Source organism: Variovorax sp. GW821-FHT09B01, from assembly GCF_059418345.1.
This window is the reverse complement of record NZ_JBWKPQ010000021.1, coordinates 109,510-151,955: the sequence shown is the minus strand read 5'-3', so window position 1 is coordinate 151,955 and position 42,446 is coordinate 109,510. Positions and strand designations below refer to the sequence as shown.

Below are 42,446 nucleotides of genomic sequence, written 5' to 3'. Positions count from 1 at the left end.
GTCATCGGCGGCGTGCTCGCCGCCCTGCTGCTGCTCGCGGCCCTGGTCTCCTACCTCTGGACGCCCTACTCGCCCTACGCCATGGACATGGCCAACAAGATGCAGGCGCCTTCGGCCAGCCACTGGCTGGGCACCGACGCCTTCGGACGCGACGTGGCCTCGCTGCTGCTGGTGGGCGCCCGCGCCTCCATCCTGGTGGGCGTCATCGCGGTCGGCATCGGCCTGGTGGTCGGCACCGCCCTGGGCCTGCTGGCCGCCGCGCGCCGGGGCTGGGTCGAAGAAGCCATCATGCGTTTCTCCGACTTCTCGCTGGCCTTCCCCGCCATCCTCTCGGCCATCATGATGACGGCCGTCTTCGGCGCGGGCATCGTCAACGCCATCATCGCCATCGGCATCTACAACATCCCCACCTTCGCGCGCATCACGCGCGCCTCGGCCAACGCCATCTGGTCGCGCGAGTACGTGGCCGCCGCGCGCGCCTGCGGCAAGGGAAGCTTCGCCATCACCATGCAGCACGTGCTGCCCAACATCTCGGCGGTGCTGATCGTGCAGATCACCATCCGCTTCGCCATCGCGATCCTGGCCGAGGCCGCCCTCTCCTACCTCGGCCTGGGCACGCAGCCGCCGCAACCGTCCTGGGGCCGCATGCTCAGCGAGGCGCAGACCTTGATGTTCCAGCAGCCGCTGCTGGCCGTCTTCCCCGGCATGGCCATCGCGCTGGCGGTGCTGGGCCTGAACCTGCTGGGCGACGGCCTGCGCGACCTGCTCGATCCGCGCCTGGCGCGCGCGAGGTGAGCGACATGGCAACCACCAGCACCGTGGCCAACCCCATGCCCCTCCTCGAAGTCGACAACCTCCACATCGGCCTGCAGACCCAGCGCGGCCCCGCCCAGGCCGTGCGCGGCGTCTCCTTCTCGCTCGAGCGCGGCCAGACCCTCGGCATCGTGGGCGAGTCGGGCTGCGGCAAGTCCATCACGGTCATGTCCCTCATGGGCCTGCTGCCGGCCACCGCCAAGGTCACGGGCAGCATCCGCCTGGACGGCCAGGAGCTCATCGGGCAGCCCGAGTCGGCCATGTGCCAGATCCGCGGCAACCGCATCGGCATGATCTTCCAGGAGCCGATGACGGCCCTGAACCCGGTGCACACCATCGCGCGCCAGGTCGGCGAGCCGCTGCGGCTGCACCGAGGCCTCACCGCCAAGCAGGCCCGCGCCGAGGCGCTGAACCTGCTGCAGCGCGTGGGCATCCCCGACGCGGCCTCGCGCCTGGATGCCTATCCGCACCAGTTCTCCGGCGGCCAGCGCCAGCGCATCGGCATCGCCATGGCGCTGGCCTGCGGGCCCGACCTGTTGATCGCCGACGAACCCACCACGGCCCTGGACGTGACGATCCAGAAGCAGGTGCTCGACCTGATCCAGAACCTGGTGGCCGAGATGGGCATGGCGCTGATCCTGATCTCGCACGACCTGGGCGTGATCGCCAACAGCGTGCAGCGCATGCTCGTGATGTATGGCGGCAGCGTGGTGGAGAGCGGGCCGACGCGGGCTCTCTTCGCGGACCGGGCGCATCCGTATACCAAGGGGCTGTTCGCGGCGCGGCCGGTGATCGGCGCGCCCAAGGGGCAGCGGCTGGCAACGATTCGCGGCAGCGTGCCCGAACTGGTGGACCTGCCTCCGGGCTGTCCCTTCGCGGGGCGCTGCAGCTACACGGTCGATGCCTGCCAGTCGACGCGCCCGCCGGCGGTGATGCTGCCTGACGACCATGCGGTGCGATGCATCCGGCTTGGAGAGATTGCAGAGATCGAAGCGGAGGCCGTGGCATGAGCACGACCACCAACAACACCCCGCTGCTGCAAGTGACCGACCTCGTACGCCACTACGCGCTGCCGCGCGAGAAGCTGCTGGGCCCGCCGCCCACGGTCAAGGCCCTCAACGGCGTGAGCTTCGAGGTGCAGGCCGGGCGCAGCGTGGGGATCGTCGGCGAGTCCGGTTCGGGCAAGTCGACCATCGCACGACTCGTGATGGCGCTGGACAAGCCCACCTCGGGCAGCGTGAAGCTCGAAGGGCGCGAACTGCACTCCTTGAGCAGGGACGAGCTGCGCACCGCCCGGCGCGACTTCCAGATGGTGTTCCAGGACCCCTACGGCTCCCTCGACCCGCGCCAGACGGTCGCGCGCATCGTGGCCGAGCCGCTCGAGGCACTGGCGCAGATCTCGAAGAAGGAGCAGCGCGAGCGCGCCGCCGAGTCCCTCGCCGCCGTGGGCCTGCGCCCCACCGACCTCGACAAGTACCCGCACGAGTTCTCGGGCGGCCAGCGCCAGCGCATCGCCATCGCACGGGCGCTGATCACCCGCCCCAAGCTCATCGTCGCCGACGAGCCCGTGAGCGCCCTGGACGTCTCCGTGCAGGCCCAGGTGCTCAACCTCATGCAGGACCTGCAGCAGCAGTTCGGCATCAGCTACCTGCTCATCAGCCATGACCTGGCCGTCGTCAACCACCTGTGCGACGAAGTGTGCGTGGTCTTCAAGGGGCAGATCGTCGAGCGAGGCACGCCGCAGGAGCTGTTCGCCAACGCGCAGCACCCGTACACGCGCACGCTGCTCGGCGCGGTGCTGCAGGCGCCGGGGCACTGAGCGCGCCTGTCATGCAACCAGGGCATAAGCATCTGGTTGCGCACCGGGCCTCTCCTCGCGGATGATGCGGCGCGCCCGGAGGGCGCATGCCCCCGCCACCGCTCAAAGGACCGCCCGCCCATGCTTCACAGACGCACCCTCCTCGCCACCGGCGCCGCCGCGCTCGCGCCCCTCGTGCTGCCGGCCGGTGCCCTCGCGCAGGCACGCCGCAAGGACACGCTGGTGCTCGGTCTCACGCTCGAACCCACGGGCCTCGATCCCACGGCCAAGGCCGGTGCCGAAATCGCCGAGGTGGTGCTCTACAACGTGTTCGAGACGCTGACCAAGATCAACTCCGACGGCAGCGTCACGCCGCTTCTGGCCGAGAGCTGGGAGGTCTCGCCCGACCTGCGCACCTACACCTTCAGGCTCAAGCGCGGCGTCAAGTTCCAGAACGGCGAGGCCTTCGACGCGAACACGGTCAAGTTCTCGTTCGACCGCGCCTCGGCCGCCAACAGCACCAACAAGGACAAGCGCTTCTTCGCCAACTTCACGACCCAGGCGCTCGACGCGAACACGGTGGTGCTGATCGCCAAGGAGATCGAGCCCGACCTGCTGTTCCAGCTCGGCCAGGCCTCGGCGATCGTGGTCGAGCCCAAGTCGGCCGAGGGCAATGCCACCAAGCCCGTGGGCACCGGCCCCTACCGGCTCGAGAACTGGGCCAAGGGCTCGTCGATCGTGCTCGCGAAGTGGGACGGCTACCGCCATGCCGACGCGGTGCAGATCCGCCGCGCGAGCTTCCGCTTCGTCTCGGAGCCGGCCGCGCAGACCACCGCGCTGCTGTCGAACGACATCGACCTGTTCCCGCATGCCTCGGTCTCGCGCAGCCTCTCGCAGTTCCAGAACGACAAGCGCTTCCAGATCCTGTTCAACGCCTCGCGCGGCAAGTCCATCCTCGCGATCAACAACAGGCGCAAGCCGCTCGACGACGTGCGCGTGCGCCGCGCGATCGCGGCCGCGATCGACCGCAAGGCGGTGATCGACGCGGCCGTCGATGGCCGCGGCATCCCGATCGGCAGCCACTACGTGCCGACCGCGCCGGGCTACGTCGACACCACCGGCATCAATCCCTACGACCCCGCGAAGGCCAAGCGCCTGCTGGCCGAGGCCGGCGTGAAGCTGCCGCTGCAGCTCGACCTGGTGCTGCCGCCCCCGCCCTATGCGCGCCAGGGCGGCGAGCTGATCGCCGCGCAGCTCGCGCAGGTCGGCATCGTCGCGAAGATCCAGAACGTGGAGTGGGCGCAGTGGATCAGCGGCACCTACGGCAACAAGAACTACGACCTGTCGGTGATCCTGCATGTCGAGCCCTTCGACCTCGTGAACTACACGCGCCCCGAGTACTACTGGGGCTACCAGTCGGCGAAGTTCAACGAGGTGTTCGAGAAGTCGCGCAACGCGCCGCGCGAGGCCGACCGCCTGCGCCTGCTGGGCGAGGCGCAGCGCATCCTGGCCGAGGACTCGGCCAACGTGTTCCTCTACCAGCCGCAGCTCATCACCATCGCCGCGCGCGGCCTGCGCGGCCTGTGGAAGGACGCGCCGATCTTCGCCAACGACATCGCCGCGATGTCCTGGGCGTGAGTGGCCGCTGACCTTTCGCGGCCCTCCGCATCCGGGAACCTCCCGAGGAAAAAGCGCCGCGCCGCGGCATCGGCGGCGGGCGCGCTGCGCGAGAATGCTTTTGGCTGCACGGCGTGGCATCTTTCCTGCTGCGCCGAGGGTCTCTCGCGGCGCAGCGCCTTGATTCGGGGCGCGCCGCCTCCTCATCCCCTCGAGGCAGCCCTTTGCCTTTCCAGACGTTTTTCCGGAGATCACCACGTATGTTGAACCGTCGCACCCTCCTCACCACCGCTGGCGCCACCGTGGCCCTGGCCACACCGCTGGCCGGCATGGCCCAGGGACGGAAGGACGCCATCGTGATCGGCATGGCGCTCGAGCCGCCGGGCCTCGATCCGACCGCGGGCGCCGCGGCCGCGATCGCCGAGGTGGTGCAGTACAACATCCTCGAGACGCTGACCAAGATCAACGCCGACGGCAGCGTCACGCCGCTGTTGGCCGAGAGCTGGGAAGTCTCGCCCGACCTCAAGACCTACACCTTCAAGCTGCGCCGCGGCGTGAAGTTCCAGAACGGCGAGCCCTTCAACGCGGCCACGGTCAAGTTCTCGTTCGACCGCGCCGGCTCGGACAAGAGCACGAACAAGGACAAGCGCACCTTCGCCAACCTCAGCACGCAGGCGACCGACGACTACACCGTGGTCGTGATCAACAAGGAGATCGACCCCGACCTGCCCTTCGTGCTGGGCCAGGCCACCGCGGTGATCGTCGAGCCCAAGAGCGCCGACGGCAACGCCACCAAGCCCGTGGGCACCGGCCCCTACAAGCTCGACAACTGGGTCAAGGGTTCCTCGATCACGCTGAGCAAGTGGGATGGCTTCCGCAACCCCGGCAACGCGAAGATCAACAAGGCGACCTTCCGCTTCATCTCCGACACCGCGGCCCAGGCCGCGGCCATGCTCTCGGGCGACGTCGACATGTTCCCGCGCATCGGCACGCGCGTGGTGCCGCAGTTCAAGGCCAACCCGCAGTTCCAGACCATCCTGGCCGGCTCGCGCGCCAAGACCATCCTGTCGATCAACAACCGCAAGAAGCCGCTCGACGACGTGCGCGTGCGCCGCGCGATCCTCGCGGCCATCGACCGCAAGGCCGTCATCGAGGGCGCGGCCGACGGCTTCGGCGTGCCGATCGGCAGCCACTACGTGCCCGGCGCGGCCGGCTATGTCGACACCACCGGCATCAACCCCTTCGACATCGAGAAGGCCAAGAAGCTGCTGGCCGAGGCCGGCGTGAAGACCCCGCTCGAGCTCAAGCTGACCCTGCCCCCGCCGCCGTACGCGCGCCAGGGCGGCGAGGTGATCGTGGCCCAGCTCGCCAAGATCGGCATCGTGGCGAAGGTGCAGAACGTCGAGTGGGCGCAATGGCTCAGCGGCACCTACGGCAACAAGGACTACGACCTGTCGATCGTCTCGCACGTCGAGCCCTTCGACCTCGGCAACTACGCCAAGTCGGACTACTACTGGGGCTACCAGTCGAAGGCCTTCGACACGCTGTTCGACAAGATCAAGACCACCGCCAACACCGCCGAGCGCAACAAGCTGCTGGGCGACGCGCAGAAGATGCTGGCCACCGACGCGGCCAACGGCTTCCTCTACCAGCCGCAGTTCCCGACCGTGGCGAAGAAGAACGTCAAGGGCATCTGGAAGGAAAACCCGATCTTCGTGAACGACCTGTCGGCCCTGTCCTGGGGTTAAGGAACGAGCCTCCTCCGAGCGCGGCGGTAGCACCCGCCGCGCAACCCAACGCCCCTCGTGCACGGGGCGTCGGGTACTCCCCGCAGCGAAATCAAGGAGGAGGCCGAAGGCCGGGGGACATTCGCGGAGGGGAGTACCCGGCGTCCCGTGCACGCGCCCCCGACGCCTCAAGAAACTAGGCCAGCTGCACGGCCAGCATCTCCCGCGCCCGAGCGACGAATTCCGTCTCTCCCCTGCGCCCCGGCAGGAACTGGAAAGCCACGCGCGGCAACGCCGGCAGCCCATGCGGCGCCGCGAGCCGCGCCACCCCTTCGCCGATCGCCGACTCGTTGAGGCAGGCCACGCCGAGCCCCGCCGCCAATGCCGACTGCAGCCCCGCCACCCCCGAGGCCACGTGCGCGAGCACGTAGGGCACGTGCCTCCGCCGCAGCAATGCCACCGTGAACTGGTGCAGCGAGCAGGTGTCGGGCAGCACCAGCAGCCGCACCGGCTCGCCGCGCACCACCCGCATGCCGGCCGCGCCCAGCCAGGCCAGCGACTCGCGCCGCAGCACCGCCGGGCTGCCCGGCGGCGGCGTCGACACGCCCGCGATGTGCATCGCCAGCGCCACGTCGAAATCGCCGCGCGCGTAGGCCGCGCGCAGCTCATCGCTCTTGAGGATGCTCACGTGCAGCCGCACGCGCGGATGGCCCTGCGCGAGCCGCGCCAGCAGCTGCGTCAGGTCGCCCGGACGGAAGTAGTCGGTGACCGCGAGCCGCAGCTCGCCCGCCAGCGTCTCGCCATGCAGGTCGCGGAAGGCCTCGTCGCTGAGCGCCAGGATGCGCCGCGCATGGACCAGCAGCCGCGCGCCGGCCTCGGTCGGCAACACCCCGGCCTTGCTGCGCGTGAGCAGCGACTGGCCCGCGCGCTCCTCGAGCTTGCGCATCTGCTCGCTGACCGAGGACTGCGAGAGGAAGACCCGCGGCGCCGCGGCCGTGAGGCTGCCCGCGTCGACCACCGCCACCAGCGTGCGCAGCTGTTCCAGATCGAATCCCTGCATGGCTCATCCATCCGATATTCCGATGACTTCCATCATATCTTCCCGCTTTTCCGATGACGAGGTGCTGCCCACAATCACCCCATCGACCACCCATCCACCAAGGAGTCCGTCATGCCCCACATCGTCGTCCACCTCTCCGGCCAACCCGATGCCGACCTCACGCGCCAGACCGTCGACGCCGTCGCCGAGCTCACCCAGAGCGTGCTCGGCAAGCAGCTGCCGGTGATCGCCATCACCGTGCAGTACATCGCCGCCGAGACCTGGTTCATCGGCGGCCAGTCGCTGGCCGCGCTCGGAAAGTCGGCCTTCCACCTCGACATCAGCATCACCGACGAGACCAACACCAAGGCCGAGAAGGCGCGCTACCTGCGCGAGGTCCATGCGGCCATGGCCAGGCTCCGGCCGAACCTGCATGAGGTCTCATACATCCACGTGATCGACGCGCGCGGCGCGGCCTACGGCTACGGTGGCAAGACCCAGGAGTACCGGCATCAACAGGCCGGTGTCTGAGGCGGCGCGTTGAAGCGGCCACGGGGGCATGGCACGATGCGCCATGCCTTCCGTCAGCCCCCCGTCGAACACCGTCCGCCACGCCGACAGCCTCGGCAACCCCCTCACGCTCGACGACGCCGCCAGCCTGCCGCTGGTCGACGATTTCGTCATGGGCTTCATCTCGAGCGAGGCCCGCGCGGTCAACCTGCTCGCCGCCACCGAGCGCGACCCGAGCCCCATCGTGCAGGCCTACGGCGCCACGCTGCACCTGTTCGCCGAATCGCGCGAGGCCGTGGCCAATGCGCGTCCCTTCCTCGCCAGGGCGCGCGAGCAGGCCGCGCGCGCCACACCGCGCGAGCAGCGCTACATCGCCGCCATCGAGGCCTGGGCCGACGGCGACATCGCGCGCGCCATCGCGCTGCATGCCGAACAGGCGCGCGAGCATCCGCGCGACCTGGTGTCGCTCAAGCTCGGCCAGTACCACTGCTTCAACACCGGCGACTGCCCCGGCATGCTGCGGCTCGCGCTCGCCGTGCTGCCGCATGCGGCCGAGGTGCCCTACGTGCACGGCATGGCGGCCTTCGGCTACGAGCAGTGCCACCTGATGCGCGAGGCCGAGGCCAGCGCGCGCCATGCGATCGCCCTGTGCCGCAAGGAGCCCTGGGCCCACCATGCGCTCGCGCACGTGATGCTCACCGAGGGCCGGCTCGCCGAAGGCCTGGCCTTCATGGAGAGCGTGAGCGACACCTGGGTCGGCCTCAACTCCTTCATGGTCACGCACAACTGGTGGCACGTGGCGCTGTTCCTCATCGACCTGGGCCGCGGCGACGAAGCGCTCGCGGTCTACGACCGCCATGCCTGGGGCGTGGTCAAGGAGTATTCGCAGGACCAGATCGGCGCCGTCTCGCTGCTCGCGCGGCTCGAGCTCGCGGGCGTCGACGTCGGCGATCGCTGGGACGACGTGGCGACGCACCTGCTGCAGCGCCAGGCCGACCACGTGCTGCCCTTTCTCGACCTGCAGTACCTCTACGGCCTGGCACGCGCGGGCCGGCCCGAGGCCGACACGCTGCTGGCCAACATCGAGGCCTTCGCGCCTCATGCGCCGGCCTCGACGCGCGCGGCCTGGCAGCGCGTGTGCGTGCCGGCCGCGCACGGCCTGCGCGCCCATGCGCGCGGCGACCTGACCGCGGCGATCGACGGCCTCGGCACCGCGCTGCCGCGCATGATCGAGATCGGCGGCAGCCATGCGCAGCGCGACCTGTTCGAGCAGGTCTACCTCGACGCGCTGGTGCGCAGCGGCACCGAGGCCACGCTGACCGGCGCGCAGGGCATCCTGCAGCAGCAGCTCAACGGCCAGCCCGAATCGCTGCGGCTGCGCCGGCAGGCGGCCGAGGTCTACCGCCAACTGGGCCTGCCGGAGATCGCCGCGCGCTCATGAGTTCAGGACATGGGGCGTGCCGCAAAAGGAATTGGCGGCACGCGCGAGGCGACTCCACACTGGCCGGCGTTTCCACCCGTGCCCACATCGCCCCATGCAGACCTCGCTCATCGCCCTGGCCGCGCTCGCCTTCCTCGCACCCTCGCTCCACGCCCAGCCGGCCGACGCACCGGTCGAACTCGACCTGCTGCTGCGCGGTGGCACCGTCTACACCGGCGACGATGACCGGCCGGTGGTCGGCGACGTCGGCATCGCGGGCGACCGCATCGTGTTCGCGGGCCGCGCGATGCCCGCGCAGTTCAAGGCGAAGCGCACCATCGACGCCACCGGCATGGTGGTGGCGCCGGGCTTCATCGACGCCCACACGCATGCCGACACCGACCTGCATTCGAACGACGCGCGCAAGCGCCTCAACATCCCGTTCCTGACCCAGGGCGTGACCACCGCCGTGATCGGCAACGACGGCTTCGGCGGCTGGGACATCGCCGCCCAGGCACAGCGGCTGCGCGCCGTGCCGGTGGGCACCAACGTCGCGATGTACGTCGGCTTCGGGCCGGTGCGCACCAGCCAGCTCGGCGAGGCCAACCGCCAGCCCACGCCCGAGCAGCTCGAGGCCATGGGCCGCCACGTGAGCCAGGCCATGTGCGAGGGCGCGCTGGGCCTGTCGACCGGGCTCTTCTATCCGCCGCAGAACTTCTCGAAGACCGAGGAGGTGATCGCGCTCGCGAAGGTGGCGGCGCGCCACGGCGGGCTCTACGACAGCCACATTCGCGACGAGTCCATGTACAACATCGGGCTCAAGGGCTCGATCGACGAGGTGATCCGCATCGGCCACGAGGCGAAGCTGCCGGTGCACGTGGCGCACATCAAGGCGCTCGGCGTCGACGTGCAGGGCCAGAGCGGCGACATCATCCAGCGCATCGAACGCGAGCGCGCCAAGGGCCTGGACATCACGGCCGACCACTATCCGTGGACCGCCTCGAGCACCCGCTTCTCGGCCGCGCTGATCCCGCCCTGGGCCATCGATGGCGGCCGCGCCGCGCTGCTGCAGCGCTTCGACGATGCCGCGGTACAGGAGCGGCTGCGCGGCGGCATGCGCGAGAACCTGCGGCTGCGCGGCGGGCCCGACGCGATCCTGTTCTCGGCCGGCAGGACGAAGTACGTGGGCAAGACGCTCGCACAGGTCGCGAAGGACACGAACGCCGACCCGGTCGACGCCGCCATCGCGGTGCTGCGCGACGGCGACCTGATGATCGCCTCGTTCAACCAGAGCGACGACGACGTGCGTGCCTTCATGAAACGGCCCTGGGTGATGACCTCGTCGGATTCCTCGCAGGGCCATCCGCGCGCCTACGGCACCTTCGCGCGCAAGTACGAGCAATACGTGGTGAAGGAGCACGCGATCTCGCTCGCGCAGTTCGTCCGCAGCAGTTCCTCGCTCACGGCCGACACGCTGGGGCTGGTGCAACGCGGCCATCTGCGGCCCGGCTACTACGCCGACGTGGTGGTGTTCGATCCCGCGCGCTTCGCCGCGCGTGCCACCTACACGCAACCGACGCTGCTGTCCGAGGGCGTGCGCACGGTGCTGGTGAACGGCCAGCTCGCGGTGGACCAGGGCCAGCCGACCGGCGTCGGCGCGGGCCGGCCGCTGCTGCGCACGCCGAAGGCCGGCAGCTGCGGCTGAGCCGCTTCAGTCCTTGCGCTGGAGGTGCCGCGTCTGGTCGTAGGTCGGCTGCGGCGGCAGGTCGGCCAGGTGCCGCGTGTCGGCCCACTCGACGATCTCGATCGCCTCGGGCGCCGCGGGATCGGCGATGCGGATGCGGTTGAAGCCGGCGTTGGGAATCTCGCTGCGGCGCGGACCGCTGAGACTCAGGCCATGCGCCGTGCGCCACACCATGTCGAGCACGCCGCCGTGCGTGACCACGATCAGGTGCTGCCCGCGATGCGCGCTGGCGATGGTGCCGAGCGCCGCGACGATGCGCGCATGGAACTCGCGCGGCGTCTCGCCCTCGGGCATGGCGTGGTCCTCGCGGAACTCCAGCCACTCTTCCCAGGCGCGCGGATGCAGGGCCTGGATCTCGTCGGAACGCATGCCTTCGGCGATGCCGAAGAACTGCTCGCGCAGCGAGGCCGTGGTGGCGATCGGCAGCGAGAGCTGCGAGGCACCGGGCGCCGCCGTCTGCTGGGCCCGCAGCAGGTCGCTGCTGATCACGTGCTGCACCGCGGTTTCCTGCGCCAGCCGCAGCCCGATGCGGCGCGCCTGCTCGTGGCCCATGTCGTTGAGCGGCACGTCGGCGTGGCCCTGGAAGCGCAGTTCGCGGTTCCAGGCGGTCTCGCCGTGGCGGATGAGGATGATGTCGGTGGTGGTGTCGGGTTTGGGCGTGGGCATCGACCGCCATTGTCCCACCACCGGCACCCGCGCAGGGTGCGCTTTCAGGCCAAGGCCAGCGGCAGTGCGCCCAATCGCAGCGCCGGCGAAGGCGTGAGCAGCGAGAGCACCCACGCGATCGTGAAGCCGCCGACGATGGCGCAGACCACCACCACCGCGGTGTAGGGCAGCGCGCGGTCGGCCGGGCACTTCATCAGCACCGGCAGGCCGAGGTAGATCAGGTAGATGCCGTAGAGCCCGCACAGCGCGCCCAGCACCGACAGCGAGGGCAGCAGGCTGAAGACGCCGCCGACCAGCGAGGCAGTGGAGGCATAGACCGCGAGCTTGAGCGCGGCGACCGGGCTCTGCACGCCGTCGAAGGTGGGCGCGAGCGCATCGACGATGAGCCCGACCACGAACACCACCACGAGCGACAGCACGTAGCCCACCGCCATGTTGACCAGCCCCGCGAGCACCGGCACGCGGAAGCTGACGCCGAAGGCGCCCATGCCGATCACCGACAGGCCGATGAAGCCGGCCACGGCCGGGATCAGCGCGAGGATCATCAGGTAGTTCTTGTAGAGCGAGGCGGCGTCCTCGGGCTCGGCATCGATCAGGGCCCAGGTGGCCTTGGGCTTGAGCAGGATGTCCTGCACGCGTTGAACCAGGTTCATGGAAGTCGAAGGGAAAGGAGAAGGGGTGGCGGCGCGAGTATGTCGAGCCGCGGCGCGTCTGGCTGCTGGCCAGGAAGCCTATGCCGATGCGCCGGGATGGCCTCCTCGCGCAGAATCCCGGCATGCCTGCCACCCTCGTACTTCTTCCCGGCCTCGCGTGCGACGCGCGCCTGTGGGACGCCCAGCTCCCCGCCCTCCCCTCCTCGCTCTCGCCGCGCGTGAGCGACGTCCAGCTGCGCCACGCCACCATCGAGGGCATGGCCGCCGCCGTGCTGGCCGAGAACCCCGGCCCGCTGGTGCTGTGCGGCGCCTCGATGGGCGGCATGGTCGCGATGGAAGCTGCGCGCCAGGCGCCCGGCCGCATCGCGGGCCTGGCGCTGCTGGGCACCAGCGCGCGGCCCGAGACGCCCGACATGCGCGCGCTGCGCGAAGGCGCGATCGAGTACTTCGCGCGCGGCGAGCTGCGCGAGGTGATCGAGCCCAACGTGTTCTTCGCCTTCCATCCGGCCCAGGCCGCCGACCCGGTGCTGGTGCAGCGCTACCTCGACATGGTGCTGGGCGCCGGCGCCGAGCAGCTCACGCGCCAGAACCGCGCCGTGATGGCCCGGCCCGATGCGCGCAAGCACCTCGCGTCGCTGCGCGCGCCGGTGCTGCTGATGTGCGGCGACGACGACCGCCTCGCGCCGCCCGAATGCACGCGCGAACTCGCGGCGCTGCTGCCGCAGGCGGAAGTGGTGTGGGTGCCGCAGTGCGGCCACATGCTGACGATGGAAAAGCCGGCGCTGGTCAATGACGCGCTCAACGGCTGGCTCGCGAAGCTGTTCGCGGCCTGAGCGTTGGGGTCAGTGCAGCAGGCCGCCGGTCTCGGCGATATCGCGCTCGACCTCGAGCGCGGTGCGCACCGCGATGCGCAGCGCCTCGACCAGGGTCGCGAGCGCCATGCTCGGCGCGCCCGGAAAGTTCGCCGCCTGCTCGGGCAGGTAGGGGATGTGGATGAAGCCACCGCGTACGCCCTGCACGCCTGGCTGCGCGCGCTGCGCGAGCTGGTGCATCAGGCCATAGAAGATGTGGTTGCAGACGAAGGTGCCGGCCGTGTTCGACACCGAGGCCGGCACGCCCGCGGCGCGCAGGTCGCGCACCATGGCCTTGATCGGCAGCGTCGAGAAATAGGCCGCGGGGCCCTCGGGCGCCACCGGCACGTCGACCGGCTGCAGCCCCGCGTTGTCGGCGATGCGGCCATCGTCGATGTTGATCGCCACGCGCTCGGGCGTGACCTCGGCGCGGCCGCCGGCCTGGCCGATGCACAGCACCAGCCGCGGCTTCAGTTCGTCCATCGCCTCGGCCAGCGATTCGATGGCCGCGCCGAAGACGCAGGGCATCTGGCGCGCATGCACCACCGCACCGGCGTGCTTCCAGCCGTCGAGCGCGCGCACCGCTTCCCATGAAGGATTGATGGCCTCGCCGCCGAAGGGCTCGAAGCCGGTCAGCAGCACGCGCGATGGTGGAGAGGTTCGGGGCGTCTTCGGCGAGGTCATGGGACCGACGTTACCGCAAGCGCCCCCTGGCGTCGCTACTTCCTGGGCGCGAGGTCGAGCGGATTGGCGGGCAGGTCACCGCGCGCGGGCTTGGGCTTCTGCTCGATCTTGCATTCGGCGTCCCGGAACGGGCCCGACAGCCGGTCCCAATCGGAGTTGATGACCTGCTGGAAGCACACGATCTTGCCGTTGTCCTTGTGCTTGAACAGATAGAACCCGCCGGTGGGTTGGGACAGCGCCGGACCGCAGATCAGGGCGGTGCCGAGCGCGAATGCGAAGGCTGCGATGAGTTTCATGGTCGTTCTCCCGGGAAATCACAGGGCAGGCGGCGAAGCCAGGCTCCGGGCCACCTCGATGACCAGGTTGCGAGATTGCTCGACGATCTTGTCACGCTCGGTCTCGAACTCCCGATCGGTGAGGCCTCTAGGAATCTTCAGGGTCGGCGTGTGGATGTGGCCTGCCGGGATATCGAGCCGGAAGACGTCGCGCAGCAAGGTGTTGCGATACGCGCTGGCGTTGGACAGGTAGTTGCCGCCCCCGCCCTGCAGCGCGCAGTTCAGCTCTTGCGGATTCGGCTTCGTTCCCTCGGGCGGAAAAAGAGCGTCGAGGGTGCACTCGATGACATCGTAATCGTCGTTCCGAGCCACTTTCCAGTCGCCCGTGGCCGCATCGATCATTCTCTGGAACGGCAGGCTTGCGACGGTGAACTGCGACGGCGCATCCTTCGACCATGGCGTGGGCGAATACCCCAACCAGCGTTCCGGCGGGTTGATCTCGCAATCCTGGTTCGAGGGAAGGCCGGTGCACGGAGGCCTCAGGTTGTCGTTGCCGGCGGCGGAGAAGTGATAGCGCCCGTTGTAGTGCTCCAGGTCGAAGCTGTTGCGCCCCTGGCTCATGGTGATCGACGCATCGACGCGCTTGCCGCCGGGCTTGAACCAGGGCCCCAGCGTGTCCTCCTGCATGCCGGCGAGGAACGGACCGTAGTTGACGGGCAGGATGAAGGTGCGGATCACCGCGGTCGTGCCGTCGGCCAGCGCCACGGTCTGGCCATCGAGCGAGAGGATGGTCGCGCCCGAGGGGTTGCCTCTGAGCAGTCCGATGTCGCCGGACTCGACCCCGGCATCCGAACTCGGCTCGCCGAGCGAGAACGGATCGAAGCCGCTCACCAGGATCCGCCTGTGGCCCGCGCCTTCGGGGAAATCGATCGAAAGCTGCCCGCGCGATGCACGCTCGAACTCGTTCTGCAGCGCGGCGCGCTGCGCGTCCGTCAGCGCGAACTCGGGCTTCCACTGGCGCAGCGCGAGCGTCATCGTCAGGCGTGCCCAATAGAGCATGCGGTCGTCGCTCTTGGCCAGCGTGCCCTGGACCGACCGGCCCTGCACGCGGTCGAGCGCCGCCTGCCAGAGCTTGCGGCCCTCGGCGTGCAGCAGCGCCACCGCCTCGTCGTAGCTCGAGGCGCCGGCCAGGCCGTCGCTGCAGAGCTTGGCGGCGAAGTCGGGGCCGAAACGGTCGAATCCGCTGGCCTGCAGCAGTTGCTGCGAATAGCTCAGTGCATCGCTGGCGGCGATCTTGTTGGGCAGGCGCCGCTCCTCGTAGGAGGCCTCCACGGCGCTGTCCATCGCGCACTTGGCGCGCACGGCCGGCGGTGGCGGCGCGGGCGGCGGCGGCGGTGCCGGTGGGGTGGGCGGCTGCGTGCCACCGGCGGCGGCGATCGCAGCCAGCACCGCCGGGTCGACACCCCCGCCCCCACCTCCGCCACCGCAGCCGGCGACCGCCAGCGCGCAAATCCCCAGGGCGGCACCGATCCTGGCGCGCCTTGCCTTCGCTTTCTTCATTCGATCTCTCCCTGATCCAGTACCTGACAGCAACGAAAAACAAAACAGCAACCCGCTGGCACGGCTCCTGCAGCGTTCGGTCAGAGACCGAAGCTGCCGCCGGGGGGCGGGTTGCACCGCTTACGTGTGCGACAACTTGATGAAAACATGAGCAATTGATCGAGTCGAACGAGTTTTTGTTAAACAACCCGATAACAAAAGTTCAACGATGCTCGGACCAGGGAGAGGCAGAAGATGAACACCCGTTTCCTCGAAACGCTGGTCATGCTCGACCGGCTCAAGAGCTTCCGAGAGACGGCGCAGATGCTCTGCGCCACCCAGGCCGCGGTGTCCAAACGCATCGAGGCGCTGGAAGAAGAGCTCGGCGTGCAGCTGGTCGACCGCTCGCAGCGCTCGCTGCGGCTCACGCGCATCGGCGAGCAGGTGGTGGCGCAGGCCGAGCAGATCCTCGCGCTCGAGAAGCAGCTCAAGCGCTCGGTGCAGCCCGATGCGCCGCCCTCGGGGCGCGTGCGCATCGGCGTGATCGAGACGGTGGTCCACACCTGGCTCACGCCGCTGATCCACCTGCTGAGCGCGCGGCTGCCCGCGGTCGAGCCCGACATCACGGTCGACACGGCGCACAACCTGCGCGAGCAGTTCCGGCAGCGCAAGTTCGACCTGCTGATCCAGAACGACGACGTCTCCGAACTCGCGCGCAGCGGCGAGTCGGTGCTGCTGCCGCTGTGCAGCTTCCCGATGCGCTGGGTGGCGCGCCCGACCTTGCTGCCGCATGCGCGCACCTTGCGGCTCGAGGACCTCGAGCGGGTGCCGCTTCTGACCTTCTCGCGCACCTCGGGCCCGCGCGCGCACGTGAAGGCGCTGTTCGCGGGGCGCGCCGCGGAGCCGCGCGTGTGCAGCTTTCCGTCGGTGCAGTCGATCATCCAGCTGACCAAGGGCGGCTTCGGCGTGGCCGCGATCCCGCCGGTGTTCGTGCGCCAGGAACTGGCGGCCGGCGAGCTCGAGGTGCGCGACGGCCCCGCGCTGCCGCCGATGGCGATCAGCCTCGCGCATGCCGAGGGCACGGCGCCCGCGGTCCAGGCGGTGGCTCGGCTCACGCGCACCGTGGTGGCCGACTACTGCGAGGAGATCGGGCCGCGCTGGGTGAGTGCGCTGGCCTGCGAGGAAGCACTGCCCGCCTGAGCGGCGGATGCGCCGTCGCGCGGCTTCGTCAGTCCGCGCGCACCTCGATGCCTTCGGACAGCAGCCGCTCGCGGATGCGGCGCGCGAAGGCCAGCGCATGCGCGCCGTCGCCATGCAGGCAGACGGTCTGCGCATTGACCGGCACGATGCTGCCGTCGATGGCCTTGACCTGGCGCTCGCGCACGAAGGCCAGGGTCTGGGCGATGGCCTGCGCGTCGTCCTCGATCAGCGCGCCGGGCTGGCTGCGCGGCACCAGGCTGCCGTCGGGCATGTAGCCGCGGTCGGCGAACACCTCCTCCACCGGCACGAGGCCGGCGCGGCGCGCGGCGTCGATCATGCCGCTGCCCGCGAGGCCGAAGAACTTCAGCGCAGGATCGAAGCGGCGCACGGCCTCGCACAGCGCGTCGGCGAGTTCGGGCTCCTTCACCGCCTGGTTGTAGAGCTGGCCGTGCGCCTTCACGTGCGCGAGCCGGCCGCCCTCGGCCTTGACGATGGCCGCGAGCGCGCCGACCTGGTAGAGCACGTTGGAGACGATCTCGTCGGGCGGCAGGTGCATGGTGCTGCGGCCGAAGTTCTCGCGGTCGGGAAAGCTGGGGTGCGCGCCGATGGCCACGCCGTGCGCGACGGCCCAGCGAACGCACTGGTGCATGGTCTTCGGGTCGCCCGCATGCCAGCCGCAGGCGATGTTGGCCGAGCTCACGAGCCCGAGCAGCGCTTCGTCGCTGCCGGCGCCTTCGCCGAGGTCCGCGTTGAGGTCGATGTGCATGGGAGGACTCCTGGAGCGATGCGGCGAATGGAAAGACCGCAGTCTATGCCGGGGTCGGCCAGCCCGCCGCCGCGAGGCCTTGCACCACCTGCGCGACGTAGCGCTGCTGCGCGGCCCAGGCCTCCAGCGCGGTGGCGGCATCGACCGGCACCAGCCGCAGGTTGCCGTCGAGCGGCGCCTGCGCGAGCTTCCAGAGGTCGGCGCGGATCACCACGCCGATGCGCGGATAGCCGCCGGTGGTCTGGGCGTCGCCCATCAGGATGATCGGCTGGCCCGAGGGCGGCACCTGGATCGTGCCGGGGATCACGCCCGAGGACAGCATGTCGGTGGCGCGCTTGCGCCGCAGCTCGGCGCCGCTCGCGCTCGCGAGCCGGCTGCCCATGCGGTTGCTCTGCGGCGTGATGCGCCAGCGCTCGCCCCAGAGCTGGTCGCGCGAGGCGACCGTGAACTGCTCGAACTCGGGGCCGGGCAGCACGCGCAGAGCGATGGCGCCGTCGGCCGCGGCATCGCGCTCCCACTCGGGACCGCGCACCCCGAAGGCGCGCCGCGCGCGCTGCGCCTCGGCCAGCGCCGACTCGCCCAATGGCAGCCGGTCGCCCTTGCGCAGCGCACGGCCTTCGTGGCCGCCGAAGCCGGCCTTGAGATCGGTGCTGCGCGAGCCGAGCACGGGCGGCACGTCGATGCCGCCCGCCACCGCGAGCCAGCTGCGCAGGCCGGCCTTGCCGCCCGCGTTGGCACTCGCGAGCCGCAGCGTCTGCCCGGCCGCGACCGGCACGCTCCAGCACGGCCACAGCGGCTGGCCGTCGAGCGTGGCGCCGAAGTCGTCGCCCACCAGCGCGATGCGCGTGTCGGTCTCGAAGCGCAGCACGCTGCCGCCCAGGGTCAGCTCGAGCCCGGCCGCACCGGTGGCGTTGCCCACCAGCCGGTTGGCAATCGCCAGCGCCAGCGTGTCGAGCGCGCCGCCCGGGCAGATGCCGAGCTGGCGATGGCCGTGGCGCCCGAGGTCCTGCACCGACGCCAGCGGGCCGGGCTTCTCGATCAGGAGCGTCATGGCCGCAGGCTTTCGACGACGAAGCGCACGCGGTCGCCGGGCCGCAGCAGGGTCGGCGACGCGGCCAGCGGATCGAAGAGCGCGACCTCGGTGCGCCCGATCAGTTGCCAGCCGCCCGGCGAGCGCAGCGGATAGATGCCGGTCTGCTCGCCGCCGATGCCGACCGAGCCCGGAGGCACGGCCGTGCGCGGTTCGGCGCGACGCGGCGTGGCGAGCGCGGCCGGCAGTCCGCCGAGGAAGGCGAAGCCCGGCAGGAAACCCAGCAGGTAGACCACGTACTCGGCCGCGGCATGGCGGCGCACCACCTCGGTGGTCGACAGGCCGGTGTGGGCCGCCACGTCCGCGAGGTCGGGACCGTGCTCGCCGCCGTAGGCCACGGGAATCTCGATGTCGCGGCCCTCGATGCCGCCGGCCTCGAGCCGCGGCCAGGCCTCGAGCACGCGCGCGCTCAGCGCCTCGAGGTCGACCGCGGTCGGATCGAAGGTCAGCGTGAGGTTGTTCATGCCCGGCAGCACTTCGCCGACGCCGCTCCAGCGGCCGGCCTCGCGCGCCAGCGCCCAGATCTTCTGCTGCTGGACGAACGTGGCGGGACCGGGCAGGTCGCACAGCAGCGCCGCGTCGCCCAACAGGTGCAAACGGGGCGCCAGCGCGCCGCTCATCGGCGGCGCCTACTCTCTGCCGAGGCTTCGGACCTTGGCCGCGAGCTGCTGTTCGACGTTGGGCGAGACGAACTTGTGCACCTCGCCGCCGAGCATCGCGATCTCGCGCACGAAGGTGCTGGAAATGAACTGGTACTTGTCGCTGGGCGTGAGGAACACGGTCTCGACGTCGGGCATCAGCGAGCGGTTCATGCCCGCGAGCTGGAACTCGTAGTCGAAGTCGGTGACGGCGCGCAGGCCACGCACCATGGCCTTGCCGCCGCGCGCCACGACGAAGTCGCGCAGCAGGCCCGAGAAGCTCTCGACCGAGACCTGGTCGCTGTAGGGCTTGACGGCTTCGCGCGCCATCTCGATGCGCTCCTGCAGCGTGAAGAGCGCCTTCTTGTGGTGACCGGCCGCCACGGCGACGATCACCTTCGAGAACAGTTGGGTCGCACGCCGCACCACGTCCTCGTGCCCGAGGGTGATGGGGTCGAAAGTGCCGGGATAAACCGCGATCACGTTGCTGGCCATGGTTGCTACCTCCTCATGCAGCCGATGCGGCTTGGGTCGGCGGATTATGCAGTGCCGTGTGCGGCATGCATCAAAAGGTGTGCATGCACCGCGCCGGCCTTCAAGTGACGGAACACGACGAGGCCGAGCGCGGCCGCCTCCTCGTCGCTCCAGCGCCGCGGTGCCTCGAGGTAGATGGCACCGCCCGCGCGAACCGCGCGCGCGGCGGCGCGCAGCGCGGGTTCGTAGAGCGTGGTGCTGTCGAAGGGCGGGTCGAGGAAGACCACGTCGAGGCTCGCGGCCGGCGCGCGCTCGAGCGCCGTGACGCCGTTGCCGCGCTCCACGCGCACCGCCTCGGCGGCGAGCTTGGTCTTGGCGGCCTGGATCTGCGCGACCAGCGCGGCGTCCTGCTCGCACAGCAGCACGCCGGCCGCGCCACGCGACGCGGCCTCGAGGCCGAGCGCGCCGGTGCCCGCGAAGGCATCGATGCACTGCCAGCCCGGCAGCTCGCCGCCACCGGCGCCGGCCAGGCTCGCGAGCCAGTTGAACAGCGTCTCGCGCACGCGGTCGGGCGTGGGGCGCAGGCCGGGCTTGTCGGCGACGGCGAGGCGGGTGCGTTTCCACTGGCCGCCGATGATGCGCACCTCGTGCGCGCGCGCCGGACGCGCGGGGGAAGAAGTCGTTGGGGTGCGCGAGGGCGCGGCGGCAGGCTTGCGGGGCATGCGGCGAGCTTAACGCGCCCGCCCGGCCCCACCGCTGCTCAGAAGCCCGCGATGGCGCGCCGCGCGAGCAGCGCCGCCAGCACCAGCATCGTGCCGCCGATCAGCGCGTCGAGCATCTGCCAGGCGCGCGGCCGCGCGAACACCGGCGCCAGCAGTCGCGCGCCGTAGCCGAGGGCCGAGAACCACAGCGCGCTCGCGAGCGCCGAGCCGGCCACGAACCATCCCTTGAGCGAGCCCGCGTACTGCGCGCCGGTGCTGCCCACGAGCAGCACGGTGTCGAGGTAGACGTGCGGGTTGAGCAGCGTGAAGCCCGCGGCCTGGGCCAGCACCGCGGTGCGCGACAGCGAACTGCCCTGCGTGACCGTGCGCAGCGCACCGGCCGCGCGCGAACGCCACAGCGCGCGCAGCCCGTAGCCGGCGAGGAACAGCGCGCCGAAGCCGGCGAGCGCGGTGGCCAGCATCGGCCGGCCCTGGAGCGCCTGCGCCATGCCGGCCACGCCGGCCGAGATCAGCACCGCGTCGCTCACGGCGCAGAACAGCACGACCGCGCTCACGTGCTCGCGGCGCAAGCCCTGGCGCAGCACGTAGGCGTTCTGCGCGCCGATGGCGACGATGAGCACCAGGCTCATGAAGAGCCCGTTGAGGAAGGCGGTGGTGACGAGTTCGGCAGACATGGTGCGAGCTTGCCGTCGCGCGCGAATTAACTCAAACTAAACTTCCTTAAGCCAGTTCAGTTTTGCTTCATCCACATGCTCGACTACGCCGCCCTCAACGCCCTGGCCACCGTGGTGCGCGAAGGCAGCTTCGAGCGCGCGGCCCGCGCGCTCAACGTCACGCCCTCGGCGGTGTCGCAGCGCGTGAAGCTGCTCGAGGAGCGCATCGGCGGCGCGCTGCTGGTGCGCGGCCAGCCCTGCGTGGCGACCGAGGCCGGGCTGCAGCTGTGCCGGCATGTCGAGCGCGTGGGCATGCTCGAGCACGAGCTGCGCGATGCGCTGCCGGTGCTGGGCGCCGGCGAGGCCGGCGAGCGGGTCACGGTGCGGGTGGCGGTCAATGCCGACAGCCTCGCGACCTGGTTCGTAGGCGCGGCCGCCGCCTTCTCGCAGCAGCACGGCGCACTGCTCGACCTCACGGTCGACGACCAGGACCACACGGCCGAGCGCCTGCGCAGCGGCGCGGTGCTGGCGGCGGTCACCGCGCTGGCGCAGCCGGTGGCCGGCTGCAACAGCGAGGCGCTGGGCACCATGCACTACGTGGCGGCCGCCAGCCCGGCCTTCGTGCAGTCGCACTTCGCCAAGGGCGTGGGCGCGCGCACGCTGGCGCAGGCGCCGAGCCTGGTGTTCGACCGCAAGGACGCGCTGCAGGCGCGCTGGGTGCGGCGCATCTGCCATCGCGAGGTCGAGACGCCGCGCCACTGGCTGCCCTCGCCGCAGGCCTTCGTCGAGGCCGCGCGCGCGGGCATGGGCTGGGGCATGCATCCGCTGAGCATGGTGGCGCAGGCCCTGGGCGACGGCTCGCTGGTGGAGCTGGTGCCGGGCTCGCGGCTGCCGGTACCGCTGTACTGGCAGCAGGCGCGCGCGGCGCCGCGGCTGCTCGCACGGCTCGGCGATTGCGTGCGCGCCGCCTCGCGCACGGGGCCGCACGCGCTGGCCTGAAGCGGCCTATTTGCTGTCCTGCGGCTTGGCCTGCGGGTCGCTGCCCACCACCACCGTCACCATGCGATCGGGCTGCAGCTTGCGCGCGAACGCGGCCTTGATGTCGGCGGCGGTCACGGCATTCATGCGCGCGGTCCAGGTGTCGAGGTAATCGAGCGGCAGGTCGTTCCAGGCGATGTTGGCGACGTTGCCGATCAGCTTGCGATTGCTGTCGAGCAGCAGCGGAAAGCCGCCGATCAGGTTGTCCTTCGCGGCCTTGAGCTCGTTCTGCGTGGGCCCCTCGGCGACGAACTTCGCGAGCACCTCGCGCGCCACCTTCACCGCCTCGGCCGCCTGGTCGGGCCGGGTCTGGAAGCCGACGCGGAACGCGCCCGCGTCGAGCCCCGGCGCGAAGCCGCTGTAGACGCTGTAGGTCAGGCCGCGCTTCTCGCGCACCTCGTCGGTCAGGCGCGAGACGAAGCCGCCGCCGCCGAGGATGTAGTTGCCGAGGTTGAGCGCGAAGTGGTCGGGGTCCTTGCGCGGATAGCCGGGCTGGCCGATGTAGACATGGGTCTGCGCCGACTCGAAGGGAATGCGCACCTCCTTCGATTCGGCCAGCGCCGGCACCGGTGCGATCGCGGGCAGCGGCGTGCAGGCCTCGGGGCCGGGCAGCCGCGACAGCATCGCGTTGGCGATGCCCTCGGCCTGCGCGCGCGTCACCGCGCCCACGATGCTGAGCTTGGCGCGGCACGGCACGATCAGTTGCTGATAGCGCTGGCGCATGGCCGCGGTGTCGATGCGCGCGAGCGTGGCCTCGGTGGTCTGCTGGCCATAGGGATGGCCGCTGTAGACCGCGGTCGCGAAGGCACGCGCCGCGACCGTCGCGGGCTTGGTGTTGCCCTCGCGGATCGAGGCGGAAAGGCGCTCGCGTTCGCGCTGCCAGATGTCGTCGGGGAAGGTGGGTTCGCCGATCACGCGCGCGGCCAGCGCCACCGCCTTGTCGAGCAGCTTGGAGTCGGCAAGGCTGCGCAGCGTGTAGCTGGTGCGGTCGTTGCTGGCGCTGACGTCGAACTCGGCGCCCAGATCGGCCCAGGCCTCGCCCAGCGCGTTCTGGTCGAGCGCGGGCTCGCCGTCGCGGCCGGCGCGCACGCCCTTCTCGACCATGGTCGAGCTCACGCTCGCGAGGCCGGCCTGGTCGGCGGGATCGCGCCGGCTGCCGGCATCGAAGTCGACCTCGACGTCGACGATCGGCAGCGCCTGCGAGGACACGAGGTAGATCTTGGCGCCGTTGGCCAGCGTCCAGTGTTCGATCGGCAGCGCGGCCTGCGCGGCCAGGGCGGCGAAGCCGAGCATGGCCAACACGCCGGTGCGCAGCAGGCGGCCGGCGATGGCCGGCTTGGAATGGGAGAGAGACATGGGGATCTGACCTTCGAGCGATGCGGCGGCGTTCAACGCAGTTCTCCCGCGGGAGCGGCGAAGCCGCGGGCACGGGGCCGCGCATCGGGCGGCAGCGGGACCAAGGTGGCCACGGTGAGCTGGTCGTCGCCGAAGTACTTGGCGGCCACCGCCTGCACCTGCGCGGCGGTCACGGCCTGCAGCTTCGCGATCATGCGCGGGTCGGCATCGAGCGGCAGGCCCTGCACCCAGTTGCTGCCGAGTTCGCGCGCCTGCGCCATCACCGAATCGCGCTTGTAGGTCTCGCTCGCCACCCACTGCGTCTTGACGCGCGCGAGTTCGGCCTCGCCCACGCCTTCCTTGGCGATGCGCGCGACCTGCGCGCGCAGCGCGGCCTCAACCTGCGCGGCTGTCTTGCCGGCCGCGGGCACGCCCGCCAGGCCGAACAGCTGCGGACCGCGTCCCATCAGCCCCGAATAGGCACCGGCCGAATCGGCCACGCGCTCGGGTCCCTGCGTGAGCGCGCGGTCGAGCCGCGAGCCGGTGTAGCCGTCGAGCACGGCCGACAGCACCTCGAGCGCCCAGGCGTCGCTCTCGGCATCGATGCTCTCGAGCTGCGGGATGCGGAAGGCCAGCGAGACGTAGGCCTGCTCGGCCGGCGCCTTGAACTCGATGCGGCGGATGCCGCGCTGCGGCGGCTCGATGCGCGGCTTGCGCACCGGCACCGCGCGCGCGGGGATGCCGCCGTAGTACTTCTCGGCCAGCGCGCGCACCTTGTCGACGTCGACATCGCCGGCGATCACGATCGCGGCATTGGCGGGCACGTACCAGCGGCGGTGGAACTCGCGCACGTCCTCGGGCGTCATCGCGTCGAGGTCGCTCATCCAGCCCACCACCGGCCGGTGGTAGGGCGAGGCGATGAAGACGGCCGCGCTCTGCTGTTCGCCGAGCAGGGCGCGCGGCTGGTCCTCGGTGCGCATGCGGCGCTCTTCCTTGACCACCTCGATCTCGCGCTTGAACTCGTCGTCGGGCCACTGGTTGTTGGCGAAGCGGTCGGATTCGAGCTTCATCACCTGCTCGAGGCTGCCGACCGGGATCTGCTGGTAGTAGCCGGTGTAGTCGCGCGTGGTGAAGGCGTTCTCCTGCCCGCCCAGCGCCGCCACGCGGCGCGAGAACTCGCCGGGCTTGATCGATTGGGTGCCCTTGAACATCATGTGCTCGAGCGCATGGGCCACGCCCGAGGTGCCGTCGACTTCGTCGATCGAGCCCACGCGCACCCAGACCATCTGCACCGCGGTCGGCGAGCGCCGGTCGGGCTGCACGATCAGGGTCATGCCGTTGGAGAGGGTGAACTGCTGGGGACCGGGGGCGGAGGCAGTGGCTGCGGTGGCCGGGGGCGATGGCTGTTGCGCCTGCGCGGGCAAGCCCCAGGGCGCCGCGAACGCCAGGGCCAGCACCGCACCAGACGCAGCGCGGCGTGGCGAGGGGTGTTTCATAGAATGGCTCCGATTCTAAAAAGCGCCCGATGTTCAGTTTCTTCAAGAAAAAACCACCCGCGGAAACGCCCGAAGCACCGGCCCCGCAGGCGCCAGCGATCCCGCCGGCCGAACCTGCCCCCGCCGCGGAGAGCGCGCCCTCGCGCTCGGTGTTCTCGCCCTCGAGCTGGTTCGGCGCGAAACCGGCGGCGAAGGAAGTGCCGGCCGCGGTACCGGTGGCACCGCCTGCGGCGACGCCGGCACCGATCGCTGCGCCCGCCGTGCCCACGGTCCAGCCCGCGGCGCCGGCGCCTGTCGCACCGCCACCTGTCGCACCGCCGCCGCCGCCCGCCGTCGACCTCCCGATCCTCGCGCCGGCCCCCGCGCCGGTGCCGGCACCGGTGCTCGAGGTCGCTCCGCCGCCCGCGCCCGAGCGCCGGGGCTGGCTCGACAAGCTCAAGACCGGCCTGCGCAAGACCGGCACCGGCATCCAGGCGGTGTTCGTCAATGCCCAGATCGACGAGGCGCTCTACGAAGAGCTCGAATCCGCGCTGCTGATGGCCGATGCCGGCGTGAAGGCCACCGAATACCTGCTCGACGACCTGCGCCGCCGCGTGAAGAGCCAGATGGCGACCGACGCATCGCAGGTCAAGCGCCTGCTGGCCGAGGCCATCGCCGACCTGCTGCGCCCGCTCGAGAAGCCGCTGGAGATCGGCCGCCACACGCCCACCGTGATCATGGTCGCGGGCGTGAACGGCGCGGGCAAGACCACCTCCATCGGCAAGCTCACCAAGCACCTGGCCAACGAAGGCGCCTCGGTGCTGCTGGCCGCGGCCGACACCTTCCGTGCCGCAGCGCGCGAGCAGCTGCTGGTCTGGGCCGACCGCAACACGGTGGAGATCGTGAGCCAGGAAGGCGGCGACCCTTCCGCCGTGAGCTTCGACGCGGTGAACGCCGGCAAGGCGCGCGGCAAGGACGTGGTGCTGGTCGACACCGCGGGCCGGCTGCCGACCCAGCTGCACCTGATGGACGAGCTCAAGAAGATCAAGCGCGTGGTCAACAAGGCCGACGCCACCGCGCCGCACGAGGTGCTGCTGGTGATCGACGGCAACACCGGCCAGAACGCGCTGGCGCAGGTCAAGGCCTTCGACGAGACGCTGGGGCTGACCGGGCTGGTCGTGACCAAGCTCGACGGCACGGCCAAGGGCGGCGTGCTGTGCGCGATCGCGCGCGAGCGGCCGATCCCGGTCTACTTCATCGGCGTGGGCGAGAAGCTCGAAGACCTCGAGACCTTCGACGCGCGCGAGTTCGCGCAGGCATTGCTGGGCAACTGAGGGGCCTGCTCCTCAGCGGGCGAGCACCGCCTCGCTCATCGCCTCGAGCAGCCGGTTCGCCACCACCGGCTTGAACAGCACCGGCACGCGCGACTCGCGCACGCGCAGCAGACGGTCGGGCGAGGTCTCGCCGGTGATCAGCAGCAGCGGCGTGGCGACGTCGCCGGCCCGGCTCAGACGCAGGCCGGCATCGAGGCCGTCGGCACCATCGGCCAGCCGGTAGTCGCACAGCAGCAGCTCGAAGGGACGGCCCTCGCCGCGCGCCTGCGCCAGCGCCCGCGCGGCCGACGCCTCGTCGCCCACGGCCTGCGCCTCGACCGCATGCGAGCGCAGCAGGCCGGTCATGGCCTCGCGGATCTCCTGCTCGTCGTCGAGCAGCAGCACGCGCGCGGGCAGCCGCGCCGCGCCGCGGCGGCGCTGTTCCTCGGCATCGGCCGCCGCGGCCTGCGGCGGAAACGGCCCGGCCAGCGCGCTGGCCTGCGCGTTCGCGGCCTGCACCACCAGCCGGAAATGCGTGCCGCGGCCCAGGCGCGAATGCATCTGCACCGGATGGCCGAGCAGGCGCGAGAGACGCTGCACGATCGACAGCCCGATGCCCAGCCCGTGCGAGCGATCGCGGCCCGGGTTGTCGACCTGGTAGAACTCCTCGAAGATCCGGCCCGACTGCTCGGGCGCGATGCCGATGCCGGTGTCGCGCACCTCGATCCAGACCGTCTCGCCGCGGTGGCGCGCGATCACCGTCACGCCGCCGCTGGCGGTGTACTTGAGCGCGTTGTCCATCAGGTTCGACAGCATGCGGTGCAGCAGCTGCGGATCGCTGCGCACCCACAGGCCGCTGGCGCGCACGCGCAACTGCAGCGACTTCTGCTCGGCGCGCGCCGAGAAGGTGTGGTTGAGCGGCAGGAACAGCGCGTCGAGCTGCACCGCCTGCACCTCGGGCACGACCACGCCGGCGTCGAGCCGCGAGACGTCGAGCATGGTGTCGAGCGAGGCGCCGAGCGCGTTCACGGCGCGCATCAGCCGTTCGGCATTGCGGCCTTCGGGGCGGTTGCGCAGTTCGTTCTCGAGCGCCGCGCCGAACAGCGCGATGGCGTGCAGCGGCTGGCGCAGGTCGTGGCTGGCGGTGCCGAGGAAGCGGGTCTTCTCGAGGCTGGCGCGCTCGGTGGCCGCGATCTGCTCGCCCAGCCGCGCGGCCAGCGCCTCGTTCTCGAAGCGCAGCATCAGCGAATCGGTCAGGAGCCGATGCTGGCGGATGCCCGCATGCAGGGTCAGCATCAGGTAGGCCGCGCCGGCCGCGGCCAGGAACAGGTGCAGCCCGTCGCCCTGCCAGGCCAGCGCGGTGATCATGCCCAGCGACATCGGCAGCGTGTAGCCGAACAACGCGGGCTTCAGCGGCCACAGCGACTGCGAGGCACGCGCGCAGCTGCCGACGATGACCGCCATCAGCAGCGAGGTCATCGGCAGGTTGCCGGCCGGCACGACCAGCCAGGGCACGACGGCCGTGACCATGCTGACCAGCGTGACCAGGCGCGAGATCTTGCGCGCCCAGTACGGGCTCTCGACGGCCGGCCGCGCCGGGTACCAGCGCGGCGTGAAGAAGACGTAGATGTCGGCCAGCACCATGCCGGCCATCCAGAACAGCAGCCGCGGGTCGTGCAGCTGCGCGTAGAGGATGGCGCCGAACACCGCCACGAAGCAGAGGTGGGTCAGCGTCGAGGCGCTGTAGGTGTCGTAGACCGAGGCGACGTGTTCGCGCAGCACGCGCTGGCCGAGAACGACGTCGGCGGCCGGGTCGTTCAGCACCGCGCGCCGTTCAATGCAGGGTGCTGATCAACTGGGCCCGCGAGCGCATGCCGAACAGCAGCAGGATGGTCGACACGTGGTTCTTCACCGTGCCTTCGCTCAGGTTGGCGAGCTGGGCGATCTCCTTGTTCGCCTTGCCCTCGAGCACCCATTGCAGCACCTGCATCTGGCGCGGCGTGAGTTCCTGCCAGGCGCTGGCGTGGGCGAACTCGGCATAGCCGGTGAGCGCCTTCGGCACGGCCGGCGGCGGCGACTGGGCGGCATCGGGGTCGAGCAGGCCGCAGGCGCGGATGAAGCTGACCACTTCCTTGAGGTCGGCCGACTTGGGCAGGAAAGCGCTCGCGCCCAGCGCCAGCACGCCCTGCGCCAGCGTGCTGTTGCCGGTGCCCGAAAGCACCACGATGCGGGCCTCGGGATAGCGCAGGCGGAACTCGGCCAGGCCGCTCAGGCCATGGGTGTCGGGCAGCGCGAGGTCGAGCAGCACCAGGCCGATGGCTTCCTGGTGCGCCTCGTAGAGCTTGAGCGCGTCGGCGACGTTGCCGGCCTCGTAGACCTCGATCGCGGCGCCCGAGGAGGTCGCCTGGGCCTGGACCAGCGCGCAGACGCCGAGCCGCAGCAGGTCGTGGTCGTCGACCACCAGGATCGCGGTGCGGCCGCGCGGCGCGATGCCGGCCTGCGCCGCCGAGGACGGGGGAGTGGAGGAGGAAGAGGGATCGAGCGGAGCCACGCGCCGCATCTTAGCGGTGCACCCAGGGCGCGACAGTGCCGGAAGTCATGGCGATCCCCGCGATGGCCGCTCGGTGTAATGCTATTGTTTATATAGCACTTGCCAGCAAAGCCGGCGCGGGGCACCATCGGCGGATTCCATCGCGGGCCGCAACGAACGGACCGCACGAGCCACGGAGACACGCCATGCCGCACACCGCCACCGCCCACGCGCCCGAGGCCGCCAGCGACCGCAAGGTCGACCGCCTGCTGGCCCACTACGAACAGAGCCACCGGCACCCGACGAATGAGCTGATCCACTTCGTCGCGATCCCCGCGATCACGGTCAGCCTGGTCGGGCTGATCTTCGCGATCCACCCCTGGGCCGCCTACGCCTTCCTGCTGGCCAGCCTCGTCTACTACCTGACGCTGCGCTCGCCGGTCCTCCTGCTCGCGATGGGCATCCAGACCGCCATCCTGCTGGCGCTGGTCCATGCCATGGGCAGCCTTGTGTTGCCGATTTCCGCCGCCATCTTCGTGGTGGCCTGGATCTTCCAGTTCATCGGCCACAAGATCGAGGGACGGAAACCTTCGTTCTTCGAAGACATCCAATACCTCTGGGTCGGGCCGCTGTTCGTGGTGTCCAAGCTGCTGCTCAAGCTGGGCATTCGCTGGTAAGTACCCGCTTACGGGGCTTTGCCGGCTGCAAGTCGGACAAGACCACGGCCTTCCAGGGCCGCCGGCCGACAGCCCTTGCCTATCGGCCCGATAGAGACTTTAGGGGAACCCTTGCCTTAGCACTCCCTCAAACCGAGTGCTAATATGGCCAATACGAAGGAGTTTCCCCTGATGACATCCCTGTCTGGAGCCTCTGCCAACCAGCTCGCCGTCGCCAACCCCTGGTCGATGGTGCCCCCGCTGGGTAACCTGGATGCTTACATTTCGGCCGCCAACCGCCTGCCGCTGCTCACCCTCGAGGAAGAGCAGGGCTTCGCCCGCCGTTTGCGCGACCACAACGACCTCGAAGCGGCCGGTGCGCTGATCCTCTCGCACCTGCGCCTCGTGGTGTCCATCTCCCGCCAGTACCTGGGCTACGGGCTGCCGCACGGCGACCTGATCCAGGAAGGCAACGTCGGCCTGATGAAGGCCGTGAAGCGTTTCGACCCCGACCAGGGCGTGCGGCTGGTGAGCTACGCGATGCACTGGATCAAGGCCGAGATCCACGAGTACATCCTGAAGAACTGGCGCATGGTCAAGGTCGCGACGACCAAGGCCCAGCGCAAGCTGTTCTTCAACCTGCGCTCGATGAAGCAGGGCTTCAAGGCCGACTCGGCCGCGGCCGACACCGGCACGCACCGCGAAACGCTGAGCGCCGACGAGGTGACGCAGATGGCCGCGCGCCTGAACGTGAAGCCCGAGGAAGTGCTCGAGATGGAAACCCGGCTGTCGGGCGGCGACGTGCTGCTCGACCCGAGCCCGAACGACGACGGCGAGGAAGCCTTCGGCCCGATCGCCTACCTGGCCGACGCGACGCAGGAACCCACCGCGCTGCTCGAATCGCAGCAGCGCGACCGCCTGTCGAGCGACGGCATCGCGACCGCGCTCGAGGCCCTCGACGCGCGCAGCCGCCGCATCGTGGAAGAGCGCTGGCTCAAGGTCAACGACGACGGTTCGGGCGGCATGACCCTGCACGACCTGGCCGCGGTCTATGGCGTGAGCGCCGAGCGCATCCGCCAGATCGAGGTGGCCGCGATGAAGAAGATGAAGAAGGCACTGGCCGATTACGCCTGATCGGCTTCTTCCGCCCCTTCGAACGAGCCCGGCCCCGCGCCGGGCTTTTTCATGGGCGAATCAACCCGAGGTCTTGGCGAGCGTGCGCAGCGCGCGCTTGGCGATGTAGCGCGTCTCGGGCGTGTTCGATTCCTTCATCCAGCGCGCGCACACGCCATCGACCCACTCCGCCTGCGTCTTGCTCGCGTCGTTGAGCCAGTTGGCGACCGAGTTCTGCACGTAGCGGCTGCCGTCGGCGCGCAGCGGTTCGAGCAGCGGCAACGCGCGCCAGGGCTCGGCCTTCAGCGCCTCGATCTGCGCGCACCACACGCCGCGCGGTCGCGTGAGTTCGCTCGCGAAGCGGCGGATGTTCGGATCCTCGTCGCGCACCCACGGCTGCAGCAGCGCGAGCGCCTCGTCGAGCGAGCCGACGACCGCGTCGCGCACCGCCATCCAGGCGATCTCTCGCACGCCGAAATGCGGATCGGCCGCGAAGCGCCGCACCGCCTCGAGCTGCCCGGCCAGCGGCAATTGCGACAGCGTGACCCACTGCGCCGCCCAGCAGCGCGCGACGTCGCTGGCATGCGTGGCGAGCCGGTGCGCAACGGCGTCGCGTTCGTCGTGCAGCGCAGCGAGGTCGTACAGCGCCCGCGCGATGTGGCCGTGCCGCTGCATCGGCTTGAAGGCACTCAGCATCGCCAGCGTGTCGACCAGCCGCTCGCTCGCCGCGTCGAGGCCGATGTGGCCCGCCACGCTGCGCGCCAGCTGCGGCAGTTCGAGTGCGAGGAATTCGTTGAGGTTGACGGTCTCGATCAGCCCGTCGTTGAGCGCGCGCAGCACCTCGGGCGGGATCAGCGCGATGCGGAACGCGCCCTTGCGTGCCTTCAGGTGCTCGACCGCTTCGATCGCTGCGGCGAGGCTCGCGACCTCCGTGCCGGGCGCCATCGGCTCAGGCCGCCAGCAGGGTCTTGATGTCGGCCACCATCGGCGGCACGCCGGCGCCGTAGCGCGCGTACAGCCGCAGCCGGCCCTGCGGGTCGTAGACGAAGCTCGCGGCCGAGTGGTCCATCGAGTAGCTGGTGGGCGTCTTGCCGTCGACCTTCTTGTAGTAGACCTTGAAGTCCTTGGTCGTGGCGGCCAGCTCGTCGGCCGTCGGGATCAGCGCGACGAAGCTGGGGTCGAAGGCGCCCATGTAGGCCTTCATCACCTCGGGCGTGTCGCGTGCCGGGTCGACCGTGACGAACACCACCTGCAGCTTGTCGCCGTCGGCGCCGAGCTGCTGCTTGACCTGCGCCATCTCGGTCATGGTGGTCGGGCAGACGTCGGGGCACTGCGCGTAGCCGAAGAACAGCACGACCACCTTGCCCTTGAAGTCGGCCATGGTGCGCAGCTTGCCGTCGGCATCCTTGAGCGAGAAGTCGCGCGCGTAGTCGGCGCCCGTGATGTCGACCGCATTGAAGCTCTGCTTGGTCTCGTTGCAGCCCGCGAGGCCCAGCCCCACGGTGGCGGACACGGCCGTCCAGCCCGCGCCGGCGGCGATCAACTTCAGGGCATTGCGCTTGTTCATGGATCAGCGGAGGTAATGGTCGACGAGCAAGGCCGCGAACAGCACGCTCAGGTGGATCAGCGAGAACCGGAAGGTCTTGCGCGCCAGGGTGTCGGAGTAGTTGCGCCACAGCGCGAAGGCGTAGCCGGTGAAGCCCACGCTCACGACCACCGCCACCGCGAGGTAGAGCCAGCCGCTCATGCCGTAGATGAAGGGCATCAGGCAGCCCGCGAACAGGATGAAGGTGTAGAGCAGCACCTGCAGCCGCGTGAACTCGTTGCCGTGCGTGACCGGCAGCATCGGCAGGCCGGCCTTGCGGTAGTCCTCGACGCGGTAGAGCGCCAGCGCCCAGAAGTGCGGCGGGGTCCACAGGAAGATGATGAGGAACAGGATCAGCGCCTCGGGCCCCACTTCGCCGGTCATCGCGGCCCAGCCCAGCACCGGCGGCATCGCGCCCGAGGCGCCGCCGATCACGATGTTCTGCGGCGTCAGCGGCTTCAGGATCACGGTGTAGATCACCGCATAGCCAACGAAGGTGGCGAAGGTCAGCCACATGGTGAGCGGATTGACGGTGAACCACAGCAGCACCGAGCCGGCGATGCACAGCGCGGCCGAGAACAGCAGCGCCTGGCGGTCGCTGAGCTCGCCGCGTGCGGTCGGGCGCCAGGCGGTGCGCTTCATCTTGGCGTCGATGCCCTTCTCGACCAGGCAGTTGAAGGCGGCCGCCGCGCCCGCCACCAGCCAGATGCCGATGCAGGCCAGCACGGCGCGCTGCACGTCGAGCCACGAGGGCGCGCCGGGCACGGCCAGCACCATGCCGATCAGCGCGCAGAAGACGATCAGCTGCACCACGCGCGGCTTGGTGAGCGCGTAGAACTGGCGCAGCACGCTCGCGCCATGCGCCTGCTGCAGGGGAATCGGGGTGCTCATCGGGGGACCTCCGCGCCGCGCAAGGGGGCGCCGGGTGGAACGGCAGGGTTCGCGCGCGACAGGCGGGCGCCGGCCGCCTGCTCGCGCCGGCTTTCGCACAGCGCCCAGACCAGCACCACCGCCAGCGCCGCGGCGCCGCCCGTGTGCAGCACGGCCGCCGCGAGCGGCCAGCCGAGCAGCACGTTGCCCAGGCCGGTGGCGAGCTGCAGCAGCGCGAGGCCGGCGAGCCAGCCGGCCTGCGGCCGCAGGCTGTCGATGCGGCGCATGCGCCAGGCCAGCAGGCCGAGCGCGACGAACACGAGATACGCCAGCAGCCGGTGCGCGTAGTGGATGGCGGTGAGCGCCGCGAAATCGAGCGGTACGCCCTCGCCGGTCACGCCGAGATGGCGCCAGATCTCGAAGCCCTGCGCGAAATTCATCGGCGGCCACCAGCTGTCCTGGCAGGTCGGGAACTGCGTGCAGGCCAGCACCGCGTAGTTGGTGCTGACCCAGCCGCCGAGCGCGATCTGCAGCACCAGCAGCACCGAGGTCGCGATCAGCCCGTTGCGCAGCGCCGGCGACACCGGCGTGGGCAGGCGCTGCGCGGCCACCTGGCGGTAGCGCACGGCCTGGATGCACAGCAGCGCGAGCAGCACCACGGCGCCCAGCAGGTGCAAGGTGACGATGGCGGGAAAGAGCTTCCAGGTGACGGTGAGCGCGCCGAAGGCCCCCTGCAGGCAGACCCAGACCAGCGTGGCCGCGGGCCACCAGGCGCTGAGCGCGGCATGGTCTGCGCCTTGCCGCACCGACGAAGGCGCCGCCCTCGCCTGCTGGCTCTGCCGCGCGCGCACCACCCAGGTCGCGACCGCGAGCACCGTGATCAGCGCGCCGACGCCGGTGGCAAGGTAGCGGTGGACCATCTCGACCCAGGCCTTGCTGTGCGTCACCGGGCCGGTGGGCTGCGCGGCCTGCGCCATCGCGATCTCGTGGCGCGCGCCCACCGGGCTCGCGTTGCCGTAGCAACCGGGCCAGTCGGGGCAGCCCAGGCCCGAATCGGTGAGGCGCGTGAAGGCGCCGAACAGCGTGAGGTCGAAGGTCAGGAACAGGGTGAGCACGGTCAGCGCATGCAGCCGCCGCGCCGGGCCGGCTCCCGCGTTGCGCCGCCACACCCAGACCAGCGGCCCGAGCGCGATCAGCGCGCCGGCCGCCAGCAGCCAGGCGATCGGCGTGAGGTCGTAGAGCGAGCTGGAGTCCATCTTGATTGAAAGCGTCGTGCGTCTTCGTCGTCGTGCGTCGTGCTCAGCGGCCCGGCTCGTCCCACGAGGCGGAGGCGCGCAGCAGACGGTCGAGGTCGCGCTTGGCGCGGCCCGCGCCCTTGGCATCCATGCGCGCGGGGAAGCGCATCATGAAGTTGCCCATCGGGTCGACCACGAACAGGTGTTCGGCCAGCGTGTGGCCGGCTTCGGGCGTGAACCACCTGGCGAGCTGTTCTGGCGGCAGGCGCAGCACGGTGGCGCCGCGCAGGCCGTTCTCAAGGCGCTCGGGCACGGGCGCGGCATCGCTGACCAGCCAGACGCGGTCGAGCCGGTCCTTCTCGCGGCCCAGCACCTCGCGCAGCTGGCGCTGCAGGTAGAGCTGCTGCTCGCACAGCGCGTCGCAGGCGGCATCGCCCACCGCCACCAGCAGCCACTGGCCCTTGAGCGTCTGCAGGCTGACCGGCGCGCCCGCGCGGTCGGCGGCGGTCAGCGCGGGCATCTCGTGCTGCGGATCGATCAGCTGGCCGTAGACGCTGCGGCCTTCGGGCCGGATCACGTAGTAGGTGAAGTACGAGGCGATCACGGGCGCCGCGCACATCAGCATCACGGCGATCATCTTCCAGCGCCCGACGACCGTGCGGCGGCCCTCCGCGCCGTCGAGCGCCTGGGTCGGCGACGGCATCGAGTGCACGGTCAGCCCCAGCGGCTCGTCAGCGGACTGCATCGCGGCGTGCGCGGCGCGAGCGCCGGAGGGGGGCAATGAATTGGAACCAGACATAGAGGATCACCACGAGGGCCGACAGGCCGAACCACTGGAATGCATAGCCATAGTGTTTCTCCAGGCCCAGCGCGGGCGCCGGCCAATCGCGCTGCAGGCCCTCGGAAGCAGGCCCGGTCTGCTGCAGCGACACGTCGGTGCGCAGCGGCAGTTGCGTTTCGGCACGGAAGCCTTCGAGGTCGAGATTCTGCCGGATGGGCGAAGACCCCTCGCCAGCCGGTGCCGAGGCCGGCGCGGCGGGCTTGCCGAGCTCGAGCAGGTGGCCCGGCGGCGGCTCGATCAGGCCGGTGACGTCGACGAGGCCGGCCGGCGTCTCGACCGCGCTCAGTTGCGTGCGATCGTTGAAATTGCGCTGGATCCAGCCGCGCTGCACCATCACCGTCTGGTTGCTGCCCTCGAGCGCAAGCGGCGTCAGCACGTAGAAGCCGGGCACGCCATGCATCTGGCGGTTGTCGAGGTAGACCGACTGCGCCGCGAGCCACAGCCCGCGCAGGTGCACGGGGCGGTGCAGCATCTCGGCCGGACGCTCGAGCGCGAGGAAATCGGCCTGCTCGAGCGGCGGCTTGAGCTTCTGGCCGTCGATCTCGGCCTGCAGCGCCTCCTTCTGCGCCGCGCGCGAGAGCTGCCAGCGGCCCAGCGAGATGGTCGAGGAGACGGTGACCAGCGCGGCGATGGTCATCAGCCAGAAGCGGGCCCAGGTCCAGCCGCGGTCGCTGCGCTGGCGGGAGGAGGCGGTGTCCGGCGCGCGGCCGGGAGGCGGGGTCAGGGGGTCGGGAGTCACTGGAACGCGGGTGGCAGGCGGCCGATAATGCGGGTCATGAAATACTTCGTTGCCCTGTTGTTCGTGGGCATCTTCGCGAGCCTGGCTTTCGCGCTCTTCTACATGTTGAAGGACGGTCGCAACGGGCGCGCCAAGAGCGGCGGCATGGCGCGCGCGCTCACCTTTCGGATCGGCCTCTCGGTCCTTTTGTTCCTCTGCATGCTGCTGGCCTGGAAACTGGGCTACATCCAACCCACCGGGCTCCCTCTCGGCAAGTAGGTGGTGCTCGTTCCACGAGAACCATGAAAAAGGCGCCTGACGGCGCCTTTTTTGTGGAATGCCGCGAGGTGCTTCGCTCAAAGCCAATAGACCAGCATGTAGAGGCCCAGCCACACCACGTCGACGAAGTGCCAGTACCAGGCAGCGCCTTCGAAGCCGAAGTGGCGCTCGGGCGTGAAGTGGCCCTTCTGCAGGCGCAGCGTGATGAACAGCAGCATCAGCATGCCGATGAACACGTGCAGGCCGTGGAAGCCGGTCAGCATGAAGAAGGTCGAGCCGTAGGTGCCCGAGCTGAGCTTGAGGTTCAGTTCGGTGTACAGGTGGTAGTACTCGTAGCCCTGCACGCCCAGGAAGATCACGCCGAGCAGCACGGTCAGCCACATGAAGCGGATGGTCTGCGCGCGATGGCCGGCACGCAGCGCGTGGTGGGCGATGGTCAGGGTCACGCCCGAGCTCAGCAGCAGCGCAGTGTTGATCGTGGGCAGCCAGAACGGGCCGACGGTCTGGAACGGCTCGACGATGCCGGCCGGCGAACCGGTCACGCCGGCCGCGACACTGGGCCACACGGCCTTGAAGTCGGGCCACAGCAGCGCGTTGTCCAGGCTGCCGAGGTTCGGCAGCGCATGGGTGCGGGCCCACCACAGCGCGGTGAAGAAGGCGCCGAAGAACATCACCTCGGAGAAGATGAACCAGCTCATGCTCCAGCGGTACGAGAGGTCGATCTTGTGGCCGTACTGGCCACTCTCGCTCTCGCCGATGGCGGCGCGGAACCACACGAACAGCGTGCCGAGCCAGATCAGCATGCCCAGCAGCAGCGACCACGCACCCCACTGGTGGCCGTTGATCCACTGCCCCGCGCCGAGGATCACGAAGAACAGGCCGATGGCGGACACGACCGGGTAGGCCGAGGGTCCTGGCACGAAGTAGTAAGGCGTGGTGCCGTGGGTGGTTGAACTCATATCAGCTCCTGGCTTTCTTTCTTCTCTCGATTCGATGGGTTCTGGGTAGCGTGGGTTCGTTCGCTCGGGGCTCAGGGCGCGACCACGAAGCGCACCACCAGCACGAGGCCGACGATGAACGCGATCACCATGACGAAGGCGACCGCGATGATGTGCAGCGGGTTCAGCTTGGCCAGGTCGTCCTGGTAGGCGCTCTTCTTGCGGATGCCGAAGAACGACCAAGCCACCGCCTTGAGGGTCGCGAGCAGCGAACCCTTGCGCGGCGTTGCGGGTGTGGGCGGCGAATCGACCATCACGAACGCGGCTCGGCGGCGGTGGTGGGCGCGACGGCGACCGGCGCCGCGGGCGTCTTGCCGCCGACCTCGAAGAAGGTGTACGACAAGGTGATCGTCTTCACGTCCTTCGAGATCTTGGGATCGATCACGAACGCGACCGGCCACTGCTTCTTCTCGCCCGCGTCGAGCGTGTACTGGTTGAAGCAGAAGCACTCGAGCTTGTTGAAATAGGGCGCGGCCTGCTGCGGTGCGTAGCTCGGGATGGCCTGCGCGGCCATGCGGCGGTTCTGCACGTTCTGGAACTCGTACATCACCGTGTTGAGCTCGCCCGGGTGCACTTCCATCGTGCGCTCGGCCGGCTTGAAGTCCCAGAGGCCGCCGCGCACGTTGGAGTCGAACTCGACCTTGATGGTGCGGGTCATGTCGACCTGCGTGTTGTCGGGCACGCGCACGTTCTTGCCGCCGCTCGCACCGCCCGGCACCTCGAGCTCGGAGAGCGCGAGGATGTTGATGCCGGTCATCTCGCAGATGGCGCGGTACAGCGGCACCAGCGCATAGCCGAAGGCGAACATGCCGCAGGCGACCACGGCCAGCTTGCCGACCATCTGGACATTGGCGCGCCGGATGCGTTGACCGAGGCTCATGTGCGTGTGCTCCTGTGCCTTGAGGCTTGCAAAGACCGCGTCAGCGGCCGCTGAACCAGACCATGCGCACGACGAAGCCGACGAAGAAGATCAGCGCGATCGAGGCCAGCGTGAGCCCCATGCGGCGGTTGTTTCTTCTCTGTTCGGGCGTCATCGCGTGGCGGTCTCGATCGTCGGGGATGCGTGGGGCGATGCGGCGCTCAGCCGATCACCTTGGTGGCGGTCGCGTCGAGCTTGGGCGGCGTCTCGAAGGTGTGGAACGGCGCCGGCGACGGCACTTCCCACTCGAGGCCTTCGGCGGCTTCCCACGGCTTCTGCGGTGCCTTCTCGCCCTTGCCGAGCATGGTCGGCAGCACGACGAAGAAGAAGAAGTACACCTGGGCCAGGCCGAAGGCGAAGGCACCGACCGATGCCACCGCGTTGAAGTCGGCGAACTGCATCGGGTAGTCGGCATAGCGGCGCGGCATGCCCGCCAGGCCCAGGAAGTGCATCGGGAAGAAGGTGACGTTGAACGAGATCAGCGACCACCAGAAGTGGATCTTGCCGCGCGTTTCGTTGTACATCACGCCGGTCCACTTGGGCGCCCAGTAGTAGTAGCCCGCGAACATGGCGTACAGCGAGCCGGCCACCAGCACGTAGTGGAAGTGGGCCACCACGTAGTAGGTGTCCTGCAGCTGGATGTCGATCGGCGCGATCGCGAGGATCAGGCCGGTGAAGCCGCCCATCGTGAACACGAAGATGAAGCCCACCGCGAACAGCATCGGCGTCTCGAAGGTCATCGAGCCCTGCCACATGGTCGCGATCCAGTTGAAGATCTTCACGGCCGTCGGCACCGCGATCAGCATGGTCGCGTACATGAAGAACAGCTGGCCCGTGACCGGCATGCCGGTCGTGAACATGTGGTGCGCCCAGACGATGAACGACAGGATCGCGATCGACGAGGTGGCGTACACCATCGAGGCGTAGCCGAACAGCTTCTTGCGCGCGAAGGCCGGCACGATCTGGCTGATGATGCCGAAGGCCGGCAAGATCATGATGTAGACCTCGGGATGGCCGAAGAACCAGAAGATGTGCTGGTACATCACCGGGTCGCCGCCGCCGGCGGGGTTGAAGAAGCTGGTGCCGAAGTGGCGGTCGGTCAGCGTCATCGTGATGGCGCCGGCGAGCACCGGCATCACGGCGATCAGCAGGTAGGCGGTGATGAGCCAGGTCCAGCAGAACATCGGCATCTTCATCAGCGTCATGCCGGGGGCGCGCATGTTGAGGATGGTCACGATGATGTTGATCGAGCCCATGATCGACGAGGCGCCCATGATGTGCATCGCGAAGATGCCGGCGTCCATCGAGGGGCCCATCTGCAGCGTGAGCGGCGCGTAGAGCGTCCAGCCCGCGGCCGGTGCGCCACCGGGCATGAAGAACGAACCGACCAGCATCAGCGCCGCGGGGATCAGCAGCCAGAAGCTGAAGTTGTTCATGCGCGCGAACGCCATGTCCGAGGCGCCGATCTGCAGCGGGATCATCCAGTTCGCGAAGCCCACGAAGGCCGGCATGATCGCGCCGAACACCATGATCAGGCCGTGCATGGTGGTGAACTGGTTGAACAGCTCGGGGTTCACGAGCTGCAGGCCCGGCTGGAACAGCTCGGCGCGGATCAGCAGCGCGAGCACGCCGCCCACCATCAGCATCGTGAAGCTGAACAGCAGGTAGAGCGTGCCGATGTCCTTGTGGTTGGTCGCGAACACCCAGCGGCGCCAGCCGGTGGGCGCGTGGTGGTCATGGTGGTCGTCGTGCGCGTGGTCGCCGTGGGCGTGACCGTGGGGGTCGAGGACTGCACTCATTTCATCGTTCCTTGAATATCTCGTCGCTGGGCGCTGTTCGCTGTGTTGTTCCGGTCAACCGATCACTTGCCGCGCAGGGCAAGGACTTCGGCCGGCTGCACGATCTGGCCCGTCTTGTTCGACCAGCTGTTCTTGGTGTAGGTGGCGACGGCCGCGAGGTCGGTGTCGCTCAGTTGCTTCCAGGACGGCATCGCGCCGTTGTTCTGGCCGTTGAGCAGCACCATCAGCTGCACCTTGTGGTCGGCGTCGAGCACCTTCGGGTCGCCATCGAGCGCCTTGATCGGGCCCGCGCCCTTGCCGTTGGCCTGGTGGCAGGCCGCGCAGTTGGCGGCGTAGACCTTCTCGCCGCGGGCCATCATGTCGGGCAGGGTCCAGACCTTGGTCGGGTCGTCGAGCTTGGCGGCGGCTTCCTTGCGCTTGGCGGCGACCCAGGTCGTGTAGTCGGCGGCCGAGACCACCTTCACGTGGATCGGCATGTAGGCGTGTTCCTTGCCGCACAGTTCCTGGCACTGACCGTAGTAGTCGCCGACGGTCTCGGCGCGGAACCAGGTGTCGCGCACGAAGCCGGGGATCGCGTCCTGCTTGATGCCGAGCTGCGGCACCGCGAAGGCGTGGATCACGTCGTTGGCGGTGGTGATGATGCGAACCTTCTTCTGCACCGGCACGACCAGCGGGTTGTCGACCTTGAACAGGTAGTCGTCGGGGATCGCGCCCTTGGCGCCGGCGTCCGACATCGCGCGCTGCGAGCTGTCGAGCGTGGAGATGAAGGCTAGGCCCTCGCCTTCGCCGTTCAGGTAGTCGTAGCCCCACTTCCACTGGTAGCCCGTGGTCTTGATCGTGAGGTCGGCGTTGGTGGTGTCCTTCTGGGCCACCAGCACCTTGGTGGCGGGCAGCGCCATCACGATCACGATCAGGAAGGGAACGATGGTCCAGATGACTTCGACCACCACCGATTCATGGAAGTTGGCGGCCTTGTGGCCCACCGACTTGCGGTGCTTCCAGATCGAATAGAACATGACCGCGAACACGGCCACGAAGATCACCGTGCAGATGATCATCATCACCGTGTGCAGGAAGTGCTGCTCCTGCGCAATCTTGGTCACACCGACCGGAAGATTCAACTGGCGCACCGAGGGGCCGCCGGGCAGATCGTTGACTGCGTGCGCCGCGCCGCTGAAAGCCGCGCCGGCCGCCAGCATTGCCGGCATGAACTTATTGCGCCAAATGCTCTTCATCGTGTTCACGTTTCTTCAAATTTTCAACAAACCCAACCGTGCAGCACCGCGCGAGCCCCCTCAGGCGCCGCGCAACGCCATCCGAATCTCGCGCGCCAGTGCGGCCCTCAACTCCGGCCGTACATAGCGCCCCACCCTGACCGATCGACCCTGGCCCGACAACTCGATCAACGATCGGTCGCCGGTCTGCGGCTCGATCCGCACCCGGTGCGGGAGAAATTCCGTGCGCTCGTAGCTCCCGCCGTTCTCGAGTTCGACCACGAGCCGGCCCGCCTGCAGCATGATCCTCTCGCCATCGGTCGCATGCCGGGCGTAGGCCATGAACGCGAACCCCACGGCAGCCAGTTCGAGCCAGGCGAACGGCAACACGAGCGGCGCGCCGTGCATCCAGAAGACCGTTCCGATACCGAGCGATACCACGCACAGTGAAGCGTAGAGCCAGCCGAGCTGGCTCGGCGTCACCGAGCAGTTCCGCTTCAGAAACCAGTGGATGTTCTGGCCTGAAACAGTGGCAAATCGAAACACGGAATTCGACACGGGCGAGTTCAGCAAATCGGTAAGTCGGCGCCCGCCAGATCCCTTGTCTTCCACGGGTTCCGACGGACCTCGATCGCGGGCATGTACCCACGAGTTTCACGCAACGGCGGATTGTAGCGGGTAGATACCAGCGGCCGTGTACCGAATGCGGCACGCGCGGGCCGCGCTACAACGGTCTTCAGTGGGCGGACGGGCGCCCGCGCTGCAGCATCTCGCGCATCTCGCGCAGTGAGACCGCGCTCTCGGCCGACAGCGAGACCCGCGGGGTCGGCTTGAAGGCATGGCCGTAGATGATCTCGAAGGTCAGCGCGATGCGCCCCTCGCCACCCTCGGCCGGCGCGAGTTCGGGCAGCGCCTTGTGCAGGGCCGCCTGCCAGGCCCGGCCGCGCAGGGCCGGAAAACGCGCCGGATGCAGGTTGCGCCCGAGCGTGCGCAGCTCGGCCAGCGCGGCTTCGGGCGTGGCCCAGGTCAGCACGATGCGCTCCATGTCCATCACGGGTTCGGCGAAGCCGGCGTGCACCAACATGTCGCCCCAGTCGTGCATGTCGGTGAACTCGTGGCTCGCGGCCGGCCAGCCCAGGCGCGCATGCAGCGCGCGCAGTTCGCGCAGGGTGTCGGGGCCGAAGCACGAGAACATGAGGAAGCCGTCGGTGGCGACCTGCCGGTGCCAGTGCGCGATCAGCGCCTCGGGGTCGGCCGCCATGTGCAGCGCCATGTTGGCCCAGAGCAGGTCGACGCCCTCCTCGGGCAGCCCGTCGAAGCGCAGCTTGCCGCCCTGCCAGCGGCGCGCGCTCCACCAGGGCGCGGCCAGCGCGGCCGAGGTCGCGGCGGCCAGCGCCGGCTCGGGCTCGATCACGAAGGCCTCGGCCTCGCGGTAGCGGCGCGCCAGCAGCTCGTGCGCCTCGAGGCCGCCGCGCAGCGGCGCCCAGTCGGCCCAGTGGCGCGGCTTGGCCTTGATCCATTGCAGCCGGTCCTCCATGCGCCGCCCGATCTCCTCGTGCAGCCAGGGCGAGCCGTCGGCGGGCGCCAGCCGGCGCCAGCGGGCGGCCGCCGCGGCATCGATGGTCGGCGGTCGTCGTTGGGGGTCGGTG

At 69.7% G+C, this 42,446-nt stretch carries 45 protein-coding genes (1 of these 45 running past the window's edge); 15 read left to right on the top strand and 30 right to left on the bottom strand.

The genetic code is table 11. The features are described 5' to 3' along the window. From AC07RV_RS36385 to AC07RV_RS36365, 5 genes are all read left to right on the top strand, one after another. A partial coding sequence (locus AC07RV_RS36385) for an ABC transporter permease (protein WP_495330464.1) occupies window positions 1–795 on the top strand: 795 nt, incomplete at its 5' end. 35 nt (window positions 796–830) lie between these two features. Further along, window positions 831–1,823, top strand: a complete 993-nt coding sequence (locus tag AC07RV_RS36380) for an ABC transporter ATP-binding protein (protein WP_495330467.1) — start codon at window positions 831–833, stop codon at window positions 1,821–1,823. Then, window positions 1,820–2,632 carry an ATP-binding cassette domain-containing protein gene (locus AC07RV_RS36375; protein WP_444852744.1) on the top strand — a complete coding sequence of 271 codons (813 nt, stop codon included), beginning with the start codon at window positions 1,820–1,822 and terminating at the stop codon, window positions 2,630–2,632. Before AC07RV_RS36380 ends, AC07RV_RS36375 begins: the two co-directional genes overlap by 4 nt. Window positions 2,633–2,752: 120 nt before the next feature. Further along, on the top strand, window positions 2,753–4,249 hold the full coding sequence (locus tag AC07RV_RS36370) for an ABC transporter substrate-binding protein (protein ID WP_296788317.1): 1,497 nt from the start codon (window positions 2,753–2,755) through the stop codon (window positions 4,247–4,249). A gap of 239 nt (window positions 4,250–4,488) precedes the next feature. Next, complete coding sequence (locus AC07RV_RS36365; RefSeq protein ID WP_296788314.1) at window positions 4,489–5,976, top strand: ABC transporter substrate-binding protein; 1,488 nt, start codon at window positions 4,489–4,491, stop codon at window positions 5,974–5,976. Window positions 5,977–6,151: 175 nt separating this feature from the next. On the opposite strand, the gene AC07RV_RS36360 is transcribed toward AC07RV_RS36365, so the two are convergent. After that, on the bottom strand, window positions 6,152–7,015 hold the full coding sequence (locus tag AC07RV_RS36360) for a LysR substrate-binding domain-containing protein (RefSeq protein ID WP_296788311.1): 864 nt from the start codon (window positions 7,013–7,015) through the stop codon (window positions 6,152–6,154). A 111-nt stretch (window positions 7,016–7,126) separates the two neighbouring features. Between AC07RV_RS36360 and AC07RV_RS36355 the strand changes: the two genes are divergently transcribed. From AC07RV_RS36355 to AC07RV_RS36345, 3 genes are all read left to right on the top strand, one after another. Continuing rightward, complete coding sequence (locus AC07RV_RS36355; RefSeq protein WP_208509943.1) at window positions 7,127–7,525, top strand: tautomerase family protein; 399 nt, start codon at window positions 7,127–7,129, stop codon at window positions 7,523–7,525. Between the two features lie 43 nt (window positions 7,526–7,568). Beyond that, window positions 7,569–8,945 carry a tetratricopeptide repeat protein gene (locus AC07RV_RS36350; RefSeq protein ID WP_296788306.1) on the top strand — a complete coding sequence of 459 codons (1,377 nt, stop codon included), beginning with the start codon at window positions 7,569–7,571 and terminating at the stop codon, window positions 8,943–8,945. Window positions 8,946–9,039: 94 nt separating this feature from the next. Then, window positions 9,040–10,629, top strand: coding sequence for an N-acyl-D-amino-acid deacylase family protein (locus tag AC07RV_RS36345; RefSeq protein WP_296788303.1), 1,590 nt, complete (start codon window positions 9,040–9,042; stop codon window positions 10,627–10,629). 6 nt (window positions 10,630–10,635) lie between these two features. Here the strand turns inward: AC07RV_RS36345 and AC07RV_RS36340 are convergent, their stop codons facing one another. Beyond that, window positions 10,636–11,334 carry a histidine phosphatase family protein gene (locus AC07RV_RS36340; RefSeq protein WP_296788300.1) on the bottom strand — a complete coding sequence of 233 codons (699 nt, stop codon included), beginning with the start codon at window positions 11,332–11,334 and terminating at the stop codon, window positions 10,636–10,638. A gap of 44 nt (window positions 11,335–11,378) precedes the next feature. After that, complete coding sequence (locus AC07RV_RS36335; RefSeq protein WP_296788298.1) at window positions 11,379–11,987, bottom strand: Yip1 family protein; 609 nt, start codon at window positions 11,985–11,987, stop codon at window positions 11,379–11,381. A 122-nt stretch (window positions 11,988–12,109) separates the two neighbouring features. Between AC07RV_RS36335 and AC07RV_RS36330 the strand changes: the two genes are divergently transcribed. Continuing rightward, window positions 12,110–12,820, top strand: a complete 711-nt coding sequence (locus AC07RV_RS36330) for an alpha/beta fold hydrolase (RefSeq protein WP_296788295.1) — start codon at window positions 12,110–12,112, stop codon at window positions 12,818–12,820. 9 nt (window positions 12,821–12,829) lie between these two features. Here AC07RV_RS36330 and pcp read toward each other — a convergent pair whose 3' ends face one another. From pcp to AC07RV_RS36315, 3 genes are read right to left on the bottom strand one after another with little or no spacing between them, the layout of a single operon-like run. Further along, window positions 12,830–13,522 carry a pyroglutamyl-peptidase I gene (gene pcp, locus AC07RV_RS36325; protein WP_296788292.1) on the bottom strand — a complete coding sequence of 231 codons (693 nt, stop codon included), beginning with the start codon at window positions 13,520–13,522 and terminating at the stop codon, window positions 12,830–12,832. Window positions 13,523–13,557: 35 nt separating this feature from the next. Then, window positions 13,558–13,818 (bottom strand): hypothetical protein, encoded by a 261-nt coding sequence (locus AC07RV_RS36320; RefSeq protein WP_093347376.1) that lies wholly within the window; start codon window positions 13,816–13,818, stop codon window positions 13,558–13,560. Between the two features lie 18 nt (window positions 13,819–13,836). Further along, on the bottom strand, window positions 13,837–15,141 hold the full coding sequence (locus AC07RV_RS36315; RefSeq protein WP_492715599.1) for a PA0049 C-terminal domain-containing protein: 1,305 nt from the start codon (window positions 15,139–15,141) through the stop codon (window positions 13,837–13,839). A 450-nt stretch (window positions 15,142–15,591) separates the two neighbouring features. Here AC07RV_RS36315 and AC07RV_RS36310 point away from each other — a divergent pair, with 450 nt between their 5' ends. Beyond that, a complete protein-coding gene (locus AC07RV_RS36310; protein WP_093347381.1) occupies window positions 15,592–16,536 on the top strand; it encodes a LysR family transcriptional regulator in 945 nt (314 codons plus the stop codon). 28 nt (window positions 16,537–16,564) lie between these two features. Here the strand turns inward: AC07RV_RS36310 and pxpA are convergent, their stop codons facing one another. Genes pxpA through AC07RV_RS36280 form a run of 6 tightly spaced genes read right to left on the bottom strand, consistent with a single transcriptional unit; the run spans window position 16,565 to window position 20,900 of the window. Further along, entirely contained in the window at window positions 16,565–17,302 is a 738-nt protein-coding gene (gene pxpA / locus AC07RV_RS36305) for a 5-oxoprolinase subunit PxpA (protein WP_296788286.1), read from the bottom strand. A gap of 43 nt (window positions 17,303–17,345) precedes the next feature. Next, window positions 17,346–18,353, bottom strand: coding sequence for a 5-oxoprolinase subunit C family protein (locus AC07RV_RS36300; protein ID WP_296788284.1), 1,008 nt, complete (start codon window positions 18,351–18,353; stop codon window positions 17,346–17,348). Then, entirely contained in the window at window positions 18,350–19,012 is a 663-nt protein-coding gene (gene pxpB / locus AC07RV_RS36295; protein ID WP_093347389.1) for a 5-oxoprolinase subunit PxpB, read from the bottom strand. The genes AC07RV_RS36300 and pxpB overlap by 4 nt, the downstream gene beginning before the upstream one ends. Before the next feature lie 9 nt (window positions 19,013–19,021). Continuing rightward, entirely contained in the window at window positions 19,022–19,525 is a 504-nt protein-coding gene (gene coaD / locus AC07RV_RS36290; RefSeq protein WP_057596071.1) for a pantetheine-phosphate adenylyltransferase, read from the bottom strand. Between the two features lie 44 nt (window positions 19,526–19,569). Next, window positions 19,570–20,226 (bottom strand): RsmD family RNA methyltransferase, encoded by a 657-nt coding sequence (locus AC07RV_RS36285; RefSeq protein WP_296788277.1) that lies wholly within the window; start codon window positions 20,224–20,226, stop codon window positions 19,570–19,572. Between the two features lie 38 nt (window positions 20,227–20,264). Further along, window positions 20,265–20,900 (bottom strand): LysE/ArgO family amino acid transporter, encoded by a 636-nt coding sequence (locus tag AC07RV_RS36280; RefSeq protein WP_093347394.1) that lies wholly within the window; start codon window positions 20,898–20,900, stop codon window positions 20,265–20,267. Between the two features lie 75 nt (window positions 20,901–20,975). Between AC07RV_RS36280 and AC07RV_RS36275 the strand changes: the two genes are divergently transcribed. Continuing rightward, the gene (locus tag AC07RV_RS36275) at window positions 20,976–21,878 is read left to right on the top strand and encodes a LysR family transcriptional regulator ArgP (RefSeq protein ID WP_296788273.1); all 903 of its coding nucleotides are present in this window, start codon (window positions 20,976–20,978) and stop codon (window positions 21,876–21,878) included. Between the two features lie 6 nt (window positions 21,879–21,884). Here AC07RV_RS36275 and AC07RV_RS36270 read toward each other — a convergent pair whose 3' ends face one another. Together AC07RV_RS36270 and AC07RV_RS36265 are read right to left on the bottom strand one after the other, a co-directional pair. Beyond that, a complete protein-coding gene (locus AC07RV_RS36270) occupies window positions 21,885–23,210 on the bottom strand; it encodes a M16 family metallopeptidase (protein WP_296788330.1) in 1,326 nt (441 codons plus the stop codon). Window positions 23,211–23,305: 95 nt separating this feature from the next. Continuing rightward, a complete protein-coding gene (locus AC07RV_RS36265) occupies window positions 23,306–24,748 on the bottom strand; it encodes a M16 family metallopeptidase (RefSeq protein WP_296788270.1) in 1,443 nt (480 codons plus the stop codon). Between the two features lie 29 nt (window positions 24,749–24,777). Here AC07RV_RS36265 and ftsY point away from each other — a divergent pair, with 29 nt between their 5' ends. After that, window positions 24,778–26,061 carry a signal recognition particle-docking protein FtsY gene (ftsY, locus tag AC07RV_RS36260; RefSeq protein ID WP_296788267.1) on the top strand — a complete coding sequence of 428 codons (1,284 nt, stop codon included), beginning with the start codon at window positions 24,778–24,780 and terminating at the stop codon, window positions 26,059–26,061. A 12-nt stretch (window positions 26,062–26,073) separates the two neighbouring features. On the opposite strand, the gene AC07RV_RS36255 is transcribed toward ftsY, so the two are convergent. Beyond that, window positions 26,074–27,864 carry an ATP-binding response regulator gene (locus AC07RV_RS36255; protein ID WP_296788265.1) on the bottom strand — a complete coding sequence of 597 codons (1,791 nt, stop codon included), beginning with the start codon at window positions 27,862–27,864 and terminating at the stop codon, window positions 26,074–26,076. 10 nt (window positions 27,865–27,874) lie between these two features. After that, window positions 27,875–28,600: a response regulator transcription factor gene (locus AC07RV_RS36250; protein ID WP_296788263.1), complete on the bottom strand. Its 726-nt coding sequence runs from the start codon at window positions 28,598–28,600 to the stop codon at window positions 27,875–27,877. 176 nt (window positions 28,601–28,776) lie between these two features. Here AC07RV_RS36250 and AC07RV_RS36245 point away from each other — a divergent pair, with 176 nt between their 5' ends. Together AC07RV_RS36245 and rpoH are read left to right on the top strand one after the other, a co-directional pair. Next, on the top strand, window positions 28,777–29,247 hold the full coding sequence (locus AC07RV_RS36245; protein WP_296788260.1) for an Mpo1 family 2-hydroxy fatty acid dioxygenase: 471 nt from the start codon (window positions 28,777–28,779) through the stop codon (window positions 29,245–29,247). Between the two features lie 171 nt (window positions 29,248–29,418). Further along, window positions 29,419–30,360, top strand: coding sequence for an RNA polymerase sigma factor RpoH (gene rpoH, locus AC07RV_RS36240; RefSeq protein ID WP_057597535.1), 942 nt, complete (start codon window positions 29,419–29,421; stop codon window positions 30,358–30,360). A gap of 60 nt (window positions 30,361–30,420) precedes the next feature. Here the strand turns inward: rpoH and AC07RV_RS36235 are convergent, their stop codons facing one another. From AC07RV_RS36235 to AC07RV_RS36210, 6 genes are read right to left on the bottom strand one after another with little or no spacing between them, the layout of a single operon-like run. Further along, complete coding sequence (locus AC07RV_RS36235; RefSeq protein WP_296788257.1) at window positions 30,421–31,284, bottom strand: DNA alkylation repair protein; 864 nt, start codon at window positions 31,282–31,284, stop codon at window positions 30,421–30,423. A 4-nt stretch (window positions 31,285–31,288) separates the two neighbouring features. After that, window positions 31,289–31,906: an SCO family protein gene (locus tag AC07RV_RS36230; protein ID WP_208512971.1), complete on the bottom strand. Its 618-nt coding sequence runs from the start codon at window positions 31,904–31,906 to the stop codon at window positions 31,289–31,291. 3 nt (window positions 31,907–31,909) lie between these two features. Continuing rightward, complete coding sequence (gene cyoE, locus AC07RV_RS36225; protein WP_208512970.1) at window positions 31,910–32,815, bottom strand: heme o synthase; 906 nt, start codon at window positions 32,813–32,815, stop codon at window positions 31,910–31,912. Further along, window positions 32,812–34,050, bottom strand: coding sequence for a COX15/CtaA family protein (locus AC07RV_RS36220; protein ID WP_296788247.1), 1,239 nt, complete (start codon window positions 34,048–34,050; stop codon window positions 32,812–32,814). The genes cyoE and AC07RV_RS36220 overlap by 4 nt, the downstream gene beginning before the upstream one ends. A 43-nt stretch (window positions 34,051–34,093) precedes the next feature. Then, entirely contained in the window at window positions 34,094–34,774 is a 681-nt protein-coding gene (locus tag AC07RV_RS36215; RefSeq protein WP_093347419.1) for a redox-active disulfide-containing membrane protein, read from the bottom strand. Beyond that, window positions 34,761–35,609: an SURF1 family protein gene (locus AC07RV_RS36210; protein ID WP_431510357.1), complete on the bottom strand. Its 849-nt coding sequence runs from the start codon at window positions 35,607–35,609 to the stop codon at window positions 34,761–34,763. The genes AC07RV_RS36215 and AC07RV_RS36210 overlap by 14 nt, the downstream gene beginning before the upstream one ends. A gap of 27 nt (window positions 35,610–35,636) precedes the next feature. On the opposite strand from AC07RV_RS36210, the gene AC07RV_RS36205 reads away from it, so the two are divergent. Then, on the top strand, window positions 35,637–35,867 hold the full coding sequence (locus AC07RV_RS36205) for a twin transmembrane helix small protein (protein ID WP_093347422.1): 231 nt from the start codon (window positions 35,637–35,639) through the stop codon (window positions 35,865–35,867). 77 nt (window positions 35,868–35,944) lie between these two features. On the opposite strand, the gene AC07RV_RS36200 is transcribed toward AC07RV_RS36205, so the two are convergent. The 8 genes from AC07RV_RS36200 to AC07RV_RS36165 all read right to left on the bottom strand — a co-directional run. Next, on the bottom strand, window positions 35,945–36,826 hold the full coding sequence (locus AC07RV_RS36200) for a cytochrome c oxidase subunit 3 (protein WP_093347424.1): 882 nt from the start codon (window positions 36,824–36,826) through the stop codon (window positions 35,945–35,947). Window positions 36,827–36,897: 71 nt separating this feature from the next. Further along, window positions 36,898–37,119, bottom strand: a complete 222-nt coding sequence (locus tag AC07RV_RS36195; protein WP_208512968.1) for a DUF2970 domain-containing protein — start codon at window positions 37,117–37,119, stop codon at window positions 36,898–36,900. Beyond that, window positions 37,119–37,745: a cytochrome c oxidase assembly protein gene (locus tag AC07RV_RS36190; protein ID WP_203202768.1), complete on the bottom strand. Its 627-nt coding sequence runs from the start codon at window positions 37,743–37,745 to the stop codon at window positions 37,119–37,121. The genes AC07RV_RS36195 and AC07RV_RS36190 overlap by 1 nt, the downstream gene beginning before the upstream one ends. A gap of 40 nt (window positions 37,746–37,785) precedes the next feature. Then, a complete protein-coding gene (locus AC07RV_RS36185) occupies window positions 37,786–37,899 on the bottom strand; it encodes a cytochrome oxidase small assembly protein (protein ID WP_218159410.1) in 114 nt (37 codons plus the stop codon). 46 nt (window positions 37,900–37,945) lie between these two features. Further along, on the bottom strand, window positions 37,946–39,583 hold the full coding sequence (ctaD, locus tag AC07RV_RS36180; RefSeq protein ID WP_093347430.1) for a cytochrome c oxidase subunit I: 1,638 nt from the start codon (window positions 39,581–39,583) through the stop codon (window positions 37,946–37,948). A 62-nt stretch (window positions 39,584–39,645) separates the two neighbouring features. After that, the gene (gene coxB / locus AC07RV_RS36175; protein WP_093347433.1) at window positions 39,646–40,818 is read right to left on the bottom strand and encodes a cytochrome c oxidase subunit II; all 1,173 of its coding nucleotides are present in this window, start codon (window positions 40,816–40,818) and stop codon (window positions 39,646–39,648) included. A gap of 60 nt (window positions 40,819–40,878) precedes the next feature. Then, on the bottom strand, window positions 40,879–41,355 hold the full coding sequence (locus AC07RV_RS36170) for a DUF2244 domain-containing protein (RefSeq protein ID WP_093348338.1): 477 nt from the start codon (window positions 41,353–41,355) through the stop codon (window positions 40,879–40,881). Window positions 41,356–41,533: 178 nt separating this feature from the next. Further along, window positions 41,534–42,446: the 3' portion of a methyltransferase domain-containing protein gene (locus tag AC07RV_RS36165; RefSeq protein WP_296788237.1), read on the bottom strand. The gene runs 5 nt beyond the window's last position; the window shows 913 of its 918 coding nt (coding positions 6–918); its start codon lies off the right edge, out of view; its stop codon occupies window positions 41,534–41,536.

Bases quoted from the DNA above. Each gene is read 5' to 3' on its own strand.
- rpoH (WP_057597535.1), top strand. From the start codon at position 29,419: ATGACATCCCTGTCTGGAGCCTCTGCCAACCAGCTCGCCGTCGCCAAC.
- AC07RV_RS36195 (WP_208512968.1), bottom strand. From the start codon at position 37,119: ATGGTCGATTCGCCGCCCACACCCGCAACGCCGCGCAAGGGTTCGCTG.
- AC07RV_RS36190 (WP_203202768.1), bottom strand. From the start codon at position 37,745: ATGAGCCTCGGTCAACGCATCCGGCGCGCCAATGTCCAGATGGTCGGC.
- AC07RV_RS36330 (WP_296788295.1), top strand. From the start codon at position 12,110: ATGCCTGCCACCCTCGTACTTCTTCCCGGCCTCGCGTGCGACGCGCGC.
- AC07RV_RS36375 (WP_444852744.1), top strand. From the start codon at position 1,820: ATGAGCACGACCACCAACAACACCCCGCTGCTGCAAGTGACCGACCTC.
- pxpB (WP_093347389.1), bottom strand. From the start codon at position 19,012: ATGAGCGGCGCGCTGGCGCCCCGTTTGCACCTGTTGGGCGACGCGGCG.
- AC07RV_RS36250 (WP_296788263.1), bottom strand. From the start codon at position 28,600: ATGCGGCGCGTGGCTCCGCTCGATCCCTCTTCCTCCTCCACTCCCCCG.
- AC07RV_RS36275 (WP_296788273.1), top strand. From the start codon at position 20,976: ATGCTCGACTACGCCGCCCTCAACGCCCTGGCCACCGTGGTGCGCGAA.
- AC07RV_RS36230 (WP_208512971.1), bottom strand. From the start codon at position 31,906: ATGAACAAGCGCAATGCCCTGAAGTTGATCGCCGCCGGCGCGGGCTGG.
- AC07RV_RS36355 (WP_208509943.1), top strand. From the start codon at position 7,127: ATGCCCCACATCGTCGTCCACCTCTCCGGCCAACCCGATGCCGACCTC.
- AC07RV_RS36245 (WP_296788260.1), top strand. From the start codon at position 28,777: ATGCCGCACACCGCCACCGCCCACGCGCCCGAGGCCGCCAGCGACCGC.
- AC07RV_RS36345 (WP_296788303.1), top strand. From the start codon at position 9,040: ATGCAGACCTCGCTCATCGCCCTGGCCGCGCTCGCCTTCCTCGCACCC.
- coxB (WP_093347433.1), bottom strand. From the start codon at position 40,818: ATGAAGAGCATTTGGCGCAATAAGTTCATGCCGGCAATGCTGGCGGCC.
- ctaD (WP_093347430.1), bottom strand. From the start codon at position 39,583: ATGAGTGCAGTCCTCGACCCCCACGGTCACGCCCACGGCGACCACGCG.
- AC07RV_RS36220 (WP_296788247.1), bottom strand. From the start codon at position 34,050: ATGGACTCCAGCTCGCTCTACGACCTCACGCCGATCGCCTGGCTGCTG.
- AC07RV_RS36370 (WP_296788317.1), top strand. From the start codon at position 2,753: ATGCTTCACAGACGCACCCTCCTCGCCACCGGCGCCGCCGCGCTCGCG.
- AC07RV_RS36285 (WP_296788277.1), bottom strand. From the start codon at position 20,226: ATGCCCCGCAAGCCTGCCGCCGCGCCCTCGCGCACCCCAACGACTTCT.
- pxpA (WP_296788286.1), bottom strand. From the start codon at position 17,302: ATGCACATCGACCTCAACGCGGACCTCGGCGAAGGCGCCGGCAGCGAC.
- AC07RV_RS36200 (WP_093347424.1), bottom strand. From the start codon at position 36,826: ATGAGTTCAACCACCCACGGCACCACGCCTTACTACTTCGTGCCAGGA.
- AC07RV_RS36300 (WP_296788284.1), bottom strand. From the start codon at position 18,353: ATGACGCTCCTGATCGAGAAGCCCGGCCCGCTGGCGTCGGTGCAGGAC.
- AC07RV_RS36310 (WP_093347381.1), top strand. From the start codon at position 15,592: ATGAACACCCGTTTCCTCGAAACGCTGGTCATGCTCGACCGGCTCAAG.
- AC07RV_RS36320 (WP_093347376.1), bottom strand. From the start codon at position 13,818: ATGAAACTCATCGCAGCCTTCGCATTCGCGCTCGGCACCGCCCTGATC.
- cyoE (WP_208512970.1), bottom strand. From the start codon at position 32,815: ATGAGCACCCCGATTCCCCTGCAGCAGGCGCATGGCGCGAGCGTGCTG.
- AC07RV_RS36360 (WP_296788311.1), bottom strand. From the start codon at position 7,015: ATGCAGGGATTCGATCTGGAACAGCTGCGCACGCTGGTGGCGGTGGTC.
- AC07RV_RS36185 (WP_218159410.1), bottom strand. From the start codon at position 37,899: ATGACGCCCGAACAGAGAAGAAACAACCGCCGCATGGGGCTCACGCTG.
- AC07RV_RS36340 (WP_296788300.1), bottom strand. From the start codon at position 11,334: ATGCCCACGCCCAAACCCGACACCACCACCGACATCATCCTCATCCGC.
- AC07RV_RS36205 (WP_093347422.1), top strand. From the start codon at position 35,637: ATGCGGGTCATGAAATACTTCGTTGCCCTGTTGTTCGTGGGCATCTTC.
- AC07RV_RS36270 (WP_296788330.1), bottom strand. From the start codon at position 23,210: ATGCTCGGCTTCGCCGCCCTGGCCGCGCAGGCCGCGCTGCCGATCGAA.
- AC07RV_RS36335 (WP_296788298.1), bottom strand. From the start codon at position 11,987: ATGAACCTGGTTCAACGCGTGCAGGACATCCTGCTCAAGCCCAAGGCC.
- AC07RV_RS36350 (WP_296788306.1), top strand. From the start codon at position 7,569: ATGCCTTCCGTCAGCCCCCCGTCGAACACCGTCCGCCACGCCGACAGC.
- AC07RV_RS36280 (WP_093347394.1), bottom strand. From the start codon at position 20,900: ATGTCTGCCGAACTCGTCACCACCGCCTTCCTCAACGGGCTCTTCATG.
- AC07RV_RS36315 (WP_492715599.1), bottom strand. From the start codon at position 15,141: ATGGACAGCGCCGTGGAGGCCTCCTACGAGGAGCGGCGCCTGCCCAAC.
- AC07RV_RS36365 (WP_296788314.1), top strand. From the start codon at position 4,489: ATGTTGAACCGTCGCACCCTCCTCACCACCGCTGGCGCCACCGTGGCC.
- ftsY (WP_296788267.1), top strand. From the start codon at position 24,778: ATGTTCAGTTTCTTCAAGAAAAAACCACCCGCGGAAACGCCCGAAGCA.
- AC07RV_RS36215 (WP_093347419.1), bottom strand. From the start codon at position 34,774: ATGCAGTCCGCTGACGAGCCGCTGGGGCTGACCGTGCACTCGATGCCG.
- AC07RV_RS36235 (WP_296788257.1), bottom strand. From the start codon at position 31,284: ATGGCGCCCGGCACGGAGGTCGCGAGCCTCGCCGCAGCGATCGAAGCG.
- coaD (WP_057596071.1), bottom strand. From the start codon at position 19,525: ATGGCCAGCAACGTGATCGCGGTTTATCCCGGCACTTTCGACCCCATC.
- pcp (WP_296788292.1), bottom strand. From the start codon at position 13,522: ATGACCTCGCCGAAGACGCCCCGAACCTCTCCACCATCGCGCGTGCTG.
- AC07RV_RS36265 (WP_296788270.1), bottom strand. From the start codon at position 24,748: ATGAAACACCCCTCGCCACGCCGCGCTGCGTCTGGTGCGGTGCTGGCC.
- AC07RV_RS36380 (WP_495330467.1), top strand. From the start codon at position 831: ATGCCCCTCCTCGAAGTCGACAACCTCCACATCGGCCTGCAGACCCAG.